Here is a 57,671-nt window from a genome sequence, read left to right as displayed (position 1 = left end):
GCCCCCGCTTGCGCGGATGGGAGACCATGTGTGGCGGCGTACGAGGGCGGGAGGCTGTCATGTCCAGGTACCTGGCGATGGTGGTGGTCGGGGCCGGCATCGGCATCGGTGTCGGCGCCATGACCGACGGCGCGGCCCACGGCTACGCCTGGGCGGTCCTGCTCGTGGGCCTGGCCCTGCTCCTCGTCCGGCCCCGGTCGCAGCCGACCTCGCTCGTCGCCCCGGACGGGGACGCGCCCGCGTCCACGCCGCGCGAGCGCGATCCCCGACCGACGCTGACCGGGCTCGGCGACCGGGTGGGGCAGATCCTGAGGCTGGCCGAGGAGCAGGCCGAGAACCAGCGTGCCGAGGCCCGGCGGGAGGCGGCGAAGATCCTGCGGGCGGCCAGGGTCGAGGCGGACGAGATCCTCGCGCGGGCCGCCGCCGACGCCGGCCCACAGTCCGGGTACGCCGCGCCCCCGGCGCCGGAAGACGGTTCAGCCGAGCGCCACCGGTAGGACGGTCGGCCTCAGCCGAGGGTCACCGGTAGGGCGGTCAGCCCGCGCAGCAGCAGGCCCGGCCGCCAGGCGATCTCCTCGACCGGCACGCCCAGGCGCATCGCCGGATGGCGGCGGGACAGGGCGTGGAACGCGATCTGCCCCTCCAGCCGGGCCAGCGGGGCGCCGAGGCAGTAGTGGATGCCGTGCCCGAAGGCCAGGTTCGGGGTGGCCGGCCGGTCCAGGTCGAGCCGGTCCGGGTCGGTGAACCGGTCCCCGTCCCGGTTCGCCGACAGGAGCGAGACCAGCACGAACGCGCCCTCCGGGATGGTCACCCCACCGATCTCCGTCTCCTTCAGTGCGGTACGGAAGGTGGCGCTCTGCACCGGGCCCTCGTAGCGCAGCAGCTCCTCGACGACGTTCGGGATCAGCTCCGGCTCGGTGACGATCCGGGCCCACCGGTCGGGGTCGGAGAGCAGCAGCAGGGTCCCGTTGCCGATCAGGTTGACCGTGGTCTCGTGCCCGGCGATCAGGAACAGGTAGACCATCGAGATCAGCTCGTCGTCGCTGAGCCGGTCGTCGTTGTCGTCCCGGACCGCGATCAGCGCGGAGAGCAGGTCGTCGGCCGGCTGCCGCCGCTTGGTTTCCAGCAGCTCCCGGATGTAGCCGACGATCGCCACCAGCGCGGGCGGCAGCCCGGCCGGGTTCACCGGCCCGGTCACGATCGCGTCGGTCCACCGACGGAAGTCGTCCTGATCCTCCGCCGGCACGCCGAGCAGTTCGCAGAGCACCTGGATCGGCAACGGGAAGGCGAAGTGGTCGATCAGGTCGAGTTGGCCGTTCGCCGGCATCCGGTCGAGCAACTGCTCGGCCAGTTCTTCGATCCGGGGTCGCAGGGCGGCCATCCGTCGGGCGGTGAAGGCGCCGGAGACCAGGCGTCGGATCCGGGTGTGGTCGGGCGGGTTGATGGCGAGCATGTGCCGGCCCACGGCTCGGGCCACGTCCGGCGGCACCATGCCCTTGTAGGAGAAGCCACCGGCGGAGGTGGTCTTGCCGAACAACGGATCGCCGAGCACCCGCTGGGCGTCGGCGTACCGGGTGACCAGCCAGGCGGTGACACCGGTCGGCAGGGCCACCTCGACCACCGGGCTGTCCCGGCGCAGCGTGGCCAGCACCTCGTGCAGGTCGGCCTTGGCGGACTCGAACGGATTGATCGCGGCGCTCGTTGTCATCTCTCGCTCCCCCGTGTCCCGATCGCGGTTCCGCGACCGGGAATTCATCCTCGCCGCAGTCGTCCGGGTTTGTCGAGACACCACCGGGCACCGGGTGCATCGACGGCCGTCGGGCCCGTCCCGGTGGTGACACCCGGACGGGCCCGACGGTTGCGCTCTGGTCGGCCGGGACGATCGGCCCCGGCCGGGTGGGTCAGTGGGTGCCGACGTCGGCCAGCTCCCGCTTACGGTCCTTGGACGCCTTGAGCAGGCTGGCGATGGTCGCGATGATCAGCGAACCGAGGATGACGGTGAGGGAGAGCCAGATCGGGATGTGCGGTGCCCAGCCGACGTGCTCGCCGCCGTTGATGAACGGCAGGCTGTTGTCGGCCAGCGCCTCCAGCACCAGCTTGACCCCGATGAAGCCGAGCACCACGGCGAGGCCGATGTTGAGGTAGACCAGCCGGTCGAGCAGCCCGCCGAGCAGGAAGTAGAGCTGCCGCAGCCCCATCAACGCGAACACGTTCGCGGTGAAGACCAGGTACGGCTCCTTGGTCACGCCGAAGATCGCCGGGATGGAGTCGAGCGCGAAGATCAGGTCGGTGGTGCCGATCGCGATCAGGACCAGCAGCATCGGGGTGAACAGGCGCTTGCCGGTCTCGCTCATCACGGTCAGCTTGGTGCCGTTGAACGAGTTCGACAGCGGCAGGTGGGACTGACTCCACCGGACCAGCGCGTTCTCCTTCACGTCCGCCGCGTCCATCTCGCCCTGCCGGACGAAGCTGATCGCGGTGTAGACGAGGAAGGCGCCGAAGATGTAGAAGACCCAGGAGAACTGCGACACCAGCGCGGACCCGGCGGCGATGAAGCCACCCCGCATGACCAGCGCGAGCACGATACCGATCAGCAGTACGGTCTGCTGGTACTGCCGGGGTACGGCGAACCGTCCCATGATCACGACGAAGACGAAGAGGTTGTCGATCGAGAGGCTGTACTCGGTCAGCCAGCCGATGTAGAACTCACCGGCGAACCTGCCCCCGGAGGTGGCCCACACCCCCAACCCGAACAGCAGGGCGAGTACGACATAGAAGCCGACCCAGAGGCTCGACTCCTTGATGCTCGGCTCGTGTGGTCGCCGACCGATGATCAACAAGTCGAGCAGGAGCACACCGACCAACACGACCAGCGTGATGATCCAGGTGAGGGCGGAAACATCCATCGAGAACCTCCGGCAGACACGGGACATCGCCGGCCGACCTGAACCCCGGATGGAGACAGACTGGATGGCGATGCGGACTCTGGTGACTGTCGGAGGTCTTTTCCGCCACCGAGCCGCGGGAGCTTAGCCCCTTGGGGTGACCGATGGCGCCGGGTTTCCCCCCGGCTGAGCCGGAAGTCCACCGTGCTGACGACACCACCGTCGGGGAATACTCCCCTCCTTGCATCTATTGTTGCCCATCAGCCGCCCCCCGCGTCAAGATTCCGCCCGTCCGGCGCCCCCGCAGGGACCCCGTACGGGCCGACCCGAACTCGGGACGGCAGCCACCTACAGCGTACCTGAGCTGGCAAAACGTTGAAATTGGGCGGGGTGCGGCGGGCGGGTGCGTCAGCGGTCCACCTGAGCGAAATCCCACACGTGCGGCGGACGGGCGACCAACCGGGCCGGCGGCTCGGGCAGGCTCAGCGGGCTCCCCCGCCACTTCGAGATGACCACGAGCCGGTTGTCGGTGGAGGAGAAGACCTCGCTGGACATGTGCAGCGGGTGATGATCGAACTCCGGCAGCGCCGTCTCCGTCACCCAGAGGATCAACTCGGCGAACCCGGCCGGCTCCGCGCGTGCCTCCCACATCCGCACGATCACGTCCGCCATCTCCGTTCCCTCTTCCCCTTCACTACACGCTCACCACGGTCAGCGGCATGGCCGAGTCGGCGGGCAGATCCAGCCGGCTCGGCGCGACCCCGGCGGCCACCAGGTGCGAACCGAGCGCCGCCACCATCGCGCCGTTGTCCGTACAGAGTTTGGGACGGGGGACGCGCACCGTGATGCCGTACTTCGCGGCCCGCTGCTCGGCCAGCACCCGCAGCCGCGAGTTCGCCGCCACCCCACCGCCGATCACCAGCGTCTCGATGCCCCGGCTGCGGCAGGCGTCGATCGCCTTCGCGGTCAACACGTCGCAGACCGCCTCCTGGAACGAGGCGGCCACGTCGGCGACCGGCACCGGCTCACCGGCCCGCTGCTTGGCCTCGACCCAGCGGGCCACCGCCGTCTTCAGCCCCGAGAAGGAAAAGTCGAACCGGTGCGCGGCCAGGTCCTTCGGTGCGGTCAGCCCGCGCGGGAACCCGATCGCGGCGGCGTCGCCGGCCCGCGCCTCCCGGTCGATCGGCGGCCCACCGGGGAACGGCAGCCCGAGCAACCGGGCCACCTTGTCGAACGCCTCACCGGCGGCGTCGTCGATGGTCGCGCCGAGCGGCGTCACCCCGGTCGCCAGGTCGTCCACCACCAGCAGCGACGAGTGCCCGCCGGAGACCAGCAGGGCGATCGCCGGCTCCGGCAACGGTCCGTGCTCCAGGGTGTCGACCGCCACGTGGGCGGCGAGGTGGTTCACCCCGTACACCGGCTTGTCGGCGGCCACCGCGTAGCCCTTGGCCGCCGCGACCCCGACCAGCAGGGCACCGGCCAGACCCGGACCGGCGGTGACCGCGATCGCGTCGACGTCGGCCAGCGTCACCCCCGCGTCGTCCAGCGCCCGCTGCATCGTCGGCAGCATCGCCTCCAGGTGCGCCCGGCTGGCCACCTCCGGCACCACCCCACCGAACCGGGCGTGCTCCTCGACACTGGACGCCAGCGCGTCCGCGAGCAGGGTGTGCCCGCGCACGATCCCGACCCCGGTCTCGTCGCAGGAGGTCTCGATCCCCAGGATCAGCGGCTCGTCAGCCATCTCGCATCATCACCAGCGCGTCGGTGTTGCTCGGTTGGTAGTAGCCCCGGCGGATTCCCACCGGCTCGAAGTCGTACGTCGCGTAGAGCCGCTGGGCGGCCGGGTTGTCCACCGCCACCTCCAGCAGGATCTTGCGTACGCCGCGTCGCCCCGCCTCGGCCAGCAACGCCTCCAGCAGGGCCCGGCCGACCCCGCCGCGCTGGGCGTCCCGGCGGACCGCGATGTTCTGCACCCACGCCTCGTCCGGCGTCACCGCCAGCCCGGCGTAACCGATCAGCGCCCCGGCGTCGTCCAGCGCCACCAGGTAGTGGTGACCGCTGGCCAGCTCGTTCCAGAACATGCCCGGCGACCACTGCTCGGCGCCGAACAGATCGGCCTCGATCGCCAGCACGTCGTCGATGTGCCACCAGCGGAACCGGGTCAGCCTCACGGCAGCACCGATTTGTGGCCGGTGGCCGCGACCGCGTCCGGCCGGCGCAGGTAGAGCGGGACCAGCCGTTCACCGGGTGCGGCGGCACGGACCCGGTCGGCGGCAAGCTCCGCCAGGGCGTACGCGGACGGGTAGGTCGGTTCGGCCGGGACCGGCAGGCCGAGGACGTCGGCGTACCGCTGGGCGCCCTCGCCGACCGCGACCGTGACCCCCAGCTCGGCCAGCCGGCCGGCGACCACGGCGGGGGCGTCGACGGCCGGCCCGGCCACCCGCTCGCCCGCCTCGTCGAAGGCCGCCCAGTAGATCTCCCGGCGCCGGGCGTCGCTGGCGACCAGCACCCGCCGGCCGGGGCCGGCGTCGCGGCCGAGCGCGTCGAGCGAACCGACACCGTAGGTCGGGATCGACAGCACCTGACCCATCGTGGCCGCGGTGACCAGCCCGACCCGCAGACCGGTGAACGGCCCCGGCCCCAGGCCCGCGACCAGGGCGGTCAGGTCGGCCGGGCGCGCACCGGCCTCGGCCAGCACCGCCTCGATCGCCGGGGCGAGCAGCTCACCGTGCGCGCGTGCGTCCACCGCGCGGCGTTCGGCGCGCAACACGACCTTCTCGGCCGTCACCTCCGCGAGCGCCGCGGTCACCGCCGGGGTCGATGAGTCCACCACGAGTACGAGCACCCCAGAACCCTAGCCGGAGGGCGATTACCGCCCGTCACGACCCGGCCGGGTGAGATTCGACCCATCCCGGCCGACGGCGAGCGGCCCGGCCGACCCGTCCGGACCGGCGGCGGGCGACCCGGCCCGTGCGTCGCCCGCCCCGCGTCGGCGAGTCAGCCGGCGGTCCGCTCCCAGTCGATGGTGGGCAGGCCGGCGTCGGCGAGCGCCTTGTTGGCGGCACTGAACGGCCGGCTGCCGAGGAAACCGCGCGGGTTCATCGGGCTGGGGTGGCCGGCCTCCAGCACCACGTGCGCCGGGTTGGTGACCAGCTCCCGCTTCTTGCGCGCGTAACTGCCCCAGAGCAGGAAGACCACCCGCTCGGAGCGGGCGTTCAGGGCCCGGATGGTGGCGTCGGTGAACTCCTCCCAGCCCTTGTTCGCGTGCGAGCCCGGCGTGGCCTGCCTAACCGTCAGCACCGCGTTGAGCAGCAGCACACCCTGGGCGGCCCAGCCGGAGAGGTTGCCGCCGCGCGGGGCCGGCACGCTCAGGTCCTCGGCCAGCTCCTTGAAGACGTTGCGCAGTGACGGCGGCGCCGACACCCCCTCGCGCACGCTGAAGCTGAGCCCGTGCGCCTGCCCCGCCTTGTGGTACGGGTCCTGGCCCAGGATCAGCACCCGGCAGTCCTGCGGCGCGCACAGCCGGTACGCCGAGAACAGGTCCTCGACCGGCGGGAAGACGGTCTGGGTGGCGTACTCGGCGGCGACGAATTCGGCCAGCTCGGCGGTGCGGGCCGGGTCGAGGTGCGGCTCCAGCACCGTGCGCCACTCCGACGGCAGCAGGGCGGGCAGGTCGAGGGTCATCGGTCACCTTTCGGGAGACTGGTGTCGTTCGGGGGAGGCTCGGTGTCGTTAGGGCAAGGCCGAACGCTCGCCCGCGACTCTAGAAGCCCGGTACGACAAGCCGTACCCGTGTCCAGGTGGTAGGAATCGTCGCTACAGGTCGGCGAGGCGTTCGGCCCAGTCGCCGCCGACCGGGACCAGCTCGATCCGGCGGGAGTCGTCGTCGCGCCGGTCGATCCGGACCCGCAGGTGGGCGTCGACCAGCTGCTCGACCAGGCCCTCGCCCCACTCGACCACGGTCACCGCGTCGTCCACCGACGCGTCCAGGTCCAGGTCGTCGATCTCGGCCCGGGGGTCGACGGCGGCACCGAGCCGGTACGCGTCCGCGTGCACCAACGCCGGCCGGTCGGCCCGTCGCCGGCCGACACTGTCCGGGTCCGGCCGGTGCACCCGGGCGATCACGAACGTGGGTGAGGTGACGTCACCGAGCACCCCGAGACCGGCTCCGATCCCCTGGGTCAGCGCGGTCTTGCCGGCGCCCAGCGGACCGGTCAGCACCAGCAGGTCACCGGCGCGCAGCAGCGCCGCCAACCGGCGCCCGAACGACCGCGTGTCGTCCACCGTGGAGAGTTCGACGACCGGGTTCGTCGGATCAGCCGTGTTCGTCGGATCAGCCGCGTTCATCGGGCCAGTCTGTCAAGGAAGCCGAGCAGGGCCGCATTCACCTCGTCGGCGTGTTCGAGCATCACCACGTGACCGCCGTCGGGGACCTTGACGTACTCGGCCTCGGGCAGGCGGCGCAGGATCTCCTCCGAGTGGGTCACCGGGGTGATCATGTCCTGGTCACCGACGATGACCAGGGTCGGGGTGTTCTTCAGCGCCATCAGGGCCGGGTAGCGGGCGTGGGTGTAGAGGGTACGCAGATAGCGGGCGACGGTCTCGGCGGAAGTGCCGGCGTTCATCCGCTCCACGTACGAGACCAGGGCCGGGCTCGGGTTCGGGGTGCCGAAGCCGTACCTGCGGGTGAGCAGCCAGGCCATGTTCGCCGACGCCTTCCGGGCCCGGTCGATCACCCCGCCGGTGAGCTTGGTGGCGTTGTTGACCAGCGGCAGCAGCGGGGTGCCGACCCGCCCGATGATCGCCGGCAGACCGATCTTGGTCTCCTCCAGCAGCCCGCCCGAGGTCGCCATCAACACCGTGCCGACCACCCGGCTGTCGAACATCTCCGGATACCGCTCGGCGAACGCCATGATGGTCATACCGCCCATCGAGTGCCCGACCAGCACCAACGGGCCTTCCGGCACCAGATGGTCGATCACCGACCGGAGCGTCTCACCGAGCGCGGGCAGCTCGTACTCGCCGGACTCCAGCTTGCCGGAGCGGCCGTGGCCGGGCTGGTCGTAGAAGAGCATCCGGTGCTGGCCGTGCGCGCCGACCGCCTTGCGCTGGAAGTGGAACGTGCCCATGTCGAGGCAGAAGCCGTGCACGAAGACCACGGTCGGGCGGGGCGGGGCGGCCGGATCGGTCACCTCGACCAGCTCCACGTGGATGTCGGTGCCGTCGGCGGTCTCGACGGTGCACGCGCTGTCGTACGGCAACTCGCCGAAGTCCTCCTCCGCGTACGGGTCGTCCGGGACCGCCTTGGCCCGCCGGACCACCGCCCGCTCGGCGGCCAGCCCGGCGGCCACCCCGGCCGCCGCGACACCCACCGCCGCGCCCAGGATCCCGGCCGCCCGCGCCAGCCCGGACCGGGGTACGCCGCCCCGACCCAGCCTGAACCGGGTACCCGCTCGGCTCACCGGAACACCTCCGGAGTGTTGGTCACCGGCCCGGTCGGCACGGGTGCCCCGTCGTAGATCCGGGGCACCCGGACGCCACCGAACCGGGTGACGATCTCGTAGTTGATGGTGCCGGCCGCCTCGGCCCAGTCGTCGGCGGTGGGGCCGCCGTCCGTCCCGTCGCCGAAGAGCGTCGCCACGTCCCCGGCGGCCACCGGGTCGTCGCCGCAGTCGAGCACGAACTGGTCCATGCAGACCCGGCCGGCGATCCGGCGCACCCTGCCGGCGAGCTGGACCGGGCCGGTGTTGGAGGCGTGCCGGGGCACCCCGTCGGCGTAGCCGAGCGGCACCACGGCAAGGGTCGTCTCCCGCTCGGTGACGTACGTGTGCCCGTACGACACCCCGCTGCCGGCGGGCACCCGCTTGGTCAGCATCACCCGGGCGCGGGCGGTCATCGCCGGCCGCAGTCCGTACGTCTCGCCCGCGATCGGCGACAGGCCGTAGACGGAGACTCCGGGACGTACCAGGTCGAAGTGGGTGTCGGGGCGGGTGAGCGTGGCGGCCGAGTTAGCCAGGTGCCGGTAGCGCGGGCGGATCCCGACCCGCTCGGCCAGGGCGAGCGCCTCGTGGAAGACGCCGAGCTGCCGGTCGATGGTCGGGTGACCGGGGGCGTCGGCGTAGACGAAGTGGCTCCACACGCCGACGATCTCGACCAGCCCGTCGGCCTGGGCCTTCGCGGCGGCCTCGACCAGGACCGGCCAGTCGTCGATGAACGCGCCGCCCCGCGACAGCCCTGTGTCGATCTTGAGGTGGACCCGGGTCGGTCGACCGGCGAGCTGACCCGCGTTGACCATCTCGCCGAGCTGGTCCAGGCTCGCCGCGCTCAGGTCGACGTCGGCCACCACCCCCTCGTGCAGCGGCAGCCCCGGTGCGAGCAACCAGGCCAGCACCGGTGCGGTGATCCCGGCCCGGCGCAGGGTCAGCGCCTCGTCCAGGGTGCAGACACCGAGCCAGTCGGCGCCAGCGTCCAGCGACGCGTACGCCGCCGGCACCATGCCGTGGCCGTACCCGTCGCCCTTGACCACCGCCATCAGCTCGGCGGTCGTGCCGGCGTGCAGTCGGGCCACGTTTTCCCGGATCGCGTCGAGATCAACGCGCAACTCAGCCTGCCACATGAGGCCAGACTACTAACCGAGATCAGGATCGGGACCGGACAACCGGCCCGACCACGGCTCCGGGGCGCGTCCGGACCGGTTCAGCTCGGCACCACGTCCCGCAGCGCGGCCACCACGTCGGGAGCGGTCACCGGGCCGTGCCGGGCCGCCTCCCGCCCGGCCAGCCCGTGCAGGTACGCGGCCACGATCGCCGCCCGGTCCGCCGGCAACCCCGCGGCGAGCAGCGACCCGAGCAGTCCCGCCAACACGTCACCGGTGCCGCCGGTGGCGAGTGCCGACGTACCGGTCGGGTTGACCACCGCCCGGCCGTCCGGAGTGGCGATCACCGTACGGTCGCCCTTGAGCAACACCACCGCGTTCATCCAGGCGGCCAGCCGCAACGCCGCACCGACCCGGTCCTCGCCCGGCGCCTCGCCGCAGAGCCGGGCGAACTCCCGGTCGTGCGGAGTGATCACGATCGGCGCATCCCGCTGCCGCAACCGGTCCGCCATCGACCCGTCGACCAGCATCGTCAACGCGTCCGCGTCCAGGATCGCCGGCACCGGCGCCGCCAGTACGCAGCGCAACTCGGTGGCGGCGGACTCGCCGGTGCCCAACCCGGAACCGCAGACCCACGCCTGCACCCGGCCCGCGTCGGTCACCCGCCCGGTGGCGATCACCGACGGATACTGCCGCAGCACCTCGTCCCGCGCGCTGCCGGCGTAGCGCACCAGACCGGTCGGCCCGGCCAGCGCACCGCCGACGGAGAGCACCGCCGCGCCCGGATAGGTGGCCGAACCGGTCGCCACCCCGACCACGCCCCGGCTGTACTTCTCCGACTCGGGACCCGACCACGGCCACCAGTCGAGCACGTCGGACCACTCGGTCACGTGCAGCGCCGGGGTGGCCCGCAGCCACGGCCGTACACCGATGTCGACCAGGTCCACCTGGCCGGCCCGGACCGCCGCCGGACCGACCACCAGCGCCGGTTTCAGCACCCCGAAGGCGACCGTCACGTCGGCGCTCACCGCGCCGCCCGTACCGTCGAAGGTCGGCGGCACGTGCCCGGTGTCGACGTCGACCCCGCTCGGTACGTCCACCGCGACCAGCACCGCCCGCCGTCCGCCCCGCCCGCGCAACCCGCCCAGCCGGCCGACGAACCGCGCCGCCGGCTCCCGCAGGCCACCGGTCGACCCGATCCCGACGATCCCGTCCAGCACCAGGTCCGCCCGGTCCGGCAGGTCCTCGACGGTACGACCACCGGCCGCCCGCAACGCCGCCAGCCCGCCCGGATGCGCCCGCTCGGGGTTCAGCAGCAGCGCGTGCACCGCCGCACCGCGCCCGGCCAGCCGGGCACCGGCGTACAGCGCGTCCCCGCCGTTGTCCCCGGAGCCGACCAGGAGCAGCACCGACGCCCCGTACACCCCGCCGAGCTCGTCGAGCAGCAGCGCGCAACGGCGGGCCAGACCGGCGGCGGCCCGCTGCATCAGCGTGCCCGGTGGCAGCTTCGCCATCAGCGCGGTCTCCGCCGCCCGGACATCCGCCACCCGCCAGGCCGGCTTCACCGCGTCACCCGCCGGGCCGGCTCCGGCCGCGTCACCCGTACTCGTCCACTCATCGCCGCGCCCCCTCCGGTTCCGCTCGTGCTTCCGTCACCACCCACGGCCCGGCGCCGCGCCCAACCGGCGCCTCACCGCCGCGTACCCGATCGGCGCCTCACCGCTCCGTGCCCGACCAGCGGCTTACCGCTCCGTGCCCGCCGAGCGGCTTACCGCTCCGCCACCACCATGGCGGACGCGATGCCGCCGTCGTGGGACAACGAGAGGTGCCACCGGTTGACGCCGCGCTCGGCGGCCACGGCGGCGACCGTGCCGGAGACGGTCAGCCAGGGGCGGCCGTCCGGATCCGCGACCACCTCACAGTCGTGCCAGCGCAGACCGGCCGGGGCACCGAGGGCCTTCGCCACCGCCTCCTTCGCCGCGAACCGGGCGGCGAGCGACTCGGGCGAACGGGGGTTGCCGGACCCGGTGAACCGCTCGGCCGCGGTGAACAACCGGTCGGCCAGCAACGGCGTACGCGCCAGGGCACGGGTGAACCGGTCGACGAGCACCACGTCGATGCCGACTGCGACGATCACGCTTCCCACCCTAACCGGCTTGCCCGGGCGTGCAGATTAGCTCCCGGCACGTGGCCGTACAACCCCTGTGGACAACCGGTGGGCCGGACCCCACCCCGGTTGTCCACAGGGCTTCCGGGCGGCCGGCACGGCGCCCTAGCGTCGAGGTGACATCGACATCGGTAAGGGGGCGGCATGCAGGACGATCTCATCCGGGTGCGGACCGGGACGCTGCGCGGGGCGGCGGACCAACTCGCCGCCACCGGGCACCGGCTCGGCCACGGACTGGCCGGCGCGAGCGGGCCCGCCGGGCTGCTGGTGCCGGCTCCCGGCTGGGCCGCCGGCACGGCACTGGACGCGCTCGAATCGGCCGTACACGCCTGGCTCGGCGACCTCGGGGGCCGGGCGGCGGCAACCGCCGACGGGCTGCGGACCGCCGCCGACCGTTACGACACCGCCGACGACCGGGCCGCGATCCGGCTCGGCGCCGGCCGGTGACGGCCATGATCGGGTACGCCCAACTCTGGTCGGCCGATCCGGCGGCCTGGCGCGGCGCCGGTTCCGCCTGGCGAGGGCTGCTCGACCCGACCGACCGGCGCACCGCCGAGCTGACCGGCACCGCCGCCACGCTCCGGGCCGACTGGTCCGGTCCGGCCGGGCAGGCGGCCGACCGGCGGCTGCACGGGCTCGCCGCCGAGCTGACCGCGAGCCGACCGGTGTTCATCGAGGTCGAACAGATCCTCGCCGGCTACGCCACGCAACTCGCCCGAGCCAAGGCGATGCTGGACAGCGCCGTACGGATGGCCACCGCCCGGGGCGTACTGGTCGACCGGCGCGGCGTCGCCACGCCCGACCCCGAGGCGATCCGGCCGGACCCGCTGGCAACGGGAAACCAGCCGGACGCGCGTACGACGGCAGCCGTGGCGGACGTCGCCGACGGGATCCGGGCGGCGCTGGAACTGGCCACGATCGCCGACCTGGACACGGCCCGGCAACTCGCCGACCTGGCCGCCGACGCGGGCACCGGCTGGGCCGGGCCGCCGCCGACCGGTCCACCGCCACCGGGCACCGACCCGGTGCTGGTGCGCCGCTGGTGGGCCACGCTCACCCCGGCGCAACGGCGCTGGCTGGTGGGGCACGAGCCGCACCGGATCGGCCGGTTGGACGGCGTACCGGCGCGGGACCGGGACCAGGCCAACCGGCTGCTGCTGGAGCGCCAGCGGGCCGCCCTGCTGGCCGAACGCGGCGCCCTGTGGGCAGCCCGGCCATCCCCGGTGGTGCCGGGCGAACTGGCCCGGATCGACCGCACCCTCGCCGGGCTCGACGTGATCCGCGACCGGCTGGCCGCCGAGGCGGGGCCCCGCGCCTACCTGCTCGGCCTGGACCCGGCCCGCGACGGCCGGGCGATCGTCGCGATCGGTGACCCGGACCGGGCGGAGAACGTGCTGACCTACGTGCCCGGGATGACCAGCGACCTGCCCACCATCGGCGGGGAACTGGGTCGGGCCGAGCTCATGGCGGCCCGCAGCGCCGCGCTGGACCCGACCGAGCGGACCTCGGTGGTGCTCTGGCTCGACTACGACGCCCCGGACTTCCTCGACGAGGCGCTCGGCTCCGGCCCGGCCCGCGACGCCGGGCCGGCGCTGCACAGCTTCCAGGAGGGTCTGCGCGCCACCCACGAGGACGCACCGGCCCGGCAGACCGTGCTCGGGCACAGCTATGGGTCGCTGGTGGTCGGCGCGACCGCCCGCGACCACGGGCTCGCCGCCGACCAGGTGGTCTTCCTCGGTTCGCCCGGCGTCGGTGTCGACCGGGCCACCGACCTCGACCTGCCGTCCGGTCGGGTCTGGGCCAGCACCGCCGACAACGACGTGATCCGCTACGCGGCGGGACCGGACGACCTGGTCGGGCGGGCCGTGGTCGGTGCGGCGCTGCCGGGCCTCGGTCCGCTGGTGGCGTTCGGCCGGCCCGCCGAGGACCTGTGGTTCGGCGCCGATCCGAGCGGACCGACGTTCGGCGCCCGGGTGTTCGAGGGACGGTCGAGCGGCCACACCGGCTACTGGGACGCCGGCAACCCGGCCCTGGACGCGGTGGCCCGGATCACGCTCGACGGCCGCGCCCGGTGACCGCCCCGATCGGCCCGGTGCCCGCAACCGCCCAGACCCGCCCGGTGCTCGCGACCACCCGGACCGGGCTGGTGCTCACGATCGTCCGGACCGGCCCGGTGCTCGCGACCCGCCCGGCCCGGCCCGGACGATCAGTCGGACCGGCCCAGCCGTCTCGTGACCCGCACGAGCGGCCGGACCGGTCCGGGGTGGCTCATTCGACGGTGACCGACTTGGCCAGGTTGCGCGGCTGGTCGACGTCGTGCCCACGGGCGGCGGCGATCTCGCAGGCGAGCACCTGCAACGGAACCGTGGTGACCAGCGGGGCGAGCAGCGTCGGCGTACGCGGCACCGTGATCAGGTGGTCGGCGTACGGCAGGACCGCGGTGTCGCCCTCCTCGGCGATCACGATGGTCCGGGCGCCACGGGCCCGTACCTCCTGGATGTTCGACACGATCTTGTCGTGCAGCATGCCCCGGCCCGCCGGCGACGGGACCACGCACACGACCGGGGTGCCCTGGTCGATCAGGGCGATCGGGCCGTGCTTGAGCTCACCGGCGGCGAACCCCTCGGCGTGCATGTAGGCCAGCTCCTTGAGCTTGAGCGCACCCTCCAGCGCCACCGGGTAGCCGACGTGCCGGCCGATGAACAGTACGGTCGGCGCCGACTTCAGGTCCCGGGCCAACTCGCGTACGGGCTCGATGTCGGCCAGCAGGTCACGCAGCTTGCCCGGCATCTCCTGGAGCTGGGCGACCACGGCACCGACCTCGTCGGCGTACTTGACCCCGCGCACCTGGGCCAGGTGCAGCCCGATCAGGTAGCAGGCCACCAGCTGGGTCAGGAACGCCTTCGTGGAGGCAACCGCGATCTCCGGGCCGCTGTGGGTGTAGAGCACCGCGTCGGACTCGCGCGGGATGGTGGAGCCGTTGGTGTTGCAGATCGCCAGCACCCGGGCCTTCTGCTCCTTGGCGTGCCGCAGCGCCATCAGGGTGTCCATCGTCTCGCCCGACTGGGAGATCGCCACCACCAGCGTGGACCGGTCGAGCACCGGGTCGCGGTAGCGGAACTCGCTGGCCAGCTCGACCTCGCACGGGATCCGGGTCCAGTGCTCGATCGCGTACTTCGCCACCAGTCCCGAGTGGTACGCCGTACCGCACGCCACGATGAAGATCTTGTCGACGTCGCGCAGGTCCTGGTCGGTCAGCCGAACCTCGTCGAGCATGATCTCGCCGTTCTCGGTGAGCCGGCCGAGCAGGGTGTCGGCGACCGCCTGCGGCTGCTCGGCGATCTCCTTGAGCATGAAGTAGTCGTAGCCGCCCTTCTCGGCGGCGGAGGCGTCCCAGTCGATGTGGAAGTCCTTGCCGACGGCCGGCGTACCGTCGAAGTTGGTGATCTCTATGCCGTCGGCGGTGATCAGGACGACCTGGTCCTGGCCCAGCTCGACCGCCTCGCGGGTGTGCTCGATGAACGCGGAGACGTCGCTGGCCAGGTAGTTCTCGCCCACGCCCCGGCCGACCACCAGCGGCGAGTTGCGGCGGGCGCCGACCACCGCACCGGGCACGGCGGCGTCGACCGCGAGCAGGGTGAAGGCGCCCTCCAGTCGCTGGCTGACGCTGCGCATGGCCGTCGCGAGCAGTTGCGGGCCGTCCGGCTCACCCGCGGCGCGCAGGTCGGCCAGGGCGGCGGAGAGCAGGTGGGCAGCGCACTCGGTGTCGGTGTCGCTGTCGAACTCGATCCCGTCGGCTTCGAGTTCGGCCCGGAGCTTGGCGAAATTCTCGATGATGCCGTTGTGGATGACGGCGACCCGGCCGTCGCGGGACTGGTGCGGGTGGGCGTTGCGGTCGGTCGGCCCGCCGTGGGTGGCCCAGCGGGTGTGCCCGATGCCGGTGGTGCCGTCGCCGATGCCGAGTTTCGGGGTGGGGCAGCCGTCCGGATCGGCGCTGACCCGCTCGGCCAGGGTCTTCTCCAGGTTGGCCAGCTTGCCGGCCTTCTTCTCGGTCAGCAGTTCGTCGTCGCAGACGATCGCCACTCCCGCCGAGTCGTAGCCGCGGTATTCCAGGCGCCGCAGCCCGTCCAACACGATGCTCAGCGCCGGTCGGGCACCGGCGTAGCCCACGATTCCACACATAGCCCCGAGCCTAGTCGAACTTCGCTCAGCACGTGTGCTCGAAAGGCCACTTATCAAGCATCCGGCATGAGTGATAGGTGAATTTCAGGAAGCAACGGGACAGCACCCCCAATTCACCCCCTCACCCCCCACCTCCCCGCCCTCCCCACCCCCCCGCCTCCCCGTTGATCATGAAGTTAGCCACCTCGGAATCCATGATCAGGCGCACTAACTTCATGATCGACGAGGCCGGCGAGTGGAGGTGGGGCCCCGGAGGGCAGGCAGGGCAGTGGTGGGTGGGCTTTGGTTGATTCGACACTCACTGAACGCCAACGAGTCGCAACCCTGGGTCGTCAACGGGTTGTCGGGCGATGCCCGGTGCGAGACCGTTGGAGGGGGGCCGACGGCCGCCCCGTACCGCCCCCGGCGCCACCCGACGCCCCTGGAGCGCAGCCGATGAGCGAACCGGCACCACCGCAGCCGCCCGCCGAGCCCACCCCCGACCCCACCCCGTCGCCCTGGGCAGCACCGCCCGCACCCGAGCCGTGGACACCACCCGCAGCCGAGCCGTGGACACCACCCGCAGTCGAACCGTGGACACCGCCGACAGCCGCGCCGTGGCAGTCGCCGGCAGCCGGCCACACCACCCCGGCCGGGTACGAACCCGACTCCGCCTGGTCCGCACCGACTCCGCCCGACCGTCCCCCGTCGGGCGCCTACCCCACGGGATATCCCCCACCGCCCGGTTACCCACCCGCCGATCCCCGCCTGCCCGGTTACCCGGTCTCCCACCCGCCCTACTCCGCCGACCACCCCTCCGCCGGACCGCCGCCCTACTCCGCCGACCACCCCTCCGCCGGAACGCCGCCGGGTTGGGTAGCCACACCCGGCTGGGCTCCCGCACCGCCGCCCTGGGAGCCGACCCCACCGCCCGTACCCGTTCGGGTCAACACCGGGCTGGTCGCGGTCGGTGTCGTACTGGCGGTGCTGCTCTGTGGCGGAGCCGGCGTCGCCATCGCCGGGCTGGTGAACTGGCGCGAATCGAGCGGGCCGGTGGCAGCCCCGACACCGCCGTCGAGCGGAGAGGCGGGCGGGCCGGCGCTTCCCGCACCGACGGAACCCGAACCGACCGTACGCACCGGCCGTCAGGTGGTCTACCAGGTCAGCGGCGACGGGCCGGCCGAGGTCAGCTACCTGGAATACCCGAACATGCCCCGACAGCTCGGCGCCACCAGCCTGCCCTGGCGGGTGGAGTTCGCCATGCCCGATCCGGGCGTGGTGACCGTACTGGCGATCCGCACCGCGACCGGCGCCGGGCAGATCACCTGCACGATCCTGGTCGACGGCGAAGAGGTGATCACCAACTCGGCCAGCGGTCCGTACGCGACGGCGGCCTGCGCCGGCCTGACCATCGACTGAACGGCCCCGTACGGTCCGGCCGACAACCGGACCGGCCGACAACCGGACCGGCCGACAACCGGACCGCACGCCGCACCATCGACTGCACCGACCCGCCCCACCTAGGCTGACCCGGTGACCACAACCACCGCCCAGGACCCGCTGGTGCACCGGATGCGCCCGTTCGGCACCACCATCTTCACCGAGATGTCGGCGCTGGCGGCGCGCACCGGTGCGGTCAACCTCGGACAGGGGTTCCCGGACACCGACGGACCCGCCGAGATGCTGGCCGCCGCCGCCGAGGCACTGCGCGGCGGGCAGAACCAGTACCCGCCGATGCCCGGCATCCCGGCCCTGCGGGCGGCGGTCGCCGAACACCAGCGCCGGTTCTGGGACCTCTCCTACGACCCGGACGGCGAGGTGGTCGTCACCGCCGGGGCCACCGAGGCGATCGCCGCCGCCATCCTCGGGCTCTGCGAGGCCGGCGACGAGGTGGTCTGCTTCGAGCCCTACTACGACTCGTACGCCGCCTCGATCGCCCTGGCCGGCGCGGTCCGCCGCCCGGTCACGCTGCGCCCGGTCGGCGACGGGCGGTACGGCTTCGACCCCGCCGACCTGCGCGCCGCGTTCGGACCACGGACCCGGCTGGTGCTGCTCAACTCACCGCACAACCCGACCGGCAAGGTCTTCACCGCCGACGAGCTCGCCCTGGTCGCCGAACTCTGCCAGGAGTACGGCGCCTACGCCGTCACCGACGAGGTGTACGAGCACCTCGTCTACACCGACGCGTCAACCCCGCACATCCCGCTGGCCAGCCTGCCCGGCATGGCGGAGCGGACGCTGCGGGTCTCCTCGGCCGGCAAGACGTTCTCCTGCACCGGTTGGAAGGTCGGCTGGGCGAGCGGCCCGGCGTCACTGGTCTCCACGGTGCTGCGGGTCAAGCAGTTCCTCACCTTCTCGGGCGGCGCACCGCTGCAACCGGCGGTCGCGGTGGCGCTCGCCCTCGGCGACGACTACTACGACACCTTCCGCGCCACCCACCAGGCCCGACGCGACCAGCTCACCGCCGGCCTGACCGATGCCGGGTTCGAGGTGCTGTCGGCGGAGGGGACCTACTTCGTCACCGCCGACATCACCGCGCTCGGCGGCCGGGACGGGGTGGAGTTCTGCCGTACGCTGCCCGAACGGTGCGGGGTGGTGGCCATTCCGAGCCAGGTCTTCTACGACACCACCGAGGCCGGGCGTCGACTGGTCCGGTTCGCCTTCTGCAAGCGGACCGAGGTGCTGGCCGAGGCGGTCAGCCGCCTCCGTACGCTGCACTGACACCGACCGTGGCCCCGTCCCGCCGACAGCGGGCCGGGCCCGGTACGGCGTCGGCGGTGCCGGTCAGCCGACCGGGCTCGCGGTACGCACCTCGGCGGCGATCCGCTCGGCCACCGTCTGCGCGATCTCCTGGGTGGCGGCCTCGACCATCACCCGGACCAGCGGCTCGGTGCCCGACGGCCGGAGCAGCACCCGTCCGGTTTCGCCCAGTTCAGCCTCGGCCCGCTCGACCGCGCCCAGTACGGCGGGCGCCCCCGCGCCGACGGTACGGTCCCCGACCGGCACGTTGATCAGCACCTGGGGCAGCTTCACCACCACCGACGCGAGGTCGGCGAGCGAGCGTCCGGTGCCGGCCATCCGGGACATCAGTTGCAGGGCGGTGAGCAGGCCGTCGCCGGTGGTGGCGTACTCGGGGAGCACGATGTGCCCGCTCTGCTCGCCGCCGAGGGCGAGCCCGGAGGCGCGCAGCTCCTCCAGCACGTACCGGTCGCCGACCTTGGTCTCGATCAGCCGGATGCCCTCGCGGGACATGGCGATGCGCAGGCCGAGGTTGCTCATCACGGTCGCGACGACGGTGTCCGAGGTGAGCGTGCCGCCGTCGCGCATGGCCAGGGCGAGGATGCCCAGGATCTGGTCGCCGTCGACCTCCGCGCCGTCGGCGGTGACCGCGACGCACCGGTCGGCGTCGCCGTCGTGCGCGATGCCGAGGTCGGCACCGTGCTCGACGACGGCGGCCTGGAGCCGGGCCAGGTGGTTCGAGCCGCAGTCCTCGTTGATGTTGATCCCGTCCGGCTCGGCGTGGATCGCGATCACCTCGGCGCCGGCCTCCCGGTACGCCACCGGGGCCAGGTCGGAGGCGGCGCCGTTGGCGCAGTCGACCACCACCTTGAGCCCCTCCAGCCGGTGCGACACGCTTCCGACCAGGTGCTGGATGTAGTGGTCGGCGCCGTCGAGCAGGTCGTGCACCCGGCCGACACCGGCGCCGGTGGGCCGGTTCCAGTCGGACGAGCCGTTCGCCTCGATGGCCGCCTCGATCTTCAGCTCGACCTCGTCGGGGAGCTTGTTGCCGCCGGCCGCGAAGAGCTTGATCCCGTTGTCCGGCATCGGGTTGTGCGAGGCGGAGAGCATCACGCCCAGGTCGGCCTTGGTCTCCGCGACCAGGTACGCCACCGCCGGGGTGGGCAGCACGCCGACCCGTACGACGTTGGCGCCGGCACTGGCGAGGCCGGCCACCACGGCCGCCTCCAGCATCTCGCCGCTGGCCCGGGTGTCCCGGCCCACCACGGCCAGTGGCCGGTGGCCGAGATCGGACTCGGCGAGGGTGTGCGCGGCCGCGACGGCGACCGCGAGCGCCAACTCGGGGGTCAGATCGGCGTTAGCACGTCCACGTACGCCATCCGTGCCGAACAACCGGCCCATGCGCGAGTACCTCCGGGGAGCAGACCACTGGAAAATACGGACGGCCGGGGCCGCCACCGCGCGAGGGGAGGCGGACCCGGCCGTCCGTCAGACGTGCAAGGGGGTGAAGCTGATCAGCGCTTCGAGTACTGAGGCGCCTTGCGGGCCTTCTTGAGGCCGTACTTCTTGCTTTCCTTGACCCGGGCGTCCCGGGTGAGGAAGCCGGCCTTCTTGAGCGCCGGGCGGTCGTCGGGCTCGTTGACGATCAGCGCCCGGGCGATGCCGAGGCGCAGCGCGCCGGCCTGGCCGGTGGTGCCGCCACCACGGAGGTTCGCGATCACGTCGAACTGCTCGGTCTTCTCGGCGGTCACCAGCGGCTCCTTGATGAGCTGCTGGTGGACCTTGCTCGGGAAGTACGCCTCAAGCTCGCGCCCGTTGCAGGTGATCTTGCCGCTGCCGGGGACGATGCGGACCCGGACGATGGCCTCCTTGCGGCGGCCGACGGTCTGGATCGGCCGGTCACCGCGAGGGGTGCGGGCGACCGGGGCGGCCGGAGCGGCGGTCTCGGTCTCGGCCGGGGACTCGGTGTCGACGACCGGAGTGGGCTCGGCCTCGATGGTGTCGGTCATGCTGATTCCTTCGTCCGCGCTCACTGCGCGATCTGCTTGATCTCGAACGGCACCGGCGCCTGCGCGATGTGCGGGTGCTCGGCACCGGGGTAGACCTTCAGCTTCTTGATCAGCTGCCGGCCGAGCTTGTTGTGCGGGAGCATGCCCTTGACGGCCAGCTCGATGGCCTGCTCGGGGCGCTTGGCCAGCAGCTCCTCGTAGCGGACCTGCTTGAGGCCGCCCGGGTAGCCGGAGTGGCGGTAAGCGATCTTGGTCTGCCGCTTGTTACCGGTCAGCGCGACCTTGCCCGCGTTCACGACGATGACGAAGTCACCGGTGTCGACGTGCGGCGCGAAAGTGGGCTTGTGCTTGCCACGCAGCAACGTGGCAGCGTGGGTGGCCAGACGGCCCAGCACGACATCAGCGGCGTCGATAACGTGCCACTGACGCTCGATCTCACCCGGCTTCGGGCTGTACGTACGCACAGGTCTACCTTGTCTCGTCGTCGGTCTGGGGTCGCGCACCGGTCACCAGGCGCGCACGAACGACCAAGCGTACCTGATGGGGCACGCCCTCGGCTGTCACACAACAGCAGGCGATGTTACTCTTCCGGCCCGCACGCGGTCAAAACGGGGGCTACGGATCGCCACCGTCCGCCGCCGTGCCCGCCGGTACGCACCGGCCGGTCAGTCGGCCCTCGGGTCACCAGCCGCAGTTCGATCGCACCCGCCTAGCCAATCACACCCGTGGAAGCGGGCCGCAACCGGCCCGCTTCCACGCCGGACGCGGGCCCGCTCACACGCCGGGCAGCCGGCGGACCGACGGCCGGAGGTAGACCGCCCAGGTGACGGCGACGCAGAGCACGTAACAGGCGATGAAGCTGACGTAGGCGGCGTCGGCCGTCCGGTAGGCCAGGAACGACTGCCGGAAGGCGATGTTGACCAGCACTCCCCCGAACGCGCCGACCGCCCCGGCGATCCCGATCAACGCACCGGCCAGCCGGGCCGCCCGCCGCGCCGCCTCCACCGGAATCTCGGCCAGCACCCCGGCGGCGATCCGGGCCCGCGCCCGGAAGATCGCCGGGATCATCTTGTACGTGGAACCGTTGCCGATGCCGGAGAAGACGAACAGAGAGGTGAAGCCGACCAGGTACAGCGGCAGTGAACCGCGACCGGAGGCGTAGAGCACCGTGCCGGCGCCGAGCGCCATCGCCACGAAGTTCCAGCAGGTGACGCGCGCCCCGCCCCACCGGTCGGCGAGATATCCGCCCAGCGGTCGGATCAGCGAGCCGACCAGCGGCCCCAGGAAGGTCAGGTACGCGGCGTCCAGCGGGGTCGCGAACCGGTCGCCGAACTGCACCTGGAGCACCTGTCCGAAGGCGAAGCCGAACCCGATGAACGACCCGAAGGTCCCGATATAGAGGAAGGACATGATCCAGGTGTGCGGGTCCCGGGCCACCTCCCGCATCGCGCCCCGCTCACCGGGCACCCCACCCCTGTCCGGCACACCGGCCGAACCGTCGCGTCCGGTCGCCGCCGGGGAGATGTTGTCCATGTACCGCGCGGCCAGCACCGCCGCGAGCACGATCAGCGGCAGGTAGACCGCCGGCACCAACCGGGGGTACGCGGCGCCGGCCGTCGCCAGCACCAGCAGCCCGACGAGCTGCACCGCCGGCACGCCGAGGTTGCCGCCGCCCGCGTTCAGGCCGAGCGCCCACCCCTTGTGCCGATCGGGGTAGAAGAGGTTGATGTTCGCCATCGAGGAGGCGAAGTTGCCGCCGCCGACCCCGGCGAGACAGGCGAGGATCATCAGCGTGCCGTACGAGACGCCGGGCTCGATCAGGATCGTCATCGGGATCGTCGGCAGGAGCAGTAGGGCGGCGCTGATCACGGTCCAGTTCCTGCCCCCGAAGACCCCGACCGCGAACGTGTACGGCAGCCGCAGCACCGCCCCGAGCGCCGTCGGTACGGCGGTGAGCAGGAACTTCCCGGCCGGGTCGATGCCGTACTCGGGGCCGAGGAAGAGCACCAGCACCGACCAGAGGCTCCAGACGGAGAAGCCGACGTGCTCGGAGAGGACGGAGAAGATGAGGTTGCGCCGGGCGACGGCCGCGCCGGTGACCCGCCAGAAGGTCGGGTCCTCCGGTCGCCAGTCGTCGATCCGGTGCCGCCGGCCGGGCGCTGTCGCGGGCCCCGGACCGGTGACCGGCGGTCGCGTACCGGCTGTTGTGGGCGTGGTCGTCGGGACCTCTTCGGCGTCCGCCGTCGTGGAGGCTGTACTCACGGGCCGGCTCCTTCTCGTTCGGGGACGAGCCAGAAGCTAGGTGCGATCGATTTCCGCCCGGTTCGCGTCCCGCGTCCACCCTGCAACCATCCCCGCACCACCCCCACCCCCCACTCGTGAGAACCCCTCCCCACCCCCACCCTCCCCACCCCGGCACGGATGTAGAGAAAGAGGAGCTTCGCCGCCCTCGATAACGCCTATTTCTCTACAACTGTCGAGTCGGGGGCGGTGGGGTGGTGGGGCGGTGGCCGGCGAGGACGGCGAAGCGCCAGGATTTGAAGAGGCAGTCGACGTTGGTGTAGCCGGCGTCGGTGAGCCAGTCGCACTGGACGGTGACCGGGGCGGGGCGGTCGTAGGACATCCGGTGGCGGGCGGCGTCGATTTCGGCCCGGTCGGAGCCGAGGGCGGTGATCTGGGCCAGCCACACCTCGGCGTACCGACGGTCGAGTTCGGGGGTGGGCCCGGCCACCTGCTCGGCGTTGACGAACACTCCGCCGGGGCGGAGCACGTCGAGTATCCGCCGGTAGAGCGCCTGTTTGCCGGGGTCGTCGAGGTGGTGCACGGCCAGCGCGGTGACCACCGCGTCGTAGCGGCCGTCGGGCAGCGGCCCGGCCAGATCGGCCACCTCGACCGTGTGCGGCACCCCCTGGGCAGTCAGGTGGTCGGTGGCGATCGCCAGCATCGCCGGTGCGGCGTCGAGCAGGGTGATCCGGGTGCCGGGAACGGCCGCGCCGACGAGCGACGAGAGCAGGCCGGTGCCGGCGCCGAGGTCGAGAACCTCGGGGGTACGACCAGCGGCCAAGGCCGCCCGCAGCACCGGTGCCGCCACCTCCACGGCGGTGCCGTAGAACTCGTCGAAGCACGGCACCAACCTGCGTCTGGCCTGGTCATAGGTGCCGGCGGCGGCCTCGAAGAGGTTCACCACACTCATCGCCACTCCTAAGATATGAGACGACTTTCCCATATTATAGGCCGGATCGACTAACCCGCTGCCCACACGGACTGTGAGCGCCTCTTAGCAGGCACGAAACAAAAGGGACCCGGCCGCGAAACCACCCCCGTCCACGCTTCGGACATGACGGACCTTGCGCGGGACACGACACACCCCGGTGTGTCGACACCCGGCGTAGCCATGTCAACACCAGACGTCGACACCCACTGCCCGTACTGCGCGCTGCAATGCGGGATGACGCTTCGCACCACACCGGAACGGGTCGAGGTCCGCTCCCGGCAGTTCCCCACCAACCGGGGCGGGCTGTGCCAGAAGGGCTGGACCGCGGCGGAACTGCTCGACCACCCCGACCGGCTGACCACCCCACTCGTACGCGACCCGCTCACCGGCGAACTGCGGCCGGCGACCTGGGACGAGGCACTGGACCGGGTGGCCACCACCATCACCGGACTCCAGGCGACACACGGCCCACACTCGGTCGCCGTGTTCGGCGGTGGCGGACTGACCAACGAGAAGGCGTACACGCTGGGCAAGTTCGCCCGGGTGGCGCTGCGTACCCGCAACATCGACTACAACGGCCGGTTCTGCATGTCCTCGGCCGCCGCCGCCGGCAACCGGGCCTTCGGCGTCGACCGGGGACTGCCGTTCCCGCTGGCCGACCTGGCCGGCGCGGACACCCTGCTGCTGGTCGGGGCGAACGTCGCCGAGACGATGCCGCCGCTGGTGCGCTACCTGGTCGAACAGAAGGCGCGCGGCGGCAACCTGATCGTGATCGATCCCCGGGTGACCGCCACCGCCCGCCACGCCACCCTGCACCTGCAACCCATGCCGGGCACCGATCTGGCGGTGGCCAACGCGCTGCTGCACATCGCCGTCACCGAGGGCTGGCTCGACCGGGACTACATCGAGAGCCGCACCGGCGGCTTCGACGCCGTACGCCGCAGCGTCGCCGGTTACTGGCCGGCGCGGGTCGAACGGCTCTCCGGCGTACCCGTGGCGGACCTGGAGGCGGCGGCCCGCGCCCTCGGCACCGCCGGCACCGCCATCATCCTGACCGCCCGCGGCGCCGAGCAGCACGCCAAGGGCGTCGACACGGTCACCGCGTTCATCAACCTCGCGCTCGCCCTCGGACTGCCCGGTCGCCCCGGCTCCGGGTACGGCTGCCTCACCGGCCAGGGCAACGGGCAGGGTGGCCGCGAGCACGGCCAGAAGGCCGACCAGTTGCCCGGCTACCGGCGGATCGACGACCCGGCGGCCCGCGCCCACGTGGCCGGCGTCTGGGGTGTGGAACCGGACGACCTGCCCGGTCCGGGCATCTCCGCCTACGAACTGCTCGACTCGATCGGCTCCCCGACCGGCCCCCGCGCGCTGCTGGTCTTCGGCTCCAACCCGGTCGTCTCCGCTCCCCGCGCCGGCCGGATTCAGCGCCGGCTGGCCGACCTCGACCTTCTGGTCGTCGCCGACTTCGTCCTCTCCGAGACCGCCGCCATGGCCGACGTGGTGCTGCCGACCGCGCAGTGGGCGGAGGAGGACGGCACGATGACCAACCTGGAGGGCCGGGTGCTGCGGCGACGGGCCCTGCGCCCGCCACCGGTCGGGGTCCGCACCGACCTGTGGGTCATCGCCGAACTGGCCCGCCGGCTCGGTGACAACGGAACGGGCGGCGGAGCCGAACGCGGCGGCGCCCCGAACCGGGCCGACGGAGACGGTACGGGCGGCAACGGCGGCGGGCCGAGGTTTTCGGCGGATCCGCGACTGGTGTTCGAGGAGTTGCGGCGGGCGTCGGCCGGTGGCATCGCCGACTACGCCGGGGTCACCTGGGAGCGGATCGACGCCGAGGACGGGGTGTTCTGGCCCTGTCCGGCGCAGGACCGGCCGGGCAGCCCGCGCCTCTTCACGGAGTCGTTCCCCACCCCGGACGGGCGGGCCCGGTTCGTGCCGGTCGAGCACCGGCCGGCCGCCGAGGAGGTCAGCCCGGACTATCCGCTCTACCTGACCACGGGGCGGGTGCTGGCCCAGTACCAGTCCGGGGCGCAGACGCGCAGGATCGGGCCGCTGCGGACCGCCGCGCCGAACGCGTACGTCGAACTGCATCCGGACCTGGCCCACCGGCTCGGCGTCGCCGACGGGGACGAGGTGACGGTCCACAGTAGACGGGGTGAGATGCGGGCGCCGGCCCGGCTCAGCGACACCATCCGGGTCGACACCGTCTTCGCCCCGTTCCACTGGGGCGGCGCCGCACGGGCCAACTCGCTGACCAACGACGCCCTCGACCCGACCTCGAAGATGCCCGAGTTCAAGGTCTGCGCGGTCCGGGTGGAGCGGGCATGACCGGGCGGGTGGTCATCGTGGGCTACGGCATGGCCGGTTCCCGGCTGGCCAGCGAGCTGCGCGCCCGCGACGGGGACCGGAAGATCGTGGTGCTCGGCGCCGAACCACACCGGGCGTACAACCGGATCATGCTGTCGAACCTGCTCGCCGGCAAGATCGACGAGACGCAGGTGGAGCTGACCGAGGCGGCCGGACACGGCGTCGACATCCGCCCCGGCGTCACCGTCACCGCGATCGACCCGGTGGCCGCGACGGTCACCACCGACCGGCACGACACGATCGAGTACGACCACCTCGTCCTCGCCACCGGCGCGCGGGCGCTGGTGCCGCCGCTACCCGGACTCGTACCCGATCCGGACCGGCTGCCCGACCGGGTGGTCGCCTTCCGTACCCTCGACGACTGCCGGCGGATCCTCGCCGCCGCGACCGGCGCGCGGACCGCGCTGGTGCTCGGCGGCGGCCTGCTCGGCCTGGAGGCGGCCCGAGGTCTGGCCACCCGCGGCCTCGACGTGCGGGTGGTCCACCCCGTCGGGCACCTGATGAACCGCCAACTCGACCCGGCCGCCGGTGCGGTGCTGGCCCGGACCCTGGCCGGGCTCGGCGTCACCAGCCACCTCGACACCTCCGCCACCGCCGTGCACGTCGACGACGACCGGGTCACCCTGGAACTCGCCGCCGGCCAGCGACTCAGCGCCGACCTGCTGGTGCTGGCCTGCGGCGTACGACCGGAGACCGGGCTGGCGCGAGCCGCCGGCCTGACCGTCGAACGGGGCGTCGTGGTCGACGACCGGCTCGGCACCAGCGACCCGCGGATCTTCGCCATCGGCGACTGCGCCCAGTACGAGGGGCAGCTCACCGGCCTGGTCGCGCCCGCCTGGGCCCAGGCCCGGGTGCTGGCGGAGGTGCTGACCGGTGACTCCACCGGCACCCGCTACCGGCCGCAGGCACCGGTGACCCGGCTCAAGGCGGCCGGGATCGACCTCGCGGCGATGGGCGACCTGACCCCCGTCGACGGCACCGAACCGGCGGTCGAGGAGCTGAGCTTCGCCGACCCGGCCCGGGGCACGTACGCCCGGCTGCGGATCGTCCGGGAACGACTGACCGGGGCGATCATGCTCGGCGACAACCCGGCCGTCGGCACCGTCATCCAACTCTTCGACCGGGGCAGCCCGGTGCCGATCGACCGCCGCGCCCTGCTGCTCGGCCGGGCCCTCGGCGACCGGTCGTCCGGCGCCCCGGCCGACTCACCCGCGCTGATGCCGGACGCCGCCACCGTCTGCCAGTGCAACACGGTCCGCAAGGGTGCCCTGGTGCGCTGCTGGCGCGCGGGCGCCCGGTCGGTCGACGACGTCGTCGCCGCCACCCGGGCCACCACCGGCTGCGGCAGCTGCCGCGACGCCGTCGAGGGAATCGTCAACTGGTTGTCCACAGCCGACTCCGCGGAGGTGTCCGGATGAACCGCATGAAACTCGTCGTGGTCGGGAACGGCATGGTCGGCCAACGCTTCGTCGAAGCGCTCCGGGCCCGCGACACCGACGGCCGCTGGCAGGTCACCGTGCTCGGCGAGGAAAGCCGGCCGGCGTACGACCGGGTCCGGCTCTCGGCATACCTGGACGGGGTGAGCGCCGAGGAACTCAGCCTGCACACCCCCGACGGCGGGGTCGACCACCGGCTCGGCGAACCCGTGCTCGGCATCGACCGGGACCGGCGACTGGTACACACCGACGCGGGCGAGTACCCGTACGACGCGCTGGTGCTGGCGACCGGCTCGTACCCGTTCGTGCCGCCGATCGACGGCGCCGCCCACCCCGACGGTGCCGGTGGCCTGCGGGCCGGGATGTTCGTCTACCGCACCCTGGACGACCTGGACGCGATCCGGGATTATGCGCGGGGGCGGCGCACCGGCACGGTCATCGGCGGCGGCCTGCTCGGTCTGGAGGCGGTCAACGCGCTGCGCCTGCTCGGCCTCGACACCCACCTGGTCGAGTTCGCCCCCCGGCTGATGCCGGTGCAGGTCGACGAGGCCGGTGGCGCGATGCTCCGCCGCTACGTCGACGAACTCGGGGTGGCGCTGCACCTCGGCGCCGCCACCACCGCGGTACGCCCCGGACCGGACGGCGCGGTGAGCGGGCTGGTCCTCTCCGACGGCGGCACCGTCGACACCGACCTGGTGGTGGTCGCCGCCGGCATCCGACCCCGCGACGTCCTGGCCCGGACCGCCGGCCTGGGAATCGGCCCGCGCGGCGGCGTCGAGGTGGACGAGACCTGCCGGACCGGTGACGCACGGATCTGGGCGATCGGCGAGTGCGCGGCCATCGCCGGTACCTGCTACGGCCTGGTCGCCCCCGGCTACGCGATGGCCGAGGTGGTCGCCGACCGGCTACTCGGCGGCACGGCGACCTTCCCCGGCGCCGACACCGCCACCAAACTCAAGCTGCTCGGGGTCGACGTGGCCTCGTTCGGCGACGCGCACGGCAGCACGCCCGGCAGCCTGGACGTCACCTGGACCGACCCGGCCACCCGCAGCTACGCCAAGCTCGTCCTCTCCGACGACGCGAAGACCCTGCTCGGCGGGGTGCTGGTCGGCGACGCGTCGGCGTACCCGACGCTGCGGGCCAGTGTCGGCGGACCGCTGCCCGGTCCCCCGCTGACCCTGCTCGCCCCGGCCGGGGAGGGCGGTGGCGCCGGCGGCGGCATCGCCGCGCTGCCCGGCACCGCCCAGGTCTGCTCCTGCAACGCGGTGACCAAGGACCAGATAGTGGCCGCCATCGCCGACGGCGCCGCCGACGTACCGGAGTTGAAGGCGTGCACCCGCGCCGGTACGAGCTGCGGCTCCTGCGTGCCGATGCTCAAACAACTGCTCGCCGTCTCCGGAGTGAAGCTGTCCAAGGCGATCTGCGAGCACTTCGACCAGAGCCGCCAGGAACTGTTCGACCTGATCCGGGTCCGGGGCATCCGTACGTTCTCCCAGCTCGTCGCCGACTACGGGCGCGGCCGGGGCTGCGACATCTGCAAGCCGGTGGTCGCCTCGATCCTCGCCTCGCTCGGCAACGGCTACGTGCTCGACGGGGAGCAGGCCGCCCTCCAGGACACCAACGACCACTTCCTGGCCAACATCCAGCGCGACGGGACGTACTCGGTGGTGCCGCGCATCCCCGGTGGCGAGATCACCCCGGAGAAGCTGATCGTCATCGGCGAGGTGGCCCGCGACTTCAACCTCTACACCAAGATCACCGGTGGACAGCGGATCGACCTGTTCGGGGCCCGGGTCGAACAACTCCCCCGGATCTGGCAACGACTGGTCGACGCCGGCTTCGAGTCCGGCCACGCGTACGGCAAGTCGCTGCGCACGGTGAAGTCCTGCGTCGGCGACACCTGGTGCCGGTACGGCGTACAGGACTCGGTCGCCCTGGCCATCGCCCTCGAACTGCGCTACCGGGGACTACGCGCCCCGCACAAGCTCAAGTCGGCGGTCTCCGGCTGCGCCCGCGAGTGCGCCGAGGCGCGGAGCAAGGACTTCGGCATCATCGCCACCGACCAGGGCTGGAACCTCTACCTCGGCGGCAACGGCGGCTTCCGGCCCCGGCACGCCGAACTCTTCGCCACCGACCTGTCCACCGAGGAACTGATCCGCTACCTCGACCGGTACCTGATGTTCTACATCCGTACGGCGGACCGGTTGCAGCGCACCGCCGGCTGGCTGGAGGCGATGGAGGGCGGCCTCGACCACCTCCGGTCGGTGATCGTCGACGACAGTCTCGGGCTCTGCGCGGAACTCGACGCCGAGATGGCCCGGCACGTCACCGACTACGCCGACGAATGGCGGGAAACCCTCGCCGACCCGGAACGGCTGGCCCGGTTCACCTCGTTCGTCAACGCGCCGGACACCCCCGACCCGTCGATCAGCTTCACCGTCGAACGGGGCCAACCCGTCCCCGCACCCACCGGACGCCGGCCGGTCGCCCTCGGCCTGCCCACCATGAGTAGCGCCGACCGGCCGCCGACGGCGATCCGGTCCGGAGAACCGAGCACCAGCGAGGGAGTACGCCGATGAGCCTGGACGGTGCCGCCGACCGGCGGTGGACACCGGTCTGCCCGTACCCCAGGGTGGAGCCGGAGCGGGGCGTCGCCGCGCTGGTCGGCGGCGAACAGGTGGCCGTCTTCCGGACCCACGACGGGCAGCTCTTCGCGATCGGCAACCGCGACCCGATCGGCGGCGCGTACGTGATGTCGCGCGGCATCGTCGGCAGCCGGGGCGACACCCCGACCGTCGCCTCCCCGCTGCACAAGCAGGTATACGACCTACGCACCGGCCGGTGCCTCGACGACCCCGAAGTGGCGGTGCCGACCTATCCCGTCCGCTGCCGGGACAACGTCGTCGAAATCGGCACCCGGCAGGAGACCTGATGTCCGACGAGCTGGCCGGATTCACCATCGGCGTGACCGCCGACCGGCGACGCGACGAACTCGCCGCACTACTCGAACGACGCGGTGCCCGGGTGGTGCTCGCCCCGGCACTGCGGATCGTGCCGCTGGCCGACGACTCCGAGCTGCGCGCCGCCACCCGCGCCTGCCTGGACAACCCGCCCGACGTGGTGATGGCGAACACCGGCATCGGCATGCGCGGCTGGCTGGAGGCCGCCGAGGGGTGGGGACTGGCCGAACCGTTGCGTTCGGTGCTCGCCGAGGCGTACATCGTCTCCCGGGGGCCGAAGGCGCGCGGCGCCATCCGGGCCGCCGGCCTGCACGACGAATGGTCGCCGCACTCGGAAAGCTGCGACGAGGTCGTCGACCACCTGCGGGAACGGGGCGTCGCCGGTCGGGTGGTCGCCATGCAGCTGCACGGCGAACGGCAACCCGAGTGCACCAGCGCGCTGGAGGCGGCCGGAGCCACCGTGATCGAGGTGCCGGTCTACCGCTGGGCGCCACCGACCGACCCGGCCCCGCTGCACCGGCTGGTCGACCTGATCACCGGGCGGCTGGTCGACGCGGTCACGTTCACCTCGGCCCCGGCCGCCGGCGCGCTGCTGCGCGCCGCCGGCCCCAGCGGCGACGCGGTACTGGAGGCGCTGCGGTCGGACGTACTGGCCGCCTGCGTCGGGCCGGTCACCGCCACCCCGCTGCGCCGGCAGGGCGTACCGGTGCTCACCCCGGCCAGGGCCCGACTCGGTGCCCTGGTCCGTACCATCGTCGACGAGCTGCCCCGGCGGGCGGTCAACGTGAAGGTCGCCGGGCACCTGCTCACCCTGCGCGGTCACGCCGCCGTGGTCGACGGCGACCTACGTCCGCTGGCACCGGCACCGATGGCGGTGCTCCGGGCGCTGGCCGCCACTCCGGGACGGGTGCTCTCCCGCGCCGACCTGCTGCGTACGCTGCCGCGCGGTGCCGACGAACACGCGGTCGAGATGGCCGTCGCCCGGCTCCGGGCCGCCCTGCGTACGCCGGGCGTGGTGCAGACCGTGGTGAAACGCGGGTACCGGCTACCGGTCGACTGACAGTCGTCGACCCTCGCCACCCGGTCGGCCCCTCCCCGAGGAGCCGACCGGGGCCCGTCCGGTCGATCCGACCGCACGGCCCCGGCCGGCGTACGTACCGAGGATCAGCCGACCGGGGTGGGGAAGCCCCGGCCGTGCTGCGCCTGCAGGGTCGCCATCGCGTGCTCGACCACGGTCACCAGCACCTGCTTGACCGATTCCCGGTGCCGGGCGTCGGTCATCACCAAGGGCACGTGCGGGGCGATGGCCAGGGCCTCCCGCACCTCCTCCGGTGCGTACTGCGGTGCTCCGTCGAAACGGTTCAACGCCACCACGTATGGCAGCTTCCGGTTCTCGAAATAGTCCAGCGGAGCGAACGCGTCGGTGATCCGTCGGGTGTCGACCAGTACGGCCGCACCCACCGCACCCCGGATGATCTCGTCCCACATGAACCAGAACCGGGTCTGCCCCGGTGTCCCGAACAGGTAGAGGATCAGATCCTGGGCCATGGTGATACGACCGAAGTCCATGGCGACCGTGGTGGTCTCCTTGCCCGGCACCTTCGACGGATCGTCGATGCCGACACCGGCCGCTGTCATCACCGCCTCGGTGGTCAGCGGAGTGATCTCCGAGACCGCGCCGACAAGCGTCGTCTTGCCCACACCGAAGCCGCCCGCAACCACAATCTTCGCGGAGGTGATCCCCCGGTTGCGGCGTGCCCCGACGGGGTCATAGCCTGCGAAGTCCACTTAGCACCCTCTCAAGCAGTTCCATCCGCTCCTCGTACGCTTCCGGGGGAGCGGCAGTGTGCAGCGTCAGCAAGCTGTCCGCCACCATGTCGGCGACCAGCACTCGGGCGACACCCAGCGGGAGCCGGGTGTACGCGGCGATCTCCGCCAGCGACTGCGCCCGGCCCTCGCAGACAGTGGCGATGCGGTGCTTGTCATGCCCGGCGAACCGGGACTCCGCAACCGCCGCCGGAGTCGCCGTGAGTACCGCCTCAAGGGCGATGTCCTGGCGAGGTTCGGTACGGCCGCGGGTGACCGCGTACGGCCGGACCAGCGCACCACGCGGATCCTCACGGCGCGGGGGGTAGTCCATTCTGCGGTCACCTCCTTCCGGTCAGGTTGCGGCGCCACCGACATCCGTCCTTGGTCAATTCCGTGCTAGGGGCGGGCGACGGCCTCGCGTGGCAACGGCACCAACGCGGCGCCGACCCGCTCGACCAGGAGCGCCATCTCGTAACCCACCTGGCCGACATCGCAACTCCGGGCGGCCAGTACGGCCATCGACGAACCGTCACTGATCGACATGAGGAACAGGTAACCGCTGTCCATCTCGATGACGGTCTGCAGCACCCCACCGGCGCTGAACATCCGGGAAGCGCCATCGGTCAGACTGACCACGCCCGAGGTGATCGCGGCGAGCTGGTCGGCGCGGTCCTGCGGCAGGTCGCGCGAGGAGGCGAGAAGCAGCCCGTCGGCCGAGACGGCCACCACGTGCGCGATCCCCGCCACACTGTCGGCGAAGTTGCTGAGCAGCCAACCCATGTCCTGCATCGCTGCTGGCCTGTTCATCGGCTCGTCTCCTTGGTTGATGTCGTGCCGTTCTGCTCACTGCCGGCCGTACGGCCGCGTTGCACACCGCGGTGATAGGCCGACAGCAGTCCCCGTACCTCGTCCGGAGTTCTACGGCTCGGTGCGTTACCGGGCTTCGTCTCGACGCCGCCGGGCACGAGTTGCGCCTGCGGCACCCGCTTGGGCAGACCGGATCGGGTGGTACCCGAGGCGGCCGGCTCGGCCGCCCGGGTGGCCCGGGCCCAGCCCTCGTCGGCGGCCGTCCGCCAGGCCTCCGTACCGGTGCTGGCCGGGGCGGTGACCGCCGCTGCCACCGGTTCGGGTGCCCGAACCGGCGCGGCCGGCGTCTGCGGCGCGGTGTAGCCCGGTGTGGTGGTCTGGCCGGGGGTGCGTGCCGGCAGGGTGGCCCGGCCGCGAGCGGCGACGCTCTCCGCCAGGCTGGCCCGTTGCGCGGCCGTCTCGGCGCCGCGCGGTGCCGGAACGGTACGCCCGGCCGGCGGTGGTGGTGTCTGGTAGCCGCCCGGCGGGACGTTGAAGATGGCGGTCGAGTCCTGACCGTGGGAGCGGAACCAGACCGCTTCCATCTCCCGGAAGATCGGCGCCTCGCCCTGTTCCGCCGCCCGAGGTGCGGGTGCCGGAGCGGGCGGTGCGACCGGGGGTGCCGGGGGTGCCGGCGGCGGCGTCGCGGCCATGCCGGCGACCGGTCCGGCCGGCAGCCCGGCCGACGGCGTCGACATCGGTGTGGCCGGTGCCGGGCTGGGAGCCATTCCGGCACCGACGGTCCGCTGCGGCAGCGAACGGACCGTGGGGTACGCCATGGTCGGCGCACCGGCGTGGCTGTCCACCGGTGCGATCAGCGTGGGGTGGGTGGCCTGCGGCGGCGGGGTGACCAGCGGGTGCGCGGCGGTCGGCTGCGCGGCCAGCTGGTGGGTGACGGGCGCGGCGGTGGCGGCGACCGGCATGGTGGTGTCCCGCGCGTCGGCGGTCTGCCACTGCATCGGCTGCGGCTGCGCGGGCGGGGTGGTACGCCACTGGTCGGTCAGGGTGGCGGCCGAGGTACGGCCGGCACCGACCGGGGTCATCGGCTCCGACCAGCTCGGACCGGCCGGCAGTGCGGCCGCCGGACCCGGCTCGACCGCGAGCGGCTGCCGGGGGCGGGTGGCGAGTGGTTCGCGTCCCCGCAGCTGCGGGAGCACCACGGTCTCGGCGGGCAGGGTGACCTGGGCCACCGTGCCGCCCTCGACGTTGCGGCGCAGTTCCACCCGGATGCCGTACCGGGAGGCGAGCCGGCTCACCACGGCCAGACCCATCAGTCGGAACGCGGCCACGTCCACGGTCGGCGGGGCGGCCAGCCGGCGGTTGAGCGCCTCCAGCTGTTCCTCGCTCAGGCCCAGGCCACGGTCCTCGACCTGGATCAGCACGTAGTCGCGGATCCGCCGGGCGTCGGCGACCACCACCGTGTTCGGAGACGAGAACCGGGTCGCGTTGTCGAGCAGCTCGGCGACCAGCCGGACCACGTCGTTGACCGCGTGCGCGGCCACCGAGATGTCCGTGTCGACGGTGCCGAACTCGATCCGGTTGTACGCCTCGACCTCGGACTGGGCGGCGCGCAGGGCGTCGACCAGCAGCGCGTCGTCGCGACGCGGTGCGGTGGAGTCGGCACCGGCGAGGACCAGCAGGTTCTCGTCGTTACGGCGCATTCGGGTGGCCAGGTGGTCCAACTCGAAGAGCTGGGCCAACCGCTTCGGGTCCTCCTCGCCACGCTCGATCATGTCGAGCTCGCCGATCATGCGGTCGACCAGCGCCTGGCTTCGACGGGCCAGGTTGAGGAACATCGCCGAAACGCTGGTCCGCAGGGCGGCCTGCTCGGCCGCGACCCGGACGGCTTCCCGGTGTACGACGTTGAAGGCGAGCGCGACCTGCCCGATCTCGTCCTTGTTGTTCAGCCGGATCGGGTCCCGGACCTGGCGGACGATCTCCTCCACGCCGCCGTCACCGATGCTGCCGACGTTCTGCAGCCGGGCGACCGCGTCCGGCAGGTCGTGGTTGGCCACCGAGAGGGCGCCCTCCCGCAGCCGACGCAGCGAGGCGTTCAGCGAACGGGCCAGGATGACGGCGAGCGCGATGGCGACGATCAGTGTGATCAACACCACGATCGACTCCAACACGGCCTGCCGGATCACGTCCGACTGGGCCTGGTCGGCCTGGGCGAGCAGTTCGGCCTCCAGCTGGACTTCCGCCCAGCGCATCAGGTCGATGACCGCGCCGATCGCCTCCGAGGTGCTCTTGGCGAAGGCGGCGTTGGTCGGTTGGCCGACCGCGCGGGCGACGTCGGTGGCGGCCCGTTCGGCCAGCGTCACGGCGTCACCGCTGTAGGTCTTGTCCACCAGTTCGTTCTGGCTGGCCGAGGCGGCCAGCTCGAAGGAGGTCAGAGCCTCCTGCTGGCTGGTCTGGGTGGCCACGAACGACGAGTACTGCTCCTCGTCGAGCCGGGCCGAGCGCAACGCGGTGAAGCCGACCGCCTGCTCCTCGGCGGCACCCGCCTTGGCGCGGGCGAAGGCGGCGACGGCCCGGAGGCTGTCCGCGACCCGGCCCTCACCGGAGAGTTCACCGAGGGTCTCGCCGTAGGCGCCGAGGTCGGTGAGGATCACGCCGTAGCGCAGCACCGCCTCGACCACCAGCATCTGCTTGCGGTCGAGCACCTCCTGGCGGGTGTTGTTCAGGGTCGCCAGGTGGTCATCGATCTTGCCGATCCGGGTCTGCATCGACTCCGGCACGTCGCCGATGGCGTTGCGCTCGTCGCCGTACGCGGTGATCTGCTCGTCCGTACGCCGGACGGCCAGGTTGTACGCGTCCGCGTTCGCGGCGGGATCGGCCAGGTAGGTGGCCGCGGCCATCCGTTCCTTGTGCAGATCCTGGGTGAGGGCCGAGACGTCGATCGAGAGCGCGGTCAGCGACCGGATCATGTTCGCGTCGTAGGCCGTCTGCCCGACGTCGACCAACCGGACGGTGGCCAGCGCGAGGACCGCCGCGACCGGCACCACCAGGATGAGCGCCAGTTTGGACCGAATCCTGGTGTCCCGAAGTCGGGGCAGCCAGCGGCGCCGTGCCCCGTGCTCCGGCGGGCCGTTTTCGGGCAGGGTCGTAGGTCCGGTGCTCACGACATCGCCTCCGTCGTTTCTTCCACGCGTGGCCACCCCTCCGGTGCCTGCTGCCACGGATGGGACCGCACGCGGCACGGCCGCGATTTCATCAGAAGCAGGCCGATTTGGGAAGCGGCGGTACGGCAGGAATCGGTCGGACGGGACTGAACCACTACTCTGCTCACCGAAACCCTTCTATTCACGGGCCCCTGAACTGGGCAAATATCGTCAGAGTGGTCGTTTGCATCTGGAAAGTTAACGCCCGCAAACACCGGCCGCCGCCAGCATGTGGGATCGGCGTCCCGAATGTAGGATCGCCGTCCTGAAACATGCTCGACTACGCCCGCTTGACCCGGGCGCTCGCCATTGGCAAGGTTTTCCAGGTTTGAAGGCTTCGCGCACACCGTACGACAGACCACCCCCGTCGCTCTACTGAGGACGGAATTCGTCGCCGGTGACCGGGCACCCCGCCCTAGCCGCGCACATGGAGGACTGAGTTGACGCCCATCCGCTCCGCGACACTCACGGTGCTCGCCTCGGCCATTCTGGCCACGTCGCTCACCGGCTGCCAGTTCAGCAGCGATCCGCAGGACACCGGCGAGATCGTTGTCCGCGCCGACCTGGAACTCTCCGGCGCGTCGGCGCCGGTCGGCGAGGCGTACAAGCGCGCCCTTGAACTCAAGGTCGAGCAGATCAACGAGTCTGGTGTACTCGGTGGCCGGACGCTCTCCCTGACCGTCAAGGACAACCGCTCCGACCCGAACGAATCGCTGCGCAACATCGCCGAGTTCGCCGCCGATCCCACGGTCAGCGCCATCATCATGGGCAGCTGCGACGCGTGCGCGGTGGCGGCCGCACCCGCGATCAACGACAAGAAGATCCCGACCGTCGCACTGGCCTCGGCCAACAACGTGGCCACCCCGATCACTGACCGACGCTATGTGTTCAAGCTGGCACCGAACGCGGCCGACAGTGCCGCCGCCCTGGTCGCCGAACTGAGGCTCCGGCCGGCAATCAAAAAGGTCGGCGTGATCTACACCGATCACACGTACGGTCGTGACGGCCAGGGGGCGCTGAAGGCCGAACTGGAGAAGGCCAGGTACAAGGTCGCCCCCCCGCAAGGGATCAAACCGACCGACACCGACCTCACCGGACCGGTGGCCGCGATGATCGAGGCCAAGGCGGATGCGATCATCGTATGGACGAACCCCGAACAATCGATCCTGACCGCGACCCAGGCTCGGGCGGACAATTTCCAGGGCCAACTCTTCTTCGACGCGGGAGCAGCCGGTGACCTGTTCCTGGAAGGCGCGGGCGGGCAGGCCGCAGAGAACACCACAATGGTGTTCAGCCAGACCATGGTGATCGACGACGTCATCGCGACGACGCCCGCCAAGGCCGCGCGCAAGCAGTGGTTCCGGGACTACACCGCCCGGTTCGGTGGTTACTACGGCAGTTCCTCGTTCGCGGCGGACGCGCTCCAGCTCATCACCGACGCCGCCATCCGTTCCGGCAGCACCACCGAGAGCGTCGACCGCGACGGAATCCGCGACGTCCTGGAAACCTCGCAGCTGGACGGCCTCAGCGGCCCGATCCGGATGACCCCGGACAACCACTCCGGCCTGATGCCACAGGCGCTGAGCATGCTGGTGGCCCGCGGTGGCCGCTGGCGTCTGGCCAGCTGACCGACGGCTCCACCGGACGGCTGTACGGCGGCCACGGATCGCCCCGCAAGGGGGTCCGTGGCCGCCGCCGTCTGCCACCACCCGGGCGGAAACCCGGACACGGACGACGCCGGTGGTGCCGGCGCCGGCACGGCCCGCGGGACGACGCTCACCGCGCCGAGGTGGTCTCCCGTACCCACGGCAGGGTCAGGTGCTCCACCAGGACCAGGGCGTAGTAGAGCACGATGCTCATGACCCCGATGAGCAGGATCGCCACCCACGCGGTGGCACTGTCACCCTGTCCACCGAACTGGATGATCTGCGTACCCAGGCCCTTTCCGGCGCCGGCCTGGAACTCCCCGATCACCGCGCCGATCGCGGCCAGCGGCATGGCGACCTTCAGGCCGACGAAGATCTGCGGCAGCGCGGCCGGCAGCCGTACCTTGCGGAACGCCTGGATCCGCGACGCGCTCAGCGACTTGGCCAGCTCGACCAGGTCGGCGGGGGTGGTGGTCAGCCCGGTCGTGGTGGCCAGCACGATCGGGAAGAAGCAGAGCAGGAACACCATGATCAGAATTGGCTGCTGTCCCCAGCCGAAGGCGAAGACCAGCAGCGGCGCGATCGTCACCTTCGGGATGGCGTTGATCCCGATCAGCAGCGGGGAGAACATCCGCTCCAGCGTCTGCGAGACGGCCAGGGCCAGCCCGATCAGGATCCCGGCCACGGTGGAGAGCAGGAAGCCGGTCAGCGTCTCCAGCCCGGTCTCCAGCAACCCTTCGAAGAGCAGGCCCGGCCTGGCGACGAACGCGTCCAGCACGTCGCCCGGTGGTGGCAGCACCGCCGGATGGATCAGCGGGAACACGTCGGTGGAGAGCCACCATACGACGATCGTGACCACGATCCCGACCACGGGCCAGACAGCCACCCACGCCAGCGACCCACCGACCCGACGCTCCCGGCTCGCCGTCGTGGGCACCCTGGGTCGAACCTCGGTCAACTCGGCCATTTCTCGGTCTCACACTCCTCATTCGGTCCGGCGATCGGCCGGCTCCTCATTCGGTCCGGCCGTCGGCCGGCTCTACGTCCGGTCCGGCCGTCGGCCGGAGCAGAACGGGGGTACACCCGCCGGTGTGACCGGTGGGTGTACCCCCGTGACGCTGGAACGATCAGGCCTTCGGCGTCAGGCTGACGTCGATGAGCTGCTCGGGGGTCAGGCCCGGCGGGATCGCGCCGGCACCCTGGAGGATCGCGATGCTGCGGGCGACCCGGTCGATGTCGATGGTGCCGACAGCCGCGCCCGTACCGGCGGAACGGACGAACGCCGCCATCAGCTCACACTCGGCGGCAGCCGCCGCGGGGATCGTGGCCGGGACGTTCTTGGCCAGGATCTCGCCGGCTTCCTTCGGGTTGTCGATGCTGGCGACGAGGCCCTTGATCAGCGCGGCGGTGAAGCGCTTGACCTTCTCCGGGTCCTCCTTGGCGATCTTGGTGGAGGTCACCAGCACGTTGCCGTAGAGGTCGGTCATCACGTCGCTGTACGGCAGCACGACGGCCTTCTTGCCCTTCGCCACGGCCTCGACGGTGGGCTTGCCCACGACGAACTGCCCGATGCCCGCGGCCTGGCCGGAGGCGAGCGTGGCGATCAGCTGAGCCGGCTCGCCGTTCTGCCAGTTGACCTTGTTCGCGTCGATGCCGGCCAGCTTGGCGTACGTCGGGAACAGGTTGCGCACCACCGAGCTGGGGCTGTCGACGAGCGTCTTGCCCTCAAGGTCCTTCGGGGTGGTGATGCCCTTGTCATCAAGGGTGATGATCGCGGCCATGGTCCGCTGCTGGATGCCCGCGACCACGGTCACGTCCTTGGCCTCCGCACTCCCGGTGCCCCGGGCCTGCAGGATGCCGGTGAGGTCGAGCGGGGTGAACATCGCGGTGCCGGTGGCGATCGCCTTGAGGTTGCTCAGGGTGCCGCTGCCCGGCTTGATGTCGACCTCGAACCCGGCCTCCTTGAAGTAGCCCTTGTCCTTGGCGACGTACGCGTACGCGTCCCGGCCGAAGTTGGCGAACGAGGTCAGGTAGGTGACCTTCTCCAGCGTCTTGTTGTCACCGCCACCGCTGGCCGTGTCGGAACCATCCGAACCACTGCAACCGGTCGCGATGACCAAAGTGCTGGCCAGGGCAGCGATGGCGAACGTGCGGGTGAGCCTGTTCATGAACACCATTTCCTTTCGACCGGCGGCTTTCGACCGTCCGGAGGGGCCGTGTGGGGCGGGGCGGCTCGGGGCCGGGGGGTGGGCGCCGGGCCGTGGTTAAGGAAACTTCGCGGGCACAGCGTACGAGAAGCCCACCTTTGCCCCGCCAGGCGTGTCATGTTGCGGAACGGAAACAAACTGGTATCGCCCCCCGGGGTGTCCGTTCGCCGACATTCCGGATAACCTGTCCGGGCCGTTGACCTGCCTACGTTGGATGGGGAGCCTGCCGGATGATCCGACTCGCGGGGGTGTCCCGTACCTTCACTGGGCGATCGGGCACCGTGGAAGCGTTGCGTGGCATCGATTTGGACGTCGCCGAGGGCGAGTTCGTGGCGATTCTCGGTCGCTCCGGCTGCGGTAAGTCCACTCTGCTCCGACTCATCGCCGGCCTACTACCGACCACCGAAGGCGAGATTACCGTCGGTGGCGAAAGGGTTACTAAAACCCGACGCGACATCGCCATGCTGTTCCAGCGCCCCGCCCTACTGCCCTGGCGATCGGTGCTCGACAACGTACTGCTGCCGGTGGAAATCTTCGGCTGGCGCCGCGCGAGTCACCGGGCCCGCGCGATGGAACTCCTGGAAATGACCGGCCTCGGCGGTTTCGAGAAGCGGCTGCCGCACGAACTCTCCGGCGGCATGCAACAGCGGGTCTCCCTCTGCCGGTCACTGATCGGCAATCCCCGGGTGATGCTGATGGACGAACCGTTCTCCGCCCTCGACGCCCTCACCCGTGAGGAACTGTCGGTGGAACTGCAGCGGGTACACATGGAGAACGCCGCCACGATCGTGTTCGTCACCCACTCGATCGACGAGGCCGTGCTGCTGGCCGACCGGGTGGTCGTACTCAGCCCGCGTCCCGGCCGGATCCGCAAGGTGGTCGACATCAACATTCCCCGACCGCGCACCCTGGGCCGCAACGCCCACCTCGAAGAGGTGGCCCGTTGCAGCGCCGACCTGCACGAGCTACTGATGGAGCGCGATTCCCCGGCGGCAGCCGGGACGAGAGGTCGATAAACGTGCGAGTTTCCCTCTTCACCGAGCCGCATCGCGGCGCCACCTACGACGACCAACTCCGCATGGCCCGCCTCGCCGAGGACAGCGGCTTCGAGGGCTGGCTGCGCGCCGACCACTACCAGTCGATGGGCGCCGACCCCGGACTGCCCGGACCGACCGACGCCTGGGTCACCCTCGCCGGGCTGGCCCGGGAAACCTCACGGATCAGGCTCGGCACCCTGGTCACCTCCTCCACCTTCCGGCTGCCCGGCCCGCTCGCGGTGATCGTCGCGCAGGTGGACCAGATGAGCGGCGGCCGGGTCGACCTCGGCATCGGCGCCGGCTGGTACGAGCGCGAGCACCTGTCGTACGGCATCCCGTTCCCCCCGGTCGGCGAACGGTTCAACCGGCTGGCCGAACAACTCGCCGTGGTGACCGGCCTGTGGCGTACGCCGCTCGGCGAACGGTTCAACCACCAGGGCGAGTACTACCAGCTCGTCGACGCACCGGCCCTGCCCAAGCCGGTCCAGGTGCCCGGCCCACCGATCATCGTCGGCGGCAAGGGCCTGAAGCGGACCCCGGCGCTGGCCGCCCGCTTCGCGCACGAGTTCAACATGCCCTTCAAGTCGGTCAAGGAAACCGCCGAGGCGTACGAGCGGGTACTGGGCGCGTGCGACAAGGTGGACCGGGCCGCGAACGGCCTGGACCCACTGGTTCTCTCCAGCGGCATCGTGGTCGCGATCGGCCGGAACGAGGCCGAGGCCCAGCGCCGCGCGGCCCCGCTGCACGAGAAGAGCGCACTGCCGCCGGAGGACCCGGTAATCGGCTCGCCGGGCCAGCTGGTCGAGCGGATCGGGGAGTTCGCCGAGATCGGCACCGGTCGGGTGCACCTCCGGCTGACCGACCTGACCGACCTCGACCACCTGGAACTCATCGCCAGCGAGGTGCTGCCGCAACTGGGTGTCACCACCTGACGGGGCAGCCGAAGTAGTCGCCGACGCGCTGGTGCCAGGGTGGCGATCGAACCCGACGGGCCGTAACCTGCCCCGCATGGCCTTTCGGACCTGGGGCAGGGTGCTGCTCGTCGCACTCGGCGTCGGCGTACTAGCCGGAGCGGGCCAGCTCGGCTTCGCGTACGGCTTCGGTATCGTGCGCTTCGCCCGTACCTTCGACGCGACCACCGTCAGTCAGTGGACCGCCCAGCTCGCCTGGGTGAGCTGGTTCACCATGGTGGCCGCGGTCGTCGGCGCGGTGATCGCGGACCGGCTGGCCAGACGGTACGACTACCGCCCGACCCTCGGCACCCGGCTGGCACTCGCCGGTGCGGCCGCTCTCGGTGCCGGTGCGGTGGCACCGCTGTCCATGCAACCGGCCCGCGCCGCGCAGGTCGCGTCGGTGGACCCGGTCCTCGCCGCCGGCCTGGTCGCCGGGCTCGGCGCACTGGTCGGGTTCGCGGCGGCGGTGGCCGCACTGCACCAGTCGCCGGTGAGTTGGAACGTCGCCCTCATCACCGGCGGAATCTGGCTGTTGGCACTGATCTCGGTGATGCCGTCACTCGGCCCGACCGACCCGCTACCCGCCGTACGACTGGGTGTGCCGGATCCGACCTGGCTGAGTGCCGGCACCACCCAGCGGTTGGCGATCGTCACGATGCCGGCGCTGGCACTGGTCGCCGGGGCACTGACCGGGGCGCTCGCCCGGTGGCGGGGCCACTCGACGCTGGTGGTCGCGACCGCCGGGGCGGTCGGTCCGGCAATGCTCGCGCTGGCGTACCTCGCCGCCGGTCCCGGTGACGCAAGCGACAAGTACCAGGCGGCACCGTACTGGGGTGCTCTGGTCGCGACCGGCGCGGGCGCCCTCGGTTCGGTCCTGGCCGCGGTGATGCGTTGGCCGCTGACCAGCGAAACGGCCACCGCGACCCCGTTGCAGCCGACCGAGATCCTCCAGCGCGTACGGACGCCGCAGTCCACACCGGGCGAGGCGTCCGAGACCTGGACCAGCCGTCCGACGGACCCGTGGACCGCCACCCCACCGACCGACCCTCACCCGGACCACGTGTCGCCGGACCACCAGTCGCCGGACCACCTCTCGACAGGTTTCCTCTCGGCGGACCATCTCTCGGCCGAGCGCCCCTCCACGGACTACCTCTCGACGGACCGACGGACCGGCGTGGCGGAGCAGGCGTGGCGCGACCGCCCGACCGATATGTGGTCCAGCGCCCGATCCGACGACGGCCCCGCGGCCCAGCCGGCCGAGCCCGGCACCATCCCGAGCCCGCGTCGCTCCAGCGAAGCCGACCCGCTCGGTGGCCCCGTCGCACCGTTCCTCACCCACACCCCGGCGCCACCAACCACGCTCATTCCGCCAGACAGTCCAGAATCCACAGACCCTGGCGATTCCGACCTTTCGTCCACCAGCCGGAGCCGACCGGCGCCCGCTTCGCCGGTTACGCCCATCTTCGGCTCCTCGTCACTGGTCCCACCCATTCCCGGACCCGGATCGTCGCTCCCGCCCGCTCCGGGACCCTCGTCAGTGGCCGCCAGCCCCATTTCCGGACCCGGATCGCCGGTCCCATCACCGGCCGCTTCCGCAGCGCCGGTCACACCGTCGACCGACCCGTCTCCCGGTTCGCCACCACCGACCCCACCCTCCCGGTTCGCCACCCCGGCCCCGGCCGCCGACAGCCGAGCGACCCCGGATCCGGTCCGCCCGGTGAGCCCCGCGGCCGACCTGCCCAGCGCGGCCTCGGATCCCCTGTCGCCGGCACCGGATCCGTTCCGGACGACGCCCGAGCAGGCACCCGAACACCAGCCGAGCCGGGGCGACGCAAGCGGACCCGAGCAGGCACCCCGGCGCCCGGAACCGGAATGGGCCGACCCGTCGCTCGCGACCATGTCCACCGCCGACTTCTGGCCATCATCGGTCGACCCGCGCAAGCCCTTCGAGGAACGCACCGACAGCGGGTGGAACGCCTTCGCCGCCGCCAGCAGGACGGACTCCCCCGGCCCCGCGCCCACCACAACCTCGGACTCCACCGGCGGCAACACCCCCGACCAGGGCCCCGCCCGTACGGACTTCCGCCAACCGCCCACCGCACCCGAGCCGTTCTTCACGGCTCCCGCCCCGGTTCCGAGCGGCAAGCCGTACAAGGCCCCGCAACCGGTAACGGGCAACGATCAGTCCCCGCCGCCCGAGCCGGTACGACGTACCCCGTTCCGACTCACCGACCCGACCCCGGCGGCCACCTCCGGCCTCACTCCGCCCGCTGCCACCGACCCGGAACCCGAGCATCTGCGGCCTCTCCAACCAGGCAGTTCCACCGCTCCGAAACCCGACGAGCCACGGTCGACGACAACCAGACCACCGACGACCAGGGCGACGAGAGTGCCGAGGGTTGACCAAGCGCAGCCCGAAGAGCCACCGGTCGACGAGCCGAAATCGGAGCAGGCAACGCCGAACGAGCCGAAGTCGGACCAGGCGACGCCGAACAAGCCGAAGTCGGAGCAGCCAGGGTCGGACCAGCCGAAGGCCGGAGAAAAGGCACCGCGCCCCCGCCGCGGCCTGTTCCGCCGCAACCGCTCATCCGTCCCCGACACCGAGTCGGAGCCGACCAACGGCACCGACACCACCGGGCCGGCATCCCCGACACAGCGCGGACGCGGCCGTACGGAACGCCCTGTCCCGGCCACCGACGAGGAGTACGTGGACTGGGTGAGCGGCCTCGGCGCCCCAACCCCCGCCGAAGACCCCCGCCCTCAGGACGCGCCCCGCCGTACCCTCCGCTCCTCCGGCCGCCACCACGCCGACTAGACCGCCCCCAGCCGGCAACCCCCACCCCCACCCCGTTGATCATGAAGTTAGCACCCCCGTTCGACCCGACAACCCGCACTAACTTCATGATCAACACAGCTCCGCCCCACCCCGGGGTGGGGTGGGGCGGGGCGGGTGGCTGGTAGGGGTTGGGCCTGCCGCTGAACCGGGAACTCAGGCCAAGGGCAAGTACACCTTCCCGCCCGACTCCACGAACTCCGACGACTTCTCCTGCATCCCCCGGGCCGCGTACTCCTTCAGCTCCTGGGTGATTTTCATCGAGCAGAACTTCGGCCCGCACATCGAGCAGAAGTGCGCCGTCTTCGCCGGTTCCGCCGGCAGGGTCGCGTCGTGGTACGCCCGTGCCGTCTCCGGGTCGAGCGAGAGGTTGAACTGGTCCTCCCAGCGGAACTCGAACCGCGCCTTGGACAGCGCGTCGTCCCAGTCCTGGGCGCCGACATGCCCCTTGGCCAGGTCAGCCGCGTGTGCCGCGATCTTGTACGCGATCACACCCGCCTTGACGTCGTCCCGATCCGGCAGCCCCAGGTGCTCCTTCGGTGTGACGTAGCAGAGCATGGCGGTGCCGAACATGCCGATCATCGCCGCGCCGATGGCCGAGGTGATGTGGTCGTACGCGGGCGCGATGTCCGTCGTCAGTGGGCCGAGGGTGTAGAACGGCGCTTCCTGGCACAGCTCCTGCTGGAGGTCGACGTTCTCCTTGATCTTGTGCATCGGCACGTGACCCGGACCCTCAATCATCACCTGGACGTCGTACTCCCAGGCGATCTTCGTCAGTTCACCGAGCGTACGCAGCTCGGCGAACTGCGCCTCGTCGTTGGCGTCCGCGATCGAGCCGGGGCGCAGCCCGTCGCCGAGGGAGAAGGTCACGTCGTAGCGGGCCAGGATCTCGCACAGCTCGCGGAAGTTGGTGTAGAGGAAGTTCTCCTGGTGGTGCGCCAGACACCAGGCCGCCATGATCGAGCCGCCCCGGGAGACTATGCCGGTGACCCGTTCGACGGCCAGTGGGACGTACCGCATCAGCACCCCGGCGTGCACGGTCATGTAGTCGACGCCCTGCTCGGCCTGCTCGATGACGGTCTCCCGGAACACCTCCCAGGAGAGTTTGACCGGGTCGCCTCCGACCTTCTCCAACGCCTGGTAGATCGGCACGGTACCGATCGGCACCGGCGAGTTGCGGACGATCGCCTCGCGGGTCTCGTGGATCCGCTTGCCGGTGGAGAGGTCCATCACCGTGTCCGCGCCCCACCGGGTGGCCCAGGTGAGCTTCTCCACCTCCTCGGCGACCGACGAGGTCACCGCCGAGGTGCCGATGTTGGCGTTCACCTTGACCAGGAACCGCTTGCCGATGATCGCCGGCTCCACCTCGGGGTGGTTGATGTTGAGCGGCAGTACGGCCCGACCGGCGGCGATCTCGTCCCGGACGACCTCGCCCGGCACTCCCTCCCGTACCGCCACGAACTCCATCTCCGGGGTGACGATCCCGGCCCGCGCGTACGCGAGTTGGGTCGGCCGCTTTCCGTTGGTGCCGGCGAGCGGGGTACCGGCACCGCGTACCGGTGCCACGTCACCGCGCTCGGCGATCCACGGGCCGCGCAGCGCCGGCAGGCCGACCTCCGGGTCGCTGCCCGGCCCGGAGGTGTCGTACAACCGGACCGGCGGGTTCTCCCCGGCCAGTTCCACCTCGGCGAACGGGACCCGGATGTCCGGCCGTGATCCCTCCACGTACACCTTGCGACGAGCCTGCATAACCAAACCTCCTGCTTGTCAGCGGGACCAACCGAAGTGGTCCAGCGGTCCGTGGCCGGTGCCCAACTCCCAGTCGCGCGCACCGGCGAGCGCGCGGGCGACGTACTCCTTGGCGAACACGACCGCGTCCGGGACCGGGTCGCCGAGCGCGATCCGCGCGGCGATGGCGGCCGAGAAGGAGCAGCCGGTGCCGTGTGTGTTCCGGGTGGGGACCCGTGGGCCGGCGAGCAGCCGGGCCGTCGTGCCGGTCCAGAACACGTCCACCGCGTCGGTCGGGTCGTCGTGGTCGTCACCGCCGCCGGTGACGACGACGTACCGGGGTCCGGCGGCGGCGATCTGCTCGGCGGCGCCGACCATGTCGTCGGTGGTGGTCACCGGGCGTCCGACGATCGCCGCGGCCTCCTCCCGGTTCGGCGTCGCGACCAGCGCGTACGGCAGCAGCCGGGCCACCGCGGCGACCACGCCGAGCCGGTGGCCGCTGGTCGAGACGAGCACCGGGTCGACCACCAGGTTCGGCAGCAGCCCGGCGCGGGCGTGTGCCGCCACCGCGTTCGCGACCTCCTCGGTGCCGAGCATCCCGGTCTTGGTAGCCAGCACCGGCAGGTCCGACAGGACCGCGTCGAGTTGTGCGCTGACCACGTCGGGGGGCGTGGGGAGGACGGCGCGCACCTGGTGGGTGTTCTGTGCGGTGAGGGCGGTGATCACGGAGGTGCCGTAGACACCGAGTGCCGCGAAGACCTTCAGGTCGGCCTGGATGCCGGCGCCCGCCCCGGAGTCGGAGCCGGCGATGGTCAGCGCCACCGGCGGCGTCACCGTCCGCTCCCCCGTACCGCGTCCGTCGCCGCCGGTGCGTCGGCGTCGAACTGGCCGTTTCCTACCGCCCGGCCGGTGGGCCGGGCGACCTGTGCGGCGGTGGTGAGCCGGGCGACCAGGGCGGCCGGGTCGTCGGCGCGCATGATGGCGCCCATCACCGCCACCCCGGCGGCACCGGCGCGCAGGCAGGCGGCGACCTGGTCGGGTTCGCCGACGCCGCCGAGGGCGAGCACCGGGACCGGGGTACGCCGGACCAGCCGGGCCAGGCCGACCGGGTGCAGTGGTGGGCCGTAACCGGGTTTCGACGGGCTCGGGAAGATCGGGGACAGGGTCACGTAGTCCTCCGTGGACAGTCGGCCCAGTTCGGCCTCGTTGTGACAGGAGCGGCCGACCAGGGCCAGCTCGGGTGGCGGGTACGGTCCGGCCGCCGGCAGGTGCACGGCGGTACCGCCGAGCGGGTCGGGTCCGGCCACCAGGAGGGTTCCGCCGGTCGGGGCGAGGATGTCCCGCAGGGTTTCGGCGATCGCCAGTCGCTCGTCGCGGGGCAGGTCGGACTCCCGGAGCAGCACCCAGCGGGCGCCCGCGTCCACCGCCGCCCGGATCACCTCGGGCAGCGGCCGGCGGGCCTGCCACCGGTCGGTGACCACCACCAGGCCGGTCGGCGTACCCGGGGTGGGTGGTGGTGCCGTGCCGTCGCCGTCCGGTCCGGGTCGGCGTGGCACCGGGTGGGCCGGGTCGGGGCGACACGGCGACCCCACGGGGAGCGCGGGCCGCTGGCCGGTCACAGGTCCGGCCGTCCCTCGTCGGGGCTGGACGCCAACGCGTGGAACCGTCGGGGAATCCGGCCGGAGCGGGCGGCGAGCCAGCCCGCCTCGACGGCGTACCGCATGGCGGTCGCCATCCGGGCCGGCTCGGCGGCCCGCGTCACGGCGCTGGCCAGCAGGACCCCGTCGCAGCCCAGTTCCATGGCGAGGGCGGCGTCGGAGGCGGTGCCGATCCCGGCGTCGAGGATCACCGGCACGTCGACGCTCTGCCGGATCAGCCGGATGTGGTGCGGGTTGCCGATGCCGAGTCCGGAGCCGATCGGCGCACCGGCCGGCATCACCGCCGCGCAGCCCGCCTCGGCGAGCCGGCGGGCGAGCACCGGGTCGTCACTGGTGTACGGCAACACGGTGAAGCCGTCGGCCACCAGCTGGTCGGCGGCGTGCAGCAGCTCGACCGCGTCCGGCAGCAGGGTCCGGTCGTCCCCGATCACCTCCAGTTTCACCCAGGAGGTGTCGAACGCCTCCCGGGCCAGCCGGGCGACCTTGACCGCCTCGGCGGCGGTGTAGCAGCCGGCGGTGTTCGGCAGCAGCCGTACGCCGCACCGGTCGAGTACGTCCAGCAGCCCGCCGTGCATCGTGGCGGCGGCGTCGACCCGGCGCAGCGCGACGGTGACGAGTTCGGTGCCGCTTGCCCGGATCGCCTGCTCCAGTACGTGCAGGTTGGCCGCGCCGCCGGTGCCGAGGATCAGCCGGGACCCGAACGACACCCCGCCCAGCTCGAACGCTCCGGTACCGGCCGTCACGTCACCATCCATCTGTTCCACCTGGGACATCGGGTTCACCCGCCCTGGGCCGCGGTGAGCACTTCGACCCGGTCGCCGGAGTTCAGTACGGCCGCCGGCCAGCCGGCCCGGGGCACGACCTCACCGTTCACCGCCACGGCCACGCCGCGGGTCTGGCCGGTGACGGTGGCGACCAGGTCCGCCACGGTCACTCCGCCGGGCAATCTGTGGTCCGTACCGTTCACGGTCAATTCCACTGGAACCCCACCCTCTGCGGTCATCGGATCTCCTCCCTCGTCGAACGGACCTCGGTCGGGGCGTACCGACCGTCGCCGCCTCGAACATCCCGCCGGTCGGGCCCGGTCCGGGTGAACCGGTCCGGGGTGAACGCCGCCATCGCCGGGTCGGCCGTCCCGCTGGTCAGCAGGTCGACGACCCGTTCGGCGGTCACCGGGGTGAGCAGGACGCCGTGCCGGTAGTGCCCGCTCGCCACGACCACGTCGGGGCGGTCCGCCAGCCGGCCGATCACCGGTGCGTTGTCCGGCGTACCGGGGCGGTGGCCGGCGGTGGCCTCGGCGAGTTCGTACTCGGCGAGTTCCGGCACCAGGTCGGTCGCGGAGCGGAGCAGTTCCAGCACCCCGCCGGCGGTGACGGTGCTGTCGCCGCGTTCCTCGACGGTGGCGCCGACGACCACCTCGCCGTCGTGCCGGGGTACCAGGTAGACCGAGCAACCGTCGTTGTAGCCCCGGATCACGTGCCGGAAGCCGGGCGGTTCGCCTCCGGGGGCGCGCAGCCGGAGGATCTGCCCCTTCACCGGCCGGATCGGCAGTCCGGTCAGGTCGGCGGCGCCGCAGCCGGCGGCGACCACGATGGTGCCGGCGTCGAGGTCGGCGAGGTTGCGCACGGCGGCGGGCACGAACACCACTCCGGCCCGGAGCGCGGCCAGCCGCAGGGCGGCGACCAGTCGGCGCGGGTCCACCTGGTGGTCGTCGGGCGCGTGCGCGCCGCCGCGTACCCGGGGGGCGAGCAACGGCTCGCGGTCGTGCAGCCCGGTCGCGTCCAGTGCGGTGATCGGCAGCCCGAGAGCCTGCTGGTACGTCCAGAGCCGGCGGGCCTCGGCCAGGTCGTCGGCGGTGCGCCCGACCACCAGGGTGCCCTCGGTGCGGTAGCCGAGGTCGGCGACTCCGGGCAGCCCGGCGGCGGTCGCGACCTCGGTGGCGAAGCCGGGCCAGCGGGCGGCGGAGTCGAGCAGCAGCCGGGTCAGCGCCTCCTCGCCGAAGGAGGCTTCGGCGACCGGGGAGAGCATGCCGGCGGCGACGCCGGACGCTCCGCTGCCCGGATCCGGGTCGTGCAGCAGCACCCGCATTCCCCGGTTCGCGGCCCGCCAGGCGATGGCGAGTCCGATGGGTCCACCTCCGACCACCGCGACGTCGGCCCGTCGGGCGGTGCGGAAGGGGCCCCGGCTGCCGGCCTGCGCCGGTTGGGGGGCCCCGGCTAGCACGCCGGTGCCCCGGTGTGTTCCAGGGCGGCGAGCAGTTGTGCGGTGGCGCGGGCCGGGTCGGCGGCGGTGCTGACCGCACCGACCACCGCGATGCCGTACGCGCCGGCGGCGATCAGTTCCGGCACCCGTACGGCGGTCACCCCGCCGATCGCGATGACCGGTACGTCGACCGCCGTGGCCACGGCCGCGATACCGGCGGGGCCGATCGGGTCGGGGAGCCCGTCCTTGGTGGTGGTGGCGTAACAGGGCCCGACGCCGAGGTAGCTGGCGCCGGCGGCGACCGCTTCGCGGGCCGGGTCGGGGGCGCGGGCGGTGGCGCCGAGCAGCGCGTCCGGTCCGAGCACCCGTCGGGCGGCCGGCACCGGCAGGTCGAGCGCGCCGACGTGGCCACCGGCGGCGTACGCCGCGAGGGCGACGTGCAGCCGATCGTTGACCAGGCAGGTCGCGCCGGACGGGGTGCAGAGGTCGACCACCAGGCGGGTCAGTTCGTACGCCTCGCGGTCGGTGGCGTCGTCCTCGACGCGTACCTGGACCACGAGTTCGGGTCCGGCCACGGCGAGCGCCGCACGTACCGTGGCGATAGGATCGCGTCCGGTACGGGTGTCGGTGATGAGATGCAAACGTCCCAGTACGGGCACGGCAAACTCCTCCCTGCGCCGGCATTACCCGGATCAGGTTCGACGGTCGGGGGCTGTCAGCCCCCCTCTCAGCCCGGTACACCGGACTCCCGTGGGTTACTTGTCGACCACACTACGACGGCGGGGCGGATCCGCCAAGGGGTCGCACGTCACAGCGGCCCGCCACGGCCGGTTGACGTGACCCGCGACACCGTGGGCTTTTGTCTGTCCTATCCGGAAGATCCACCTCGGTTACCCAACCGTTACTCGATTTGGCTTGTTGCTGTATTGCCCGCCCAACGCTGACCAGCATTAATTTGTTCAGCGACAAGACAAATTTCGACTGCACAGCCACGGCGGGCTACGCAGCCGAAACCCACCACCCCCGAACCGGTCTTCGGCGAGCCGGCCGGGGATCCCCCGTTGTCCTCACCGGACGAAGGAGATCCTTCGTGTCAAGACCTCGCCCGCGCCACGCGCTGCGCGGCGCCCTCAGTCATGCGCTGCTGAGTCTCGCGGTCGCCGTCACCTCCACGGCGGCCGCACTCGTAGCAGCCCCCAGCGCCGCCCAGGCGGCCCCGGCCGCCGCAGCGGCGGACCCGTACTCCGTCCTGGTCTTCTCCAAGACCGCCGGCTTCCGGCACGGCTCCATCCCCTCCGGCATCGCCGCCATCCAGCAGCTCGGCGCGGCGAACGGGTTCTCCGTCACCGCGACCGAGGACGGTGCCGCGTTCACCGACGCCAACCTCGCCCAGTACAAGGCGGTGATCTGGCTCTCCACCACCGGTGACGTGCTCGACGACACCCAGCAGGCGGCGTTCGAGCGTTACATCGAGGCCGGTGGCGGCTACGTCGGAATCCACGCCGCCTCGGACACCGAGTACAACTGGCCGTGGTACGGCGGTCTGGTCGGCGCGTACTTCAACGCGCACCCGGCCAACCAGCAGGCCACGGTCAAGGTCGAGGACCCGGCGCACCCGTCCACCGCCGGGCTCCCGGCCCAGTGGTCCCGCTTCGACGAGTGGTACAACTTCCGGACCAACCCGCGCGCGAACGTTCACGTGCTGGCCAGCCTGGACGAGCGGAGCTACACCCCGGGTACCGGCGCGATGGGCGCCGACCACCCGACCGCGTGGTGTCAGGACTACGAGGGTGGCCGTTCCTGGTACACCGGTGGTGGTCACACCAACGAGTCGTTCGCGGAGCCGCAGTTCCTCACCCACCTGCTCGGCGGCATCGAGACCGCCGCGGGCGTGGTCGAGGCCGACTGCAGCGCGACGAAGACCAGCAGCTTCGAGAAGGTGTCGCTGGACAGCAACACCAACAACCCGATGGAGCTGGACATCGCCCCGGACGGGCGGGTCTTCTACGTCGAACGTGACGGCCGGATCCAGATCATCAAGCCGAGCACCGGCACCACGGTGACCGCGGTGACCCTGCCGGTCTTCACCGGCAACGAGGACGGTCTGCTGGGCATCCAGCTCGACCCGGACTTCGCCACCAACAACTGGGTGTACGTCTACTACGCCCCCGCGGGTGGCGCGGCCCGCAACTACCTCTCCCGGTTCACGGTCGAGGGCGACACCATCAACGCCGCCACCGAGAAGGTCGTGCTCCAGGTCCCGACGCAGCGCAACACCTGCTGCCACGCGGGCGGCAGCATCACCTTCGACAGCCAGGGGAACCTCTACCTGGCCCTCGGTGACAACACCAACCCGTTCGAGTCGGACTCCTACACCCCGATCGACGAGCGGCCGGGTCGGCAGGACTACGACGCGCAGCGTTCCTCGGGCAACACCAACGACCTGCGCGGCAAGGTGCTCCGGATCCACCCGGAGGACGACGGCACCTACACCGTGCCGGCCGGCAACCTGTTCGCCCCGGGCACCGCGCTGACCAAGCCCGAGATCTACGCGATGGGCTTCCGGAACCCGTTCCGGATCGGCATCGACCCGCAGACCGACACCCTGTACGTCGGCGACTACGGCCCGGACGCCGGTGCGACGAACCCGAACCGTGGCCCCGAGGGCACGGTCGAGTGGAACATCGTCACGCCGGGCAACTACGGCTGGCCGTACTGCCACGGCGCCAACTACGCGTACAACGACTGGACGTTCCCGTCCGGACCGAGTGGGGCGAAGTTCAACTGCGCTGCGCCGGTCAACAACTCGCCGAACAACACCGGCCTGACCAACCTCCCGCCGGCCATCTCGGCCACGGTCGACTTCGACTACAGCGGCAACCCGCTGTTCCCGGAGATCGGCGGCGGCGGCGCCCCGATGGGCGGCCCGGTCTACCGGTACGACGAGAACCTCGACTCGGAGCGCAAGTGGCCGGCCTACTACGACGGCAAGGCGCTGCTCGGCGAGTGGAACCAGAACAAGATGTACACCATGCAGGTCAGTGCGGACGGCAAGTCGCTGGTCGACATCAACCAGCTGCTGACCGGCATGACCATGCTGCGGCCGATGGACTTCGAGTTCGGTCCGGACGGGGCGCTGTACCTGATCGAGTGGGGTACCGGCTTCGGCGGCAACAACGACAACTCGGGCATCTACCGGATCGACTACACCGCCGGTGAGCGGGCGCCGATCGCGGTCGCGAACGCCGAACCCACCTCGGGTCCGGCGCCGCTGGCGGTGCAGTTCTCCAGCGCCGGGTCACGTGACCCGGACGGTGGCACGCTCACGTACGCCTGGAACTTCGGCGACAACGCCACCTCGACCGACCCGAACCCGGCGCACACCTACGCGGCGGCGGGCAACTACAACGCGCAGCTCACGGTCACCAACCCCAAGGGTCGGACCGCGGTGGCGAACGTACCGGTCACGGTGGGCAACACCGCGCCGACCGTCTCCATCGAGTTCCCGCCGGACGGTGGCTTCTTCGAGTGGGGCGACCTGGTCAAGTACAAGGTCAACGTGACCGACCCCGAGGACGGCACGATCGACTGTGACCGGGTCACGTTGCAGTACTACCTGGGCCACGACCAGCACGCGCACCCGCTTCAGTCGTACACCGGCTGTGAGGGTTCGGTCCAGACGCTGCTCGCCTCCGGGCACGGCGCCGAGGCGAACGTCTTCGGTGTCTTCGAGGCCAGCTACACCGACGCCGGTGGCGCCGGCGGTTCGCACGCCCTGACCGGGCGGTCGATCGAGCAGTTGCAGCCCAAGCGCACCCAGGCCGAGTACTACACCTCGACCGGCCGGGTGGCCGGGTCGACCAGCGGTGGTGACCCGGGCGTGCAGCGTCAGGCGACCACCGACACCGCCGGTGGATTCGAGAACATCGGGTTCATCGAGGACGGCGACTGGTGGGCGATCGAGCCGGCCAACCTGACCGGCATCGACTCGCTTCGCTTCCGGGCCGCGTCGGCCGGCGGCGGCGCGCGGATCGAGGTCCGTACCGGCGCGGTCGACGGCCCGCTGGTCGCGACCGCCACGGTGCCGAGCACCGGTGGCTGGCAGACGTTCGTCGACGTACCGGCGGCGATCACCACCCCGAGCACCAGCAGCGGCACGCTGTACTTCGTGGCGCGTAACCCGGTCGGTTCCACCGGAACCGGCGCGATCCTCAACGTGAACTGGACCGATTTCCTCGGCCGGGGTATCACCGACAACGCCCCGCCGGTGGTCACCGCCTCCGCGAACCCCACCGCCGGCGTCGCGCCGGTGACGGTCGCCTTCAGCGGTACGGCCACCGACCCGGAGAACGACGCCCCGTTCACGTACGCCTGGGACTTCGGTGACGGCGGCACGGCGAACACCATCAACGCCTCGCACACCTACACCGTGCCGGGCAACTTCACCGCCACCCTGACCGTGACCGACGCCCGTGGTGCCTCCACGTTCGTGAACGTCCCGGTCCAGGTGACCGCGCCGAACACGTCCTGCTTCGGGGCACGCTCGGACGACTTCACCGGCACCTCGCTGGACAAGTCGCGCTGGTCGACCGTGATCCGGGAGAACCAGCTCTACTCGGTCAGCGGCGGCAACCTGGTGCTGCCGACCGCGATGGGCGACCTGTACGGCGGCACGAACAACGCCACCAACGTGGTGCTCCAGCCGGCCCCGAACGGTGCCTGGCAGGCGACCACCAAGGTGACGTTGAACGCGACCACCGACTACCAGCAGGCCGGTCTGATCCTCTACGGCGACGACGCGAACTACGCCAAGGTGGATCTGCTCTTCGGTGGCAGCCGGAAGATCGAGTTCATCCGGGAGACCGCCGGCACGGCCCGCAACGAGGCCGCCGACGCGGTCGCCGCACCGGCCACGCTGGGTAACACGGTCTACGTCCGCCTGATCAGCGACGGCACCAACCTGACCGCGGCCTTCTCGGCCGACGGCCAGACCTTCACCCCGGTCGGCCGTTCGGCCGCACTGGCCGGGATCGAGAACCCGAAGGTGGGCCTGTTCGCGCTCAACGGCAACACCACGGCCCCCGTGGTGGACGCCCTGTTCGACTGGTTCCAGATCACGCCGGACGAGCCGGCCGGCCCGGTCGTGCCGTCCGACGAGTTCACCGGTACCAGCCTGGACAAGTGCAAGTGGAACGCGATCGTCCGGGAGGACCCGAACGGTTACCGGGTGACCGGTGGCGGTCTGCAGATCGACGTGCCGAACGGCGACATCTACCAGGGCGGCGGCACCCCGCCGTCGAACTTCATCCTGCAGAACGCGCCGGCCGGTGACTGGACGATCGAGACCAAGATCGACGGTAGCCAGTTCAACGAGCAGTACCAGCAGGGTGGTCTCCTCGTCTACGGCGACGACGACAACTACCTGAAGCTGGACTACATCGCGGACAACCAGGCGGGTCAGCCACTGACCCGGCGGATCGAGTTCCGCAGCGAGATCGCCGCCGTGGTGCAGGACCCGCAGCCGAACGGGTCGAACCTGACCCAGGGCATCTGGCACCTGCGGCTGTCGAAGGCCGGTACGACGTACACCGCGTCGTACTCGGCTGACGGGACCGAATGGACGTCGTTGGGGAGCCTGACCAACGCGGCCGTGGGCACCACGCCCAAGTTCGGTCTGTTCACCCTCGGCGCGGCCCAGCAGGCGTCGAAGCCGGCGACGTTCGACTACTTCCGGGTGAGCACCACGGTCGACGACTCGACCGCACCGGTGACCACCGCGGCAGTGGCCGGTACGCCCATCGGCGGCTGGTACAAGGCGGCCACCACGGTCACCCTGGCCGCCACCGACAACACCGGTGGCAGCGGAGTGGCGAGCACCGAGTACCAGCTCGACGCGGGCACCACCTGGACCGCCTACACCGAGCCGATCCTGGTCTCCGGTGACGGCGCCCACCAGGTGCGGTTCCGCTCGACCGACGAGGCCGGCAACGTCGAGGAGGCGAAGACCGTCGACCTCAAGATCGACGCGACCGCGCCGGTCACCTCGGCGACCTTCGCGCCCCCGAGCGACAGCGGATGGCACGCCGGGACGATCCCGGTGACGCTCGCCGCCACCGACGCGGGTGCCGGGGTCAGCAAGCTGGAGTGGTCCCTGGACGGCGGCCCCTGGACGCCGTACACCACGGCGGTCAACGTCAGCGGCGACGGGCAGCACGAGCTGCTGTACCGGGCCACCGACGCGGCCGGCAACGAGGAGACGCTGAAGTCGGCGCTGCTCAAGATCGACGGCACCAAGCCGACCGTGCTGGTCTCCGGCCTCGCCGACGGCCAGCTCTACGGTGACAGTGCCGACGTCCGGGTCTCCTGGCAGGCGGTCGACCCGACCTCCGGTCTGGAAGCCACCATCGGCACGCTGGACGGCCAGCCGTACGCCAACAACACCCTGCAGGCGCTCTACGACCTGTCGTTGGGCCTGCACGAGCTGACCGTCACCGCGACCGACAAGGCCGGCAACACCACGACCTCGTCGGTACGGTTCTTCGTCACCACCTCGTTCCGGGACATGCAGAACCTGCACGACCGGTTCAAGGCCACCAACCGGCTCTCCACCAAGGCCCACCGCCAGCTCACCAACAAGCTGACCGCGGTCCGGGACTCGGAGGCCGCCGGTGACGACAAGCGGGCGGTGCAGCAGTTGACCGCGTACAAGGCGCTCGTCGCCGACACCGCCCTGGTCTCCGACGCGGATGTCCGCGACGTACTGACCAGGGACGCGGACGCCATGATCGTCCGGCTCGGTGGCACCGCCACCAAGGCGGGCGTGAAGGCCAACGCCGACAAGCCGGTCCAAGGAACGGGACGCCTCGCCGAGGATCCGACCCGCATCCAGCAGGGCGGCAAGCTGTAACCACCCGTACCGCATCGCGGTAACCGCACCACACCCGGGGCGGGGGGGGGGGGGAGGGGGGCCCCCCCCCCCCCCCCCCGGAAACCCCGCCGCGCGCCCCGCCCAAACCCCTCCCCCCCATTCCCTCGCCCCCCAATCTCCCGCTCTC

At 71.7% G+C, this 57,671-nt stretch carries 45 protein-coding genes, 1 pseudogene and 1 riboswitch; of the genes and pseudogenes, 15 read left to right on the top strand and 31 right to left on the bottom strand.

All coding sequences use genetic code 11. The annotated features are described in order from the left end of the window. The first annotated feature begins 59 nt into the window (after window positions 1-59). Window positions 60-497, top strand: coding sequence for a DivIVA domain-containing protein (locus tag ACZ6QQ_RS35465; protein ID WP_465882294.1), 438 nt, complete (start codon window positions 60-62; stop codon window positions 495-497). Window positions 498-508: 11 nt separating this feature from the next. On the opposite strand, the gene ACZ6QQ_RS35460 is transcribed toward ACZ6QQ_RS35465, so the two are convergent. The 12 genes from ACZ6QQ_RS35460 to ACZ6QQ_RS35405 form a co-directional block, all read right to left on the bottom strand. Then, the gene (locus tag ACZ6QQ_RS35460; protein WP_465882293.1) at window positions 509-1,708 is read right to left on the bottom strand and encodes a cytochrome P450 family protein; all 1,200 of its coding nucleotides are present in this window, start codon (window positions 1,706-1,708) and stop codon (window positions 509-511) included. A gap of 193 nt (window positions 1,709-1,901) precedes the next feature. After that, the gene (locus tag ACZ6QQ_RS35455) at window positions 1,902-2,906 is read right to left on the bottom strand and encodes a TerC family protein (RefSeq protein ID WP_465882291.1); all 1,005 of its coding nucleotides are present in this window, start codon (window positions 2,904-2,906) and stop codon (window positions 1,902-1,904) included. A gap of 387 nt (window positions 2,907-3,293) precedes the next feature. Continuing rightward, on the bottom strand, window positions 3,294-3,548 hold the full coding sequence (locus ACZ6QQ_RS35450) for a hypothetical protein (RefSeq protein WP_465882319.1): 255 nt from the start codon (window positions 3,546-3,548) through the stop codon (window positions 3,294-3,296). 31 nt (window positions 3,549-3,579) lie between these two features. Continuing rightward, on the bottom strand, window positions 3,580-4,626 hold the full coding sequence (gene tsaD / locus ACZ6QQ_RS35445) for a tRNA (adenosine(37)-N6)-threonylcarbamoyltransferase complex transferase subunit TsaD (protein WP_465882290.1): 1,047 nt from the start codon (window positions 4,624-4,626) through the stop codon (window positions 3,580-3,582). Then, window positions 4,619-5,056 (bottom strand): ribosomal protein S18-alanine N-acetyltransferase, encoded by a 438-nt coding sequence (gene rimI, locus ACZ6QQ_RS35440; RefSeq protein WP_465882288.1) that lies wholly within the window; start codon window positions 5,054-5,056, stop codon window positions 4,619-4,621. Before rimI ends, tsaD begins: the two co-directional genes overlap by 8 nt. Beyond that, window positions 5,053-5,730, bottom strand: coding sequence for a tRNA (adenosine(37)-N6)-threonylcarbamoyltransferase complex dimerization subunit type 1 TsaB (tsaB, locus tag ACZ6QQ_RS35435; protein WP_465882287.1), 678 nt, complete (start codon window positions 5,728-5,730; stop codon window positions 5,053-5,055). The genes rimI and tsaB overlap by 4 nt, the downstream gene beginning before the upstream one ends. Before the next feature lie 152 nt (window positions 5,731-5,882). Then, window positions 5,883-6,569, bottom strand: coding sequence for a uracil-DNA glycosylase (gene ung, locus ACZ6QQ_RS35430; RefSeq protein WP_465882285.1), 687 nt, complete (start codon window positions 6,567-6,569; stop codon window positions 5,883-5,885). A 132-nt stretch (window positions 6,570-6,701) separates the two neighbouring features. Then, window positions 6,702-7,232, bottom strand: a complete 531-nt coding sequence (gene tsaE, locus ACZ6QQ_RS35425) for a tRNA (adenosine(37)-N6)-threonylcarbamoyltransferase complex ATPase subunit type 1 TsaE (RefSeq protein ID WP_465882283.1) — start codon at window positions 7,230-7,232, stop codon at window positions 6,702-6,704. Next, window positions 7,229-8,347, bottom strand: a complete 1,119-nt coding sequence (locus tag ACZ6QQ_RS35420) for an alpha/beta fold hydrolase (RefSeq protein ID WP_465882282.1) — start codon at window positions 8,345-8,347, stop codon at window positions 7,229-7,231. Before ACZ6QQ_RS35420 ends, tsaE begins: the two co-directional genes overlap by 4 nt. Next, a complete protein-coding gene (gene alr / locus ACZ6QQ_RS35415) occupies window positions 8,344-9,501 on the bottom strand; it encodes an alanine racemase (RefSeq protein ID WP_465882281.1) in 1,158 nt (385 codons plus the stop codon). Before alr ends, ACZ6QQ_RS35420 begins: the two co-directional genes overlap by 4 nt. Before the next feature lie 80 nt (window positions 9,502-9,581). After that, window positions 9,582-11,045 (bottom strand): NAD(P)H-hydrate dehydratase, encoded by a 1,464-nt coding sequence (locus ACZ6QQ_RS35410; protein ID WP_465882279.1) that lies wholly within the window; start codon window positions 11,043-11,045, stop codon window positions 9,582-9,584. A gap of 203 nt (window positions 11,046-11,248) precedes the next feature. After that, window positions 11,249-11,617 carry a holo-ACP synthase gene (locus ACZ6QQ_RS35405; protein WP_465882278.1) on the bottom strand — a complete coding sequence of 123 codons (369 nt, stop codon included), beginning with the start codon at window positions 11,615-11,617 and terminating at the stop codon, window positions 11,249-11,251. A 174-nt stretch (window positions 11,618-11,791) separates the two neighbouring features. Between ACZ6QQ_RS35405 and ACZ6QQ_RS35400 the strand changes: the two genes are divergently transcribed. Continuing rightward, complete coding sequence (locus tag ACZ6QQ_RS35400) at window positions 11,792-12,094, top strand: type VII secretion target (RefSeq protein WP_465882277.1); 303 nt, start codon at window positions 11,792-11,794, stop codon at window positions 12,092-12,094. 5 nt (window positions 12,095-12,099) lie between these two features. Beyond that, window positions 12,100-13,722, top strand: coding sequence for an alpha/beta hydrolase (locus ACZ6QQ_RS35395; protein ID WP_465882275.1), 1,623 nt, complete (start codon window positions 12,100-12,102; stop codon window positions 13,720-13,722). 193 nt (window positions 13,723-13,915) lie between these two features. On the opposite strand, the gene glmS is transcribed toward ACZ6QQ_RS35395, so the two are convergent. Next, the gene (gene glmS / locus ACZ6QQ_RS35390) at window positions 13,916-15,829 is read right to left on the bottom strand and encodes a glutamine--fructose-6-phosphate transaminase (isomerizing) (RefSeq protein ID WP_465882273.1); all 1,914 of its coding nucleotides are present in this window, start codon (window positions 15,827-15,829) and stop codon (window positions 13,916-13,918) included. A gap of 435 nt (window positions 15,830-16,264) precedes the next feature. Here glmS and ACZ6QQ_RS35385 point away from each other — a divergent pair, with 435 nt between their 5' ends. Together ACZ6QQ_RS35385 and ACZ6QQ_RS35380 are read left to right on the top strand one after the other, a co-directional pair. Beyond that, window positions 16,265-17,227 carry an MmpS family transport accessory protein gene (locus ACZ6QQ_RS35385; RefSeq protein WP_465882272.1) on the top strand — a complete coding sequence of 321 codons (963 nt, stop codon included), beginning with the start codon at window positions 16,265-16,267 and terminating at the stop codon, window positions 17,225-17,227. A 114-nt stretch (window positions 17,228-17,341) separates the two neighbouring features. Further along, window positions 17,342-18,529, top strand: a complete 1,188-nt coding sequence (locus ACZ6QQ_RS35380; RefSeq protein ID WP_465882271.1) for a pyridoxal phosphate-dependent aminotransferase — start codon at window positions 17,342-17,344, stop codon at window positions 18,527-18,529. A gap of 63 nt (window positions 18,530-18,592) precedes the next feature. On the opposite strand, the gene glmM is transcribed toward ACZ6QQ_RS35380, so the two are convergent. The 5 genes from glmM to ACZ6QQ_RS35355 form a co-directional block, all read right to left on the bottom strand. Further along, complete coding sequence (gene glmM / locus ACZ6QQ_RS35375) at window positions 18,593-19,948, bottom strand: phosphoglucosamine mutase (protein ID WP_465882270.1); 1,356 nt, start codon at window positions 19,946-19,948, stop codon at window positions 18,593-18,595. Window positions 19,949-20,061: 113 nt separating this feature from the next. After that, the gene (rpsI, locus tag ACZ6QQ_RS35370; RefSeq protein WP_465882268.1) at window positions 20,062-20,556 is read right to left on the bottom strand and encodes a 30S ribosomal protein S9; all 495 of its coding nucleotides are present in this window, start codon (window positions 20,554-20,556) and stop codon (window positions 20,062-20,064) included. 20 nt (window positions 20,557-20,576) lie between these two features. Beyond that, complete coding sequence (gene rplM / locus ACZ6QQ_RS35365; protein ID WP_465882266.1) at window positions 20,577-21,020, bottom strand: 50S ribosomal protein L13; 444 nt, start codon at window positions 21,018-21,020, stop codon at window positions 20,577-20,579. A 310-nt stretch (window positions 21,021-21,330) separates the two neighbouring features. Continuing rightward, the gene (locus ACZ6QQ_RS35360) at window positions 21,331-22,818 is read right to left on the bottom strand and encodes a nitrate/nitrite transporter (RefSeq protein WP_465882264.1); all 1,488 of its coding nucleotides are present in this window, start codon (window positions 22,816-22,818) and stop codon (window positions 21,331-21,333) included. A gap of 205 nt (window positions 22,819-23,023) precedes the next feature. After that, window positions 23,024-23,749, bottom strand: coding sequence for a class I SAM-dependent methyltransferase (locus ACZ6QQ_RS35355; protein WP_465882262.1), 726 nt, complete (start codon window positions 23,747-23,749; stop codon window positions 23,024-23,026). A gap of 144 nt (window positions 23,750-23,893) precedes the next feature. Between ACZ6QQ_RS35355 and ACZ6QQ_RS35350 the strand changes: the two genes are divergently transcribed. The 5 genes and pseudogenes from ACZ6QQ_RS35350 to ACZ6QQ_RS35330 all read left to right on the top strand — a co-directional run bounded on the left by ACZ6QQ_RS35350 (window position 23,894) and on the right by ACZ6QQ_RS35330 (window position 31,596). Next, window positions 23,894-26,101 carry a molybdopterin oxidoreductase family protein gene (locus ACZ6QQ_RS35350; RefSeq protein ID WP_465882260.1) on the top strand — a complete coding sequence of 736 codons (2,208 nt, stop codon included), beginning with the start codon at window positions 23,894-23,896 and terminating at the stop codon, window positions 26,099-26,101. Continuing rightward, window positions 26,098-27,558 carry an FAD-dependent oxidoreductase gene (locus ACZ6QQ_RS35345; RefSeq protein WP_465882259.1) on the top strand — a complete coding sequence of 487 codons (1,461 nt, stop codon included), beginning with the start codon at window positions 26,098-26,100 and terminating at the stop codon, window positions 27,556-27,558. Before ACZ6QQ_RS35350 ends, ACZ6QQ_RS35345 begins: the two co-directional genes overlap by 4 nt. Then, window positions 27,555-30,077, top strand: a pseudogene (gene nirB, locus ACZ6QQ_RS35340) (nitrite reductase large subunit NirB); the annotation flags it as partial. The gene ACZ6QQ_RS35345 and the pseudogene nirB, both read left to right, overlap by 4 nt. A gap of 74 nt (window positions 30,078-30,151) precedes the next feature. Then, window positions 30,152-30,508, top strand: a complete 357-nt coding sequence (gene nirD, locus ACZ6QQ_RS35335; protein ID WP_465882257.1) for a nitrite reductase small subunit NirD — start codon at window positions 30,152-30,154, stop codon at window positions 30,506-30,508. Continuing rightward, on the top strand, window positions 30,508-31,596 hold the full coding sequence (locus ACZ6QQ_RS35330; protein WP_465882255.1) for a uroporphyrinogen-III synthase: 1,089 nt from the start codon (window positions 30,508-30,510) through the stop codon (window positions 31,594-31,596). The genes nirD and ACZ6QQ_RS35330 overlap by 1 nt, the downstream gene beginning before the upstream one ends. 104 nt (window positions 31,597-31,700) lie before the next feature. On the opposite strand, the gene ACZ6QQ_RS35325 is transcribed toward ACZ6QQ_RS35330, so the two are convergent. The 4 genes from ACZ6QQ_RS35325 to ACZ6QQ_RS35310 form a co-directional block, all read right to left on the bottom strand. Then, the gene (locus ACZ6QQ_RS35325) at window positions 31,701-32,324 is read right to left on the bottom strand and encodes a GTP-binding protein (protein WP_121158448.1); all 624 of its coding nucleotides are present in this window, start codon (window positions 32,322-32,324) and stop codon (window positions 31,701-31,703) included. Then, window positions 32,305-32,676, bottom strand: a complete 372-nt coding sequence (locus tag ACZ6QQ_RS35320; RefSeq protein ID WP_326561054.1) for a DUF742 domain-containing protein — start codon at window positions 32,674-32,676, stop codon at window positions 32,305-32,307. Before ACZ6QQ_RS35320 ends, ACZ6QQ_RS35325 begins: the two co-directional genes overlap by 20 nt. A gap of 65 nt (window positions 32,677-32,741) precedes the next feature. Then, window positions 32,742-33,152: a roadblock/LC7 domain-containing protein gene (locus ACZ6QQ_RS35315; protein ID WP_326561055.1), complete on the bottom strand. Its 411-nt coding sequence runs from the start codon at window positions 33,150-33,152 to the stop codon at window positions 32,742-32,744. Next, window positions 33,149-36,313: a sensor histidine kinase gene (locus ACZ6QQ_RS35310; protein ID WP_465882253.1), complete on the bottom strand. Its 3,165-nt coding sequence runs from the start codon at window positions 36,311-36,313 to the stop codon at window positions 33,149-33,151. The genes ACZ6QQ_RS35315 and ACZ6QQ_RS35310 overlap by 4 nt, the downstream gene beginning before the upstream one ends. Window positions 36,314-36,792: 479 nt before the next feature. Between ACZ6QQ_RS35310 and ACZ6QQ_RS35305 the strand changes: the two genes are divergently transcribed. Continuing rightward, window positions 36,793-37,980: an ABC transporter substrate-binding protein gene (locus ACZ6QQ_RS35305; RefSeq protein WP_465882251.1), complete on the top strand. Its 1,188-nt coding sequence runs from the start codon at window positions 36,793-36,795 to the stop codon at window positions 37,978-37,980. Window positions 37,981-38,128: 148 nt separating this feature from the next. Here ACZ6QQ_RS35305 and ACZ6QQ_RS35300 read toward each other — a convergent pair whose 3' ends face one another. Both ACZ6QQ_RS35300 and ACZ6QQ_RS35295 read right to left on the bottom strand, forming a co-directional pair. After that, window positions 38,129-38,956 carry an ABC transporter permease gene (locus ACZ6QQ_RS35300; RefSeq protein ID WP_465882318.1) on the bottom strand — a complete coding sequence of 276 codons (828 nt, stop codon included), beginning with the start codon at window positions 38,954-38,956 and terminating at the stop codon, window positions 38,129-38,131. A gap of 169 nt (window positions 38,957-39,125) precedes the next feature. Further along, window positions 39,126-40,166, bottom strand: a complete 1,041-nt coding sequence (locus ACZ6QQ_RS35295) for an ABC transporter substrate-binding protein (protein WP_465882250.1) — start codon at window positions 40,164-40,166, stop codon at window positions 39,126-39,128. Between the two features lie 269 nt (window positions 40,167-40,435). Here ACZ6QQ_RS35295 and ACZ6QQ_RS35290 point away from each other — a divergent pair, with 269 nt between their 5' ends. The 3 genes from ACZ6QQ_RS35290 to ACZ6QQ_RS35280 all read left to right on the top strand — a co-directional run bounded on the left by ACZ6QQ_RS35290 (window position 40,436) and on the right by ACZ6QQ_RS35280 (window position 45,010). After that, complete coding sequence (locus ACZ6QQ_RS35290; protein WP_465882248.1) at window positions 40,436-41,221, top strand: ABC transporter ATP-binding protein; 786 nt, start codon at window positions 40,436-40,438, stop codon at window positions 41,219-41,221. 2 nt (window positions 41,222-41,223) lie between these two features. After that, window positions 41,224-42,174, top strand: coding sequence for an LLM class F420-dependent oxidoreductase (locus tag ACZ6QQ_RS35285; RefSeq protein WP_465882247.1), 951 nt, complete (start codon window positions 41,224-41,226; stop codon window positions 42,172-42,174). A 76-nt stretch (window positions 42,175-42,250) separates the two neighbouring features. Beyond that, entirely contained in the window at window positions 42,251-45,010 is a 2,760-nt protein-coding gene (locus ACZ6QQ_RS35280) for a hypothetical protein (protein ID WP_465882245.1), read from the top strand. Window positions 45,011-45,184: 174 nt separating this feature from the next. Here the strand turns inward: ACZ6QQ_RS35280 and thiC are convergent, their stop codons facing one another. Genes thiC through thiE form a run of 7 tightly spaced genes read right to left on the bottom strand, consistent with a single transcriptional unit; the run spans window position 45,185 to window position 51,266 of the window. After that, on the bottom strand, window positions 45,185-46,777 hold the full coding sequence (gene thiC, locus ACZ6QQ_RS35275; protein WP_465882243.1) for a phosphomethylpyrimidine synthase ThiC: 1,593 nt from the start codon (window positions 46,775-46,777) through the stop codon (window positions 45,185-45,187). A gap of 18 nt (window positions 46,778-46,795) precedes the next feature. Continuing rightward, window positions 46,796-47,590, bottom strand: coding sequence for a bifunctional hydroxymethylpyrimidine kinase/phosphomethylpyrimidine kinase (thiD, locus tag ACZ6QQ_RS35270; RefSeq protein ID WP_465882241.1), 795 nt, complete (start codon window positions 47,588-47,590; stop codon window positions 46,796-46,798). Then, a complete protein-coding gene (locus tag ACZ6QQ_RS35265; RefSeq protein WP_465882240.1) occupies window positions 47,587-48,312 on the bottom strand; it encodes a thiamine phosphate synthase in 726 nt (241 codons plus the stop codon). Before ACZ6QQ_RS35265 ends, thiD begins: the two co-directional genes overlap by 4 nt. Before the next feature lie 59 nt (window positions 48,313-48,371). Further along, window positions 48,372-49,169, bottom strand: coding sequence for a thiazole synthase (locus tag ACZ6QQ_RS35260; protein ID WP_465882317.1), 798 nt, complete (start codon window positions 49,167-49,169; stop codon window positions 48,372-48,374). 23 nt (window positions 49,170-49,192) lie between these two features. Then, window positions 49,193-49,393, bottom strand: coding sequence for a sulfur carrier protein ThiS (thiS, locus tag ACZ6QQ_RS35255; RefSeq protein WP_465882316.1), 201 nt, complete (start codon window positions 49,391-49,393; stop codon window positions 49,193-49,195). Between the two features lie 20 nt (window positions 49,394-49,413). Continuing rightward, complete coding sequence (gene thiO, locus ACZ6QQ_RS35250) at window positions 49,414-50,637, bottom strand: glycine oxidase ThiO (protein WP_465882239.1); 1,224 nt, start codon at window positions 50,635-50,637, stop codon at window positions 49,414-49,416. Then, window positions 50,631-51,266, bottom strand: a complete 636-nt coding sequence (gene thiE / locus ACZ6QQ_RS35245; RefSeq protein WP_465882314.1) for a thiamine phosphate synthase — start codon at window positions 51,264-51,266, stop codon at window positions 50,631-50,633. The genes thiO and thiE overlap by 7 nt, the downstream gene beginning before the upstream one ends. Before the next feature lie 2 nt (window positions 51,267-51,268). Beyond that, a riboswitch (TPP riboswitch) is annotated at window positions 51,269-51,378 on the bottom strand. A 328-nt stretch (window positions 51,379-51,706) separates the two neighbouring features. Here thiE and ACZ6QQ_RS35240 point away from each other — a divergent pair. Then, entirely contained in the window at window positions 51,707-57,523 is a 5,817-nt protein-coding gene (locus ACZ6QQ_RS35240) for a ThuA domain-containing protein (protein WP_465882237.1), read from the top strand. The last annotated feature ends 148 nt before the right edge of the window (window positions 57,524-57,671 follow it).

It is taken from the genome of Micromonospora sp. NPDC049529 (assembly GCF_055586685.1).
The sequence above is the reverse complement of the archived record's forward strand: the minus strand, read 5'-3'. Positions and strand labels throughout refer to the sequence as shown.

Coding starts and splice junctions, on each gene's coding strand:
- alr (WP_465882281.1), bottom strand. CDS start 9,501: ATGTGGCAGGCTGAGTTGCGCGTTGATCTCGACGCGATCCGGGAAAAC.
- glmS (WP_465882273.1), bottom strand. CDS start 15,829: ATGTGTGGAATCGTGGGCTACGCCGGTGCCCGACCGGCGCTGAGCATC.
- glmM (WP_465882270.1), bottom strand. CDS start 19,948: ATGGGCCGGTTGTTCGGCACGGATGGCGTACGTGGACGTGCTAACGCC.
- ACZ6QQ_RS35345 (WP_465882259.1), top strand. CDS start 26,098: ATGACCGGGCGGGTGGTCATCGTGGGCTACGGCATGGCCGGTTCCCGG.
- ACZ6QQ_RS35355 (WP_465882262.1), bottom strand. CDS start 23,749: ATGAGTGTGGTGAACCTCTTCGAGGCCGCCGCCGGCACCTATGACCAG.
- ACZ6QQ_RS35290 (WP_465882248.1), top strand. CDS start 40,436: ATGATCCGACTCGCGGGGGTGTCCCGTACCTTCACTGGGCGATCGGGC.
- ung (WP_465882285.1), bottom strand. CDS start 6,569: ATGACCCTCGACCTGCCCGCCCTGCTGCCGTCGGAGTGGCGCACGGTG.
- thiC (WP_465882243.1), bottom strand. CDS start 46,777: ATGCAGGCTCGTCGCAAGGTGTACGTGGAGGGATCACGGCCGGACATC.
- ACZ6QQ_RS35260 (WP_465882317.1), bottom strand. CDS start 49,169: ATGGATGGTGACGTGACGGCCGGTACCGGAGCGTTCGAGCTGGGCGGG.
- rpsI (WP_465882268.1), bottom strand. CDS start 20,556: ATGACCGACACCATCGAGGCCGAGCCCACTCCGGTCGTCGACACCGAG.
- tsaD (WP_465882290.1), bottom strand. CDS start 4,626: ATGGCTGACGAGCCGCTGATCCTGGGGATCGAGACCTCCTGCGACGAG.
- ACZ6QQ_RS35455 (WP_465882291.1), bottom strand. CDS start 2,906: ATGGATGTTTCCGCCCTCACCTGGATCATCACGCTGGTCGTGTTGGTC.
- nirD (WP_465882257.1), top strand. CDS start 30,152: ATGAGCCTGGACGGTGCCGCCGACCGGCGGTGGACACCGGTCTGCCCG.
- ACZ6QQ_RS35465 (WP_465882294.1), top strand. CDS start 60: ATGTCCAGGTACCTGGCGATGGTGGTGGTCGGGGCCGGCATCGGCATC.
- ACZ6QQ_RS35460 (WP_465882293.1), bottom strand. CDS start 1,708: ATGACAACGAGCGCCGCGATCAATCCGTTCGAGTCCGCCAAGGCCGAC.
- ACZ6QQ_RS35295 (WP_465882250.1), bottom strand. CDS start 40,166: ATGAACAGGCTCACCCGCACGTTCGCCATCGCTGCCCTGGCCAGCACT.
- ACZ6QQ_RS35350 (WP_465882260.1), top strand. CDS start 23,894: ATGACGGACCTTGCGCGGGACACGACACACCCCGGTGTGTCGACACCC.
- tsaE (WP_465882283.1), bottom strand. CDS start 7,232: ATGAACGCGGCTGATCCGACGAACACGGCTGATCCGACGAACCCGGTC.
- ACZ6QQ_RS35385 (WP_465882272.1), top strand. CDS start 16,265: ATGAGCGAACCGGCACCACCGCAGCCGCCCGCCGAGCCCACCCCCGAC.
- ACZ6QQ_RS35400 (WP_465882277.1), top strand. CDS start 11,792: ATGCAGGACGATCTCATCCGGGTGCGGACCGGGACGCTGCGCGGGGCG.
- ACZ6QQ_RS35280 (WP_465882245.1), top strand. CDS start 42,251: ATGGCCTTTCGGACCTGGGGCAGGGTGCTGCTCGTCGCACTCGGCGTC.
- ACZ6QQ_RS35315 (WP_326561055.1), bottom strand. CDS start 33,152: ATGAACAGGCCAGCAGCGATGCAGGACATGGGTTGGCTGCTCAGCAAC.
- ACZ6QQ_RS35330 (WP_465882255.1), top strand. CDS start 30,508: ATGTCCGACGAGCTGGCCGGATTCACCATCGGCGTGACCGCCGACCGG.
- ACZ6QQ_RS35395 (WP_465882275.1), top strand. CDS start 12,100: ATGATCGGGTACGCCCAACTCTGGTCGGCCGATCCGGCGGCCTGGCGC.
- ACZ6QQ_RS35320 (WP_326561054.1), bottom strand. CDS start 32,676: ATGGACTACCCCCCGCGCCGTGAGGATCCGCGTGGTGCGCTGGTCCGG.